We start from the raw sequence: 53901 nt of genomic DNA, 5'->3' as shown, positions 1-53901 counted from the left end.
AGCGGTCCTGACCCACGAGCCAGTCCTCGCACAGCCGCTCGGCCTCTTCCCGGCTGCGGCTGACGCAGTGGAACAGCCGCCCCTTCAGCGAGCAGTAAGAATAGCGGATCTTCGACACTCCATTTGCATCCCGGAACGACTCCCATCGTTCCTGTCCCGGCATCAAACAGCTTTGCTCCATGATTTTTCGCTCTTCCTTTCCGGCCGCTCTGGGCAGCACAACGTGTTCATTTTATCACGTTTTGGCCGGGGAGGCTATTCGCTCTTTCCACAAAAAGCGCCTTGCTTTTTAAGGGAGAATGTGTATTGACAGCGGGGGATTCAACAGCGTTTCTTTTTCTTCCAGACAAAATACCCCGTGTATACCACAAACACCGCCAGCCCGGCCAGCGAGACCTTGCCGGCCAGCGAGAAGCCGTCGGCCTGATAGACAAAGTCGATGGTGTTCTCCCCCGCCGGGGCCAGAACCGCCATCAGCCCCTCATCCACCCGGAGGATGTCGGTCTCCTGACCGTTGACGTAGGCTGTGAAGCCGTCGTCGTAGGGGACGGAGAAGAAGACGAGGTCCTCCTTTCCGAGGTCGATCTCGGCATGGAAGCCGGAGTTGGTCATCTGGAACACGCTGCACGCAGAGGCCCGGCGGTCGGCACAGTCGGAGACATAGGTGTCATACCACAGGTCGTTCCGCTTCTCCTCGGGCAGCTTTTTGAGATACTGGCCATAGACTGCGGCATCCTCCTCGCTGAGCACCAGCGCACGCATCAGAAGGTTCGAGCGGGTGTTCTTCACCGTAGCTTCGTACTCCTCTTCGGTGATGTAGTAGTCGTAGGTGAAGCCCATGGGAACGTAGTTTTTGTTCTCGTAGAGCATGAAGCCGTCCCGGGTGTCGTAGTAGTCCCACCCCTCGTCGGCAGCGGCGAGAAAATCTTCCTGCTTTTCGGGAGTGGTGATGAGGTATTTCACGCTCAGCAGGCCCCGCAGGGCATAGTTCGAGATCTCCGGCTCACTGCGGACATCCCGCTTGACGCCCAGCGCCGGGTAGAAACTGAGTATGCTGGGCGCGGCCGTACTGCCGAAGTATTGCAGGCAGCTCTTGTCGAGCCAGAGGCCGAGGTTGTCGTGGGTCTCATAAGTGTCCACACGCCAGTCGCCCTCCGGCAGGTCATCTTTCAGCTGGAGGGCCGAGGTGTACTGCTCCACAAGGTCGCTGTCCGTGTGCCACTGGCCGAACTTGCCGATACCGATGTGCACCATGCTGAACAGGCAGGCAAAGGCCAGCACTGCTGCCGTCATCCGGCGGGCAAAGGCCCGGCTGCCCCGCCAGCGGCGGCAGATGAAGTGATAGAGCACCAGTCCCCCCAGACCAAAGCCCAGAACGACGAAATACTGGCCGGGATTCTGCAGAACGCCCAGCGACCACTCTTTGGTACTGCTGTCCTGCACCGGCACCACAGCAAACGCCAGCGTCGCCAGCATCAGCCAGCCGATGCCCCGCGCCGGAGCGTCCAGCTCGTCGGCGGTGATGTCGGGGCTTTCCAGCCCGCAGGCCGTCATGGCGCAGAGGATAAGCACCGGCATATAGTACCAGCGGGCGTAGTAGCTGGAATTGAGGGCATAGAAGGCGCTGTTGAGCACCGGCACCAGCGCAAAGACGGCACAGACAGCGACGATGCGCTTTTTGCTGTCACCCTGCCGTGCCCGCCAGTAGGCCATCGCGCCTGCCAGACTGCACAGGGGCAGGTAGGCGGACATACTCGTCCATTTGATGATGCCCTCCGACCAGATGGAGGTGATATAGGGCGAGTCGGGCGGCAGGATCCAGCTCAGCAGAATGGCCAGATACTGCTGCACCTTCGAGTAGGTCAGGAAGCCCCATCCCGACGAGAGATCGATGGTGCGCGGGTTCTGCAGCAGACTCAGCACGGCAGGCCAGAGCAGGACGAAGCCCAGCGCCGCGCCCAGCAGGCTCTCGAACGCCAGCCGGGCAAAGAGCCGGAGATTCATCGGGAAATCTCCGGCGGTCAGCTTACAGATAAAGTAGATGACAAGGAAGATGACCTGCCCGATGAAGAAGAAATAGTTGTTGAGCAGGTTGACCCCCACCCAGAACGCGAAAAGCCCATAGTGCTTTTCCTGCTCGTAGAGCGTCTCATCCAGCGCCCAGAGCATCCACGGGAAGAGGGCCACCACATCCACAAAGTGGTTGAAAAAGACATTGTAGACGCTGAAGCCCGAGAATGCATACAGGCAGGCGCCCAGCATCGCATAGTCGGTGCGGCGGACGTAGCGGCAGAGGTAGCGGTATGCGCCGCCGCCCGCCACCGCGAACTTGAGGATGAGCAGGGGCACCATGAGGTAGGGCAGCCAGTTCTGGGGGAAGATGAGCGACAGCCAGAAGAAGGGCGAGCCGTACAGATAGAAGGAGTAGGCGTTCATCGCACCGCTGCCGAGGTCGGTGGCCCACGAGAAGGTGTTCCGGGCCGCACCGGCCATGCCGTCGGGGTAGCCGCCCCCCTTGATGAAGCCGTTCATGTAACGGTAAAAGCTGATCTGCTGGCTGTTGAAATCGCCGGCGTAGTGGAAAAAGCCGCCATCTATGAGATAGAACGGCAGGAAGAACACTGCCGCCGTCAGCGCGCAGAGCAGCATCGTGCGGAGCATCTGATCCCGCCGCCCCGGCATATTGAGAAGCCGGGCACTCCCGGCCTGATGATTCAGATCGTCCATCGTATCCTCTTTCCCCGCCCGGAGGGGCGGCACAGGCCCGGAGCCTGCATCGTTTTCGCGTTCAGTATAGCACGCGGCTGTGTGGAAAAAAAGAATTTTCACATTTTGCTTGACATTCGCCCGCCGGGCAGGTATAACCCTCTCAAAGACACTTCAAGGAGGCCGCCATGAAGCTATATCCCTTCAGCGCCCTTTTGGCGCGGATGAAATACATCACCCGGTGGAGTCTGATGCACTCCACCCGCCCGGAATCCCTCAGCGAGCACACCTGTGACACCGCCCTGATGGCACACATCCTCTGCCTCATCGCGCGGCGGTACACCGGCACCCCCTGCCGCCCCAAGACGGTGGCGGTGGCGGCGCTCTACCACGACGCACCTGAGATCATCACCGGCGATATGCCCACGCCGGTGAAGTACAGCAGCCCCGGCCTGCGGGACGCCTACAAAGCGCTGGAAGCCGAGAGCGTGGCTTCCATGACCCGCCTGCTGCCGCCGGAGCTGGCCGAGGAGGTCAGCCCCTTCATCTCCGGCAGCCTGCTGACCGCCGAGGAAAAGCGTCTGCTGAAAGCCGCCGACCGGCTCTCGGCCCTCGTCAAGTGCATGGAGGAACAGCGCAGCGGCAACCATGAGTTCGACGCCGCGCTCCGTCAGCAGCAGGAGGCGCTGGAAGGGATGCATTGCCCCGAGGCCGACTGGTTCATGGCCCACTGTCTGCCCTGCTTCACCCAGAACCTCGACGAGCTGACCCGCAGCGAATAGGCGTTACGGAAAGGGGACTTCCCGCACATCGTCCGGGTCCTGCCCGGCTTTGCGCTGCTCTTCGAATACTGCCGCGATCAGCTCGTCCAGATCTTCCAGACGGGACAGGGTGCAGCAGCAGCGGCGGAGGGCGGCAGCGCCCTTGAGGCCCTTCATATAGTGCATGGTCTGGGCGCGGGCCTGCGGCATGGCCGTATACTCGCCCTTCTGCTCCACCATCTCCTCCACCTGACGGCGGAGAGCGTTCATCCGGGCCTGCAGATTCGGCTCCTTGGGGGCGGGCAGGCCCTCGATGGCGGCATTCACCCGCTCAAAGAGCCACGGGTCGCCCAGCGCTCCCCGGGCGATCATGACGCCGTCGCAGCCGGTGCGGGACATCATCTCCACGGCATCCTCTGCCGTGTGGATGTCGCCGTTGCCCAGCACGGGCACCTTCACTGCCGCCTTGACCTTGGCGATGATGTCCGGGTCGATGCCCGGAGCGTACATCTGCTCCCGGGTGCGGGCATGGACTGCGATGAGCTGTGCTCCCGCCTGTTCGCAGGCTTTCGCGCACTCCACTGCCGTGATATGGTCGGCGTCCCAGCCTTTCCGCATCTTGACCGTCACCGGACGGGAGGTGTGGGCCTTGACCTGCTCGACGATGCGGCCGCAGAGGTCAGGATCCAGCATCAGCTTGCTGCCCGCGCCGCCCGAGACGATCTTGGGGGCCGGACAGCCCATATTGATGTCCAGAAAGTCGAAGGGGTATGCTTCGATGGCCGCTGCGGCCTCGCCCATGATCTCCGGCACCTCGCCAAAGATCTGCACACCATAGGGTGCACCGTTGGGTTCGGCTTTGAGCAGGCTGACCGTCTTGTGGTCATGGTAGACCAGCGCCCGGCTGGACACCATCTCGCTGACCGTAAAGCCTGCGCCGTGCTGGGCCATCAGCCGACGGCAGGGCGCGTCCGTGAAGCCCGCCATCGGGCCGAATACTGCCCGGTGGGGCAGGGTGATATTTCCGATCTTCAAAGGTTCCATCTTATCCCTCGTTTTGCTTGACAAGCGCTTGCAAAAGCTCTATACTGTAAATAAGAAAGGCACTGTCTGCGAATGGTCAGCGTCCTTCCAGCATTAAGTCAAAAGAAATGACCGCTGGCTGTGGGAGCTTGGGCGGTCATTTCTTTTTGCCGTTAAAAATAGTCCAGCTGATTTGAAACGTGATGTAGATCGCCCCGCCAAGAAGCGAGAGCAATAATACGACCTGTTCAAATGTCATGGAGCATCCCCCCTTTCGCCTATGCGTCAGGGGACAGCAGAAAGCTCACCTCCCCGGCGCAGGGCCGGAGGGACGTGACCACCTACATTGCAGACAGTACCAGTGCTGCCTATGCAGCATCTATAGAATATCATATTTTCTGCCCGAATACAACACCCCGTCCGCTCACAGGCCGGGGTGTTCGTCTTGTCTATCCCGCCTTCTCCTGCTATACTGAGAACCAAAGGAGCGGCGGGCAGGCCCCGCCGGACAAAGGCTTATGGAGTATCGGAACTGGAACCAAAAAGACGGCACCGGACGAAGCATCTCCACCTCCCTGCTGGGATATGGATGTATGCGCTTTCCCACCCTGCCGGACGGCAGCATCGACGAGGTGCGGGCCGAAAAACTGCTGAACACAGCCCGGGAGGCGGGCGTCAACTATTTTGACACCGCCTTCCCCTACCACGGCGGCGCAAGTGAGCCTTTCGTGGGCCGCGTCATCGCAAAATGGCCCCGGGAGAGCTTCTACCTCGCCACCAAGCTGCCTGTCTGGAACTGTAAGACCCTCGACGAGGCCAAGGCCATCTTCGAGCAGCAATTCCAGCGGCTGGGCGTGGACTACATCGACTTCTACCTGCTGCATTCCCTGCACAAGGCCCGCTATGACGCGGCCAAGGAGATGGGCATCGTGGATTGGCTCTGGGAGCAGAAAGCCGCCGGGCGCATCCGCAGCTTCGGCTTCTCCTGCCACGACAACGCAGCAGGCTTCGAGCACATCCTGCGGGACCAGCCGTGGGACTTCTGCCAGCTGCAATATAACTATCTTGACACCGACGACCGGGCTGAAGAGATCGCAGGCGACCGGGGCTACGCCCTCACCGAAGAGCGGAATGTCCCCCTCATCATCATGGAACCCATCAAGGGCGGCACGCTGGCCCAGCTCCCGCCGGATGCCGCTGCGCCGCTGCGCGCACTGGACCCCGCCGCCAGCGCCGCCTCGTGGGCGCTGCGCTGGGTGGCCAGCCATAAAAATGTGAAGGTCGTCCTCTCCGGCATGAGTGCAGAGGACCAGCTGGGCGACAACCTCTCCACCTTCGGACAGTTCCGGCCCGTGACCGACGCCGAGAATGCAGCCATCCACCAGACTGCCGACATCCTGCGCAGCCACATCAGGGTCGGCTGCACCGGCTGCCGCTACTGTATGCCCTGCCCGATGGGGGTGGACATCCCGGACAATTTCAGCATCTGGAACAAACTGGGGATGTTCGGCCAGAAGGACGCCATCCGTCAGCAGTGGACGGCCCACTTCCCCGACGCCGAAAAGGCTAGTCACTGTGTCCGCTGCGGCAAATGCGAGGCCGTCTGTCCCCAGCACCTGCCCATCCGGGACTCCCTCGCAAAGCTTCAGACCGAGCTGGACAGCTTATAACAAAAGAAAGGCGCTCTGCCTGTCCCGAGAGACGGCAGAACGCCTTTCTTTTTAGCCCACGTTGATGTGGCCCACCGGAAGCACCTTCCGCTTGTTGTCGTCGGGCTTGGCCGTCAGGCTGATGGCCAGCGACGCCGGGCCGACACGGCCCATGAACATACAAGCCATATACAGCAGCTTTGCGCCGGTGTTCAGCTGCCCTGTGACGCCCACCGACAGGCCCACCGTACCGAACGCCGAGCAGGACTCGAAGATACAGTCGATGACCGACACCGTCTCAGCCGTGTTATAGTAGACCACGACAGCCGAGCCGAACGCCGCCACTGCGCCGAGGACGATGATAGTCAGTGCGCGGTAGACCGTTTTGGACTCGATGTGGTGTCCGCCGATGACGCAGTCGTCGCGGCCCTGTGCCACACTGCGGATGGTCAGGATGAGCACCGCAAAGGTCGTCACCTTGACGCCGCCGCCCGTCGAGCCGGGGGCCGCACCGATGAACTGCAGCACACTCATCAGAAGCTTGCTGATGGGGCTGCACGCTGCGAGGTCGATGGTATTCATACCGGCGGTACGGGTGGACACCGACTGGAACAGAGCCGCCATCAGCTTGCTCGGGACGGACAGGCCGCCCATCGTCTTGGGATTCGACCACTCCAACAGGGCCAGCAGCACCGCACCGCCCACCCAGAAGATGGCCGAGAACTGCAGCACGACCTTCGCGTGGAGGGAGAGATGTCGCTTTTTGCGGTACTCCGCCAGCTCCACCCAGACCATGAATCCCAAGCCGCCGGCCATGATCATAAACATGACGACCGCCTGCACATAGTAGTTGTTGACGTAGGGCACCAGCGATGAATAGGCCCCAAACCGCCCAAAGAGGTCAAAACCTGCATTGCAGAAGGCCGAAATGGCCGTGAACACGCTGACCCACACGCCCTCTGCGCCGAACTGGGGCACGAAGGCGAAGAGCAGCAGCACGATGCCCACGGCCTCAAAGGCTGCTGCCAGCTTGATGACGATCTTCAGCACCTCGGTAGCCTTGGACAGGCCATCTGCCGAGACGCTCTCGCCCAGCAGCCGCAGGTCGCGGAAGCCCATCCGCCGCCGGGCTGCCAGCGCAAAAAAGCTGGTCAGGGTGACGAGGCCAAGGCCGCCCACCTGAATGAGCATCAGGATGACTACCTGCCCAAACAGCGAAAACTGGCTCCATGTATCCCGCACGATCAGACCTGTCACACAGGTGGCACTGGTGGCGGTGAACATCGCGTCGATGACCCCCAGCCGCCCCGTCCTGCTGGAAATGGGCAGGGTCAGCAGCAGCGTCCCCACCGCGATGACCAGCAGGAAGCTGATGCAGATGGTCTGCGTTGCGCTGCTGCCCGCCAGCCAGCCCTTGTTGGGGCGGCGGAGCGTCCATTCTTTCTTTTTGGTTTTTCCCATTGCAACCTCCCGGGCCGCCTCCGGCCATCTGCCGGAGGGGCGAGTCGTTCTGCGCCTCCGCGCAAAGTTCCCCAGCGCAGAAGCCTCTTCTTATAGGATACACCTTTTTTCTCTCCGGTTCAACTTGATTTTATGCTCCATTTGCGGTATTATATTTGTGGTGTGTCTCAGTAGCTCAGTTGGATAGAGCGTCCCCCTCCTAAGGTTATGCTCTACCGGCCGCCTTACGATGAAAAGTGATCGTTACCAATTTTAATTGAATAGATGTCTCTGTAGCTCAGCAGGATAGAGCGTTCGCCTCCTAAGCGAAAGGCCGTGGGTTCGAATCCCGCCAGGGACGCCAGCAAACACGCCGAAAACCTTTGATTTATCAGGGTTTTCGGCTTTTCTTATTTCTGCGGCTTTTGTGGCTTTTTTGCAAAAAACCTTGGTTTGCTAACATTTGCTAACGAGATTTGGCCTTTTGCTAAGAAAGGCGGTAAGTCAGAGGTTCGATTTTTACCAAAGGAACTTGCAAACATTTGTTAGCAGAAATTAGAGGAAGTTGCAAACAAAATCGCGAATTTGCTAACATCGCTCAAAAATGCTTTCAGAACCTTGCTAACAAAAAAAGTGTTTGGTCACTGTGCAAAGTGGTTCAAACGAAGAAAACCTCTCACAAAGTGAGAGGCGTTCTTCTGAGGGAGGGACTTTATAAAGCTTTTGCCAGCTGCTTGAGCAGTGCGGCAGTTTCGGGATTTTTAAGCAGTTCCAGTATCTTCGCTGCATCACTTTCATCACTTTCAGTGACGGCAGTATCCGCAGTTTTAGGCTCTGTATCTTCAACAGGATCAGGAGTCTTGGATGAGTAAAATGCTTCCTCCAATCGCTGAGCGTTTATGCAGCGATCCTCGTCGATGATGTGAGAGTAGACATCTGCAACCATTTTTACCTGAGCATGACCAGAGTCGCCCTGGACGGATTTCATATCGCCACCATTGAGTTTCAGCTTGTAGGTGATACTGGAGTGACGGAGAGAATGGAATACAACATGAGGCAGTCCGTTTTCTTTGATAAGTTTATTGAAAGCACGGTTAATCACCTGGCTTTCCATCGGACGGCCATTGCTGGAGCAAAAGACCAGGTTATTGTCGATGTATTCATCTCCAAACAGATCCATCAGCTCATCAATTTCTTTTTTTCTCTCTACCAGCATATAGGCAACTGTTTTCGGCAGGTACACGCGGCGAATACTGGTTTTGGTTTTAGGCTCTTTCAGGACCAGAGCAGTATGGGTACTGGCTATGCAAGGTGGAAACTTCTTAATAACACCTTTGTCGCTCAAATCGTCCAATGCACCTCGTGTAACCCGTTGCAGCTCTTTGTTGACGAATATATAAGCTGAACCATTTTCTATGCTCTGTGGTGCAATATCAATGCAGTCCCAGGTAAGGCCCAGCATTTCACCAATGCGTAAAGAGCAGGAGAACGCCAGATTTAAGGCAAGGGAGAGGATAGGATCATCACAGACTTCCATCGCCTTGCTCAGCGTTTCGGCAGTCCATATATCCCGTTCTTTATGTTCTTCTTTGGGAAGTGTCGCATTCAGAACAGGGTTACGGCTGATTAGTTCCCAACGCACCGCCTGATTAAAGGCACTGCGAAGTAGCTTGTGAATTTCTCTTACTGTATGCGGGGTCAGATATTCGCTTGTGGGTTTGCGGTTGTTGACGCTTACCGTTTTCACAGAGAGCAGATCGCGGTAATACTTATCCATCATCCTTGGAGTGATGTCGGATAGTAACATATCTCCGATAATAGGAGTTATGTAGTTTCTCGCCAGACCACGGCGGCTTTCATATGTTGACATTGCCCATGTATTTACACCATAGATGGACATATATTCATCGAGCAGATCGTTCAGGGTCTTTGCCGTAGGAATAAAGAAGGTTCCAGAGTCCTGCTCATACTCAATTTGCTTTTTTCGTTTTTTTGCTTCTGCATTTGTGCTGAAGGTTTCCCAACGCTGTCTGCGTTTTCCGTTTTCATCTGTGTAATCATACACCACAGAATATTTGCTTTTACGCTTCACGATAGATGCCATTTTCATTGCTCCTTTCTGAGATTTTCACATAATGAGTTTGCTTTTGATACCAGGCTTCAAAACTGCTGGTAATGATACGAATTCTTCGATCAATCAAGGTCGTCTCAAAATAGCCCCTTTTAACAAGGTCATAAGCTGTGCCAGATTTCAGCCCCAAAAGATCCGCCATTTCCGGTACTGACATCGTAGTATGCCTCCATTTCTCTCCGGGCGGTGTACCATCCACTTTTTTATAGTGGAACTGGCCGGCATACCAATCTTCAAAGCTATCCAGCATAACTCTCATTCGTCCGGCCACTTGAATTGTTTTGAAATAGTTCTTTTTAACCAACCAGTAGGATTCTACTTTACCAAGCCCAAGCATTTTGCCCATCTCTGGTACAGACATACTGGTCTTTACTCTTTGTTTTTGCATGGCTTTTGCCTCCTCTATAAAGTTTTTCTTGCTATGGCCTCATTGTAAGAGAAAGCAGAAAAAAAGTTAAGGATGTCGATTTGGAGATCGGCATCCTTGACAAATCATTCATCTGCGTGATCCAGCCAGTCATCAAAGCTCTTTTTGGAAATGCGGATATGACCGCCGACTCTGACGCTGTGGAATACACCTTGTTTTACCAGGTTATATGCTGTGGGACGACTGATACCCAGAATGTCCTGAATCTCATCGACCGTATAGGTTCTTTTGTCATAGCTGACAGGATTTTGTTCATTAAAGCGGTTCAATTCCGCAATTCTTGCTTCAAACATAAAAACGCCTCCTTTATCCGGTAAGTGGCCTTACGGAGCCTCCATTTCCTCCGGAATATGAATATCTAAACTAACTTGCAGAGCATCATCAATCGCTCTCATTTCTTCGCGAGATACGCGCCCAATGTACGATAAAACACGCCTTTTATCAATCGTTTTAATTTGCTCCAGCAAAACAACAGATTTCAGTCCAAGCTCTGGAACGCTCTCCAGTGCATAGTGTGTGGGCAGCTCCTTTTTCTTAATCCATTTACTGGTGAGCGGAGCCACGATCAAAGTAGGGCAGAAAAAATTCCCCACATTGTTTTGAAGAACCAGGACAGGACGGGTGCCGCCTTGCTCTGATCCAAAATAAGGGTTCAAATTGGCATAATATAAATCCCCACGCTTATAAATCCAATCTTCTTTCATGTTCATCCTCCTATGTTTTTAGATTTGATTATGTAAGAAGGAGGCTCTGCAAATTACAGAGTCTCCTTCGATTTAGCGCCTGTTTTATCCCTTACTTGTCCACGACACCCCAGGGATTTGGGTAATCATTAAGCCGCAGGTGGCTGGCCTGCTTCTCAGGAATTTCACCTCCACTTCGTTTGGTCTTACCCATGGCCTGCGACGGTTGTTATCACGCTCGGACTATGGCTGTAAGAGAGCTTTCCTCCTTGTTATGCCATGACCGGATGCCATCCGATGTATTCCAGCCTGATATATTTCTGATAAACCGCAAACTCATCTATACAGCAAAAATGGGTTGGCCTGTTATGTGAGTGGCAGCTCTCAGAAAATATACCGCTGATGTAGCGGCTATTACGCCCAAAGAGGATCAAACTTAATGATTCGTATATGAGGTTGTCAAGGTGCAAGTGAAAGGATTTCCCTCTCACTTGCTACTGCCACTTTTTTTAGAAATCTATAACCAACTTTTTTATTTTTTCTTCAATTTTTTTCAGACGCTTATGAGCTGCGGGCTGACTAATGCCATATCTTTTGGCTAATTGCAGTGTACTTGGCTTTTCCATGCCGTAATAATCCAAGATAAAAGAGCGTTCTTTCTGACTCAGCTGCTGCAAAGCACGGTGCAGATCGGCCATAAGAAGATTACAAATTGCTTGTTCCGCAGTATCAACAGATTCATCCACAAACAAATCTGTATCCTGATAACCTTCCTCTGTGCCGTCACGATCTCCCACATGAGAAGCCGGGAATATAGAGCGACTTTTCTCATGTTCCTGGAGATAGCGGCTGTGGCGGTCCTCCTGTTGGTATTTTTCAAAATCTTTGCGAGAACATTCCATGATAATGCGGTCATCTTCATCACGGAACATTTTGACTGTTTCAACAAAAAAGCGCCCAGTAAAGCAACCATTGCGGCGTGCCTTACTGAACGCTGAAAAACTGATTTCCTCCCATTCCTGTGGGCTGTTATTTTTCCAAATGAATACTCTCGTCATATCCTTTCCTCCGTTCAAATTCTTGGTAGTCAGCGAATTTGAACGGTGTCATGGATATTTTGCTATGTACGCCTCCCAGCGCATACCGGCCTCCTAATACCGGGCAAAGAAAAAGGCCGGAAGTGTTTTCACCTCCAGCCATGTTCCTGCCGCCATATTGCAGCAGGAATGAAAAAAGCCCGGTTAATGCCGGGCCTTATGTAGAAAAGTATTCAATTTAGTGCATTCCTGCCACTATAACAAGTATAGCAGGTCGGAAGTCGGAAGGGAGTAGGGATTAGGTCGGGGATTTGTCGGGATTTAGTCGGGATTTAGTCGGGGCAGTTCCTCCAGGACTTCTGGAATAGAATATCCAAACAAGCAAACAGAAAATAAATAGATGGCTTCTCGTTTTCGGTCATAAAAGACACTGCGCTCTATATTTAGTTCTTCCAGCAATTCTTTCTCTGTGCTGTTGAACCGATAGATGAATTGCTTAGTCAAAATTTCATAGTAAAGTTCTCCTCGATCCGGATACCGTTTCAGACGAAGGAGTGCACGGTCAATAATATTGACCAGCATTTGATTTTGAACAAGGCAGCAAACTTTTTCTTCAAAGGCTTGCAGTTCAATATCTGGTGCAAAATTTTCAAGATAGCAGAGGCCAGACTCTATATCTTGTTCTCCCATAATCCAAGCAGTTTCTTGTAATTCTTCTGCCCGTTCACTCAGAACCCAGACTACATCACGGTAAATCTTTAGAATCAGCTTACTTCTATGAAACGCAGCATCGCTGTTAAGCCCCAAAGCTGTTAGCCTGCTGTTACATTTTTGGATTGTTGTACTTTCTTTTCTCATAGAATATCCCTCCTTGTTCACAATATTGCGAACATATTAGGTACAAAATAGCATAGCAGAGGAGAGTGAGAGAGGGCAGTGCCTCCCTCTATTCCCCCCTTTGGTTATATCAGGTTCCTGGATTTTAGACGAATCTGCATTGCTTGCTTGGAAACCTCAAAAATATTTGCCATTTCAGCAATGAGCTGTTCATCTGTCCGGCCTATTTTAAGCCGGTAAAAACATTTTTTAATCTGTGGTAAAGGCATCAGCAGAGCAGAGGCCAAAGTATCCGCCTGACGCTCAATTATGCCATGACTTTCGTCGGAAGAAACATTTCCGTTATAAGCAGCAACATCTCCAGTACCAGAGTACAACTTCTTATGTAGTACCCAATGAGCCAGCTCATGGGCACAGGTAAAACGGAGCCGCCCTAATTTTGACGGATCACAAAGCCGTTCATCAATTAAGATTGTACCGGCTCTTACTGCAATCATTCGATACTGTCTCTGTAGCTGGTCATATAAAACAACGGCACCGTCATCGAAAATTGTTTCCCCTAATATCTTGGGGTTTTTTCTTAGTGTATGAAACTCCAGGATTAGATCAAACTTTGTCTCGATAATGGTTTCGATTGGCACAGGACATGGTTGCCCGGATAGCAGAGAGGGATCATATTCCATCAGGATTTTTCGCCCTACCGCCTCGATTGCTTCTGTACGGATTTGTGGAATTGACAAAGCTCTCCCCCCTATCGTTTACGCTCCTTTAGCATTTTCATAAATGTCTGCCATTCTTCATCGGTAGCGTCTACTTCTTTTGCCACACGCAAGGCTGCCCGAACAATATCTTTTTCCATGATATAGTCTGGCAAATCAGCAGATACTGTATTGCGTGATTTTGCAGCCAGATCCAAAAGCAACTCATGTTCTGATTTATCCAAATTCAGAAAGGCAGAGATGCGTTCCACAAAATCTCCAGTGGGAGCAGGACGGCGGCTTTGTTCAATGTCACACAGATAGCCATAAGCAATATTCAAATGCTTGGCTGTATCGCGTAAATTGAATTTATGTGCCTTGCGTTTATCAGCTATAAATGATCCAAAAGTTATATTGCCCACAGCATTCACCTCTCATTTGTTCGACGAACTGCGAACATCTTGCTTATATTGTATATCGAACATCCGTTCACTTCAAGGACAAAAATTCCATTTGAAAAGAGGTGTTAAAAATCAATAACACCTCTTTTGCACTATATAAATTCCTGAGCGATTTGCTGCATTTCCGTAATGCACTCTTTGGGAGAGAGAATTTTTATTTTCCCTTTGAATTTGAATATCCAGCCATAAAAAGTTCCACTGGGGTTCACTTCAATTTTGGCTGTGAAGTGTGTATCATCATACCTATCAACAGCAGCATCTTCTCCATAATGATCTATAATTACTCTCATCAATTCGTTTTCACATAGAAGGGTTACTTCCTTCGATGACTCCGATGTAAACATATCAACCATTTTATTTGTATAGGAGGCTACATCAAATCCCTCTATCGGCATAAAGTAAGTTTCCAGATTTTCTACACTTGTTAGCCGATCTACACGGAAGTGAGCAATCTTCTGATGCTTCAGAGAAAATCCAATCAAATAGTAATGGTCATTTTTCCATTCAAGCGCATAGGGATTTACGACATAATAATATCCATCGTGCTTTAAGATTTTCTTTTTTTCCTGAGTATATTCATAGTATTGGAACCGAATTTGCTGATGGTTTCCAATCGCTGTTTGGATATTATCAATGATATAGTAAACCTTTTCATTATGCGGTTTGACACGGCTGGATAAAGCAGCAAATTTTTGAAGCTGTTCTGCCTGATGTGTGCTGGTCAGACAGCATAATTTCTGTACCAGTTCCTCGGATTTCTTGGCAGAAATGATCTTCGAGGATGCTACTGCGTCTGTCAGCATTTTCAGTTCTGGATACTCAAACAGGCGGCTTCCCATAAAATATTGGTTTTGGGTACTCTTGGCCACCACAATATCAATCCCTGCATCAATCAGCGCATTGGTATCCGCGTAAACAGTCTGCCGCACTGCCTGAATTCCTTTTACATTCAGATGGGCAATGATGTCAGATACTGTGGCGGGATGATTTTCGTCGGTCCGCGCATAGAGAAACCGGAGTAATTCCAGTATCCTCATATTTGTTGAATTCTGCATACTTCACCTCCTCGATTCTTAAAATGGCCTATTTTGTATGGTGTCCAGCCCCAAAGACCAGAAGCAGGGCGACAGCACAGAGAAGTAGGCCAATCCAATTTCGATCCATAATCAGCTTGATTACCGCCACAAGCAGCAGTCCGCCCACCAGGAGCACAACGCCGTTCATTCAGCGTCCTCCCGAGGCATAGTTCCCCATGTGGATGTCCAGCACCCCTCTGGGCGGCTGGATCAGAGCGTCCTCATACTGACACTTCCACTGAATCTCTCGGCACATCTGGCCATCCGCCACGCCGTCTATGGTTTCCCCATCCTGAATGGGGTTATCATGCTCCAATATGTACGATGCCACATTGTAGGCGTGGTTTACCACCCAGTTGGGGTCCATGTCGTGGAAGTGGTACTGGAGGTCGGGCAGGAACAGGGTGCTCATGCCCACCGTGTCGATGAGCATATCTTCGGTACCCTCAATGTTAAAGAAGCGGACATTGACGCCAAAGCGGATGAAGCGGTCCGAGCCTTCGATCTGATGGGAACGCACATCCTCCGCCAGAAACAGCTTGCCGCAGTTCTGGAAATAGAATGCTTCGCATGAGGGGTACAGCTCCGCCAGAGCCTCCAAGAAGTCGATGTCCAGATTGGCACGCTCCAGTGCCGGAAGCGCCGCCGTCAGCATATCGGTAGCTACCACCTGATATTTGCACTCCCGGAAGATCCGCTCCCGGTCCTCCTGGCAGTCCCACATCTGGCTCATCAAAAAGGCATCGAAGCCTTTGCCCTTGAACTTGTCGCATTTCATCACCATCAGCTGCACCGGGCATTTTCCGTCCTTGAACTCTGCAATATGCTCCTGTGCGGCAAAGCCGGCCATTTTCTTATCATAACAGAAGCACTCTGTTGATCCGATGTGCTTCTCCATTATGGCAGTCATTTTTTCTTTATCCGGCATTTCTACCGGTTCTTTGAACAGCATCTGAATGAGATAGGGGCCTCCGGGCTGGGGGCCTTTTTTGTCATCCAGGTTTTGCTGGAACACTTTATTGCTCATACTTATTCCTCACTTTTCCTGATGGCATCTTCGATCTGTCTGCTGACGGTGTCCATATAAAGATACACCCCATCCCTATCACAGTGGTACAGGTTTGAGTAGCTTGTACTCTCATTAGGGCGGATAGGGTTAGGCTCCACCACCTCGGTAGCTTCCAGCAGACCGACACTCAGTTCAGCCGCGGCAGTGAGGGCCTTTTTCAGCACAGCAAGCTGTCCGTTGCTCCAAATCCTCTCCAGATCTTCACACACTTTGGGGTCCTGCTCCAGATTACGGAGAAGTTGCACAACCTGCTTCGGAGACAGGTAGACACCGGCGCAGTAGTTTTCAATGATCTGATTTTCTGCCGGATTTGGAAAAGCTGTTGGCACCACCTGTTCCCATGAGGTAAAGTAGCGCGCATATTCTGGCTTCTCCTCTATCAAAAAGGAAAAACCGCTCCCTCTAGTGTAATAGTAATCTCGGAAAAAGCCCTGGATCACCGCAATATAAAAGCCGTGGCTCTTGTCAAACAATTCATCCGGCTCTGTCCCCGCACCGACCCGCAAGGTATCCAGATATTTTTCCGCATAGAAATCCTCTATCCCATTCTGTGCGGCAAGAGCCAGCACCTTTTCTTCCTGCCCCTGCTGGACCCAGGAAAGCGGGGTAAAATACCATTCCTGCATTTCTTCTGGGGAAATCGGGTGAAAACTCACATCGTATCCCATAAAATCCTCCTTTCACTCACACTCAGGCGATTCCTCTAATGAACCGATTATTTCCTGTAGTTCAAAAAGCGCATCTTCTGCCTGGCGGCCTGTTTCCTCGCCCCAAAACCGATTTCCCCCAGCTAACTGATCAATTAGATTAAATATGGCAACTGCGTCAGGGATAGGGATAGCTCCCGCTACCTTCCACTCTGTCTCTTTTTTGTGAAGGTAGGTTTTTATCTCTCCAAACAACTGCTCATGAAAGATATTATTACAACGCAGTTCCACAAGAAATCCATTTTCGCCATAAACTATATCTGAAAAATTTATGTTCAAATATTCCTTCATAGACACATCCTCCTTCTTAATCCCACCAGAAGTACCAAACAGTGGACTGCCGCAGCACATCGGCCAGAGCGCCCACGGTGGCGTCCTCTGGGCCTTGGTCAATTACATCGGGACAGAAGCCATACAGTTCCACTGCTGCATCCATAGCCTTCTCCTTGGGAACGGGAGCCGGGAGCAGGAACTCCAACTCGTCGTGGCTCATGGCAGCAGGCACCGCCCCATGCTGTTCAAACCAGTATTTCGCAACTGCCATTAACTCCGGCGTGTCAGGACACTCATTCCAGCCACCAAAGGGCAGGTAGGCGAATATCTCCCAAGGATTCTTCACGGGGATTTTAGCCAGAATGAGAGGATGCCCTCTATATGTCCAGCCTGGGCAACCGGCCCGACCTGTTCCCGGAGTCCGGGTATGTGGACAAATACACGAAACCGCCCGCCGACTACGATGTGCCGGAGGAATATCTGGACGATGAAACCTTTGCGGCTATCTTGGGCGAGGCGGAAAAGTACCTGGGTTATCCCTATGTGTGGGGCGGCAGCTCCCCCGCCACTTCCTTTGACTGCTCTGGCTTCGTATCCTGGGTGATCAATCACTCCGGCTGGGATGTGGGCCGCCTGGGGGCCCAGGGGCTCTACAACATCTGCACCCCCACCAGCGTGCCCCGCCCCGGCGATCTGGTCTTTTTTGAGGGTACCTATGATACAAGCGGCGTTTCCCACTGTGGTATCTATGTGGGGGACGGGATGATGATCCATGCGGGCGATCCCATCAGCTACGCGAATTTGAATACAAGCTACTGGCAGTCCCATTTCTACGCCTACGGGCGTTTACCATGATTGGAGGTACTCTATGGCGGCAAGCAAAAGCCAAAAAATCCAGGCCGAGATCGAAAAGGTCAAGGCCAAAATCAACGAGCAGCAGGCCCGGCTCAAGGAGCTGGAGAAAAACAAGCTGGAGGCGGAAAACAGCGAGATCGTGGACATCGTGCGGGGTCTGAGCATTTCCCTGGAGGAGCTGCCCCTGGTGCTTCAGCAGCTCCGGGAGGGTACTTCTGGACAAAGTGTCCAGAAGTCGGGGCCTATGGAAAAGGAGGAAAATTGAATATGAAACGATGGAAGTCTTTGACGGCGGCGCTTTGCGCCGCTGTTCTTTTATGCGGATTCAGCACCACCGCCTATGCTGGGGGCGGCGAGTATGAGGACTACGGCGATCCCACAATGGAAACCCTGGCCCCGGAGCCGGAGCCTACCATAGAGCCCGGCCAGGGCTTTTCGGAGGAGGGCGGTTTTGTGACCCGCGACCTGCTCTATGACGAAAACACCAACAAGCAGTTTATCACCGTCCAGACCAGCGGCGGGGCTACATTTTATTTCGTCATTGACTACGACAAGCCCGTGGACGAGGAGGGCGAACAGTACGAAACCTATTTTCTGAATGTGGTGGACGAAGCCGACCTGCTGGCCGCAGCCGAGGCCGCTGGCGTGGAACAGGCGGTGTGCTCCTGCTCTGAAAAATGCGAGGTGGGGGCTGTCAATACAGAGTGCGCCGTCTGCTCTGTCAATATGGGAAAATGCGTGGGCGTCGCCCCGGAGCCTGCGGAAACTGAGGAGCCTGCGGAGGAGCCGGAAACAGGCGGCAGCATGGGGAGGCTCCTTCTCATCCTGGCAGTGGCTGGGATCGGCGGCGGGGCCGCGTTCTATTTCAAGGTGATCCGGCCCAAACAGCAGCAGGCCGCCGAGCCGGAGGAGGACTACGGCGAGGAGGACTATGAGGACGACGGCCCGCCCTGGGACGAGGACGAAAACAGCGAGGAGGATGAGGAATGAACTTTACCAATAACCCCTATGAAAAAATGATGAAACAGAAGCCCCGGCCTCTGGCCCCCTCCATCCCCAAAGCGCCCAAAGGCTCCCGTTGCTCCGGGTGCCCCTACTGGCGGGGGATCAGCTGCGTGTCCTGCTACCGGGAGCTTTTGAAAACCCCTGCCGGGAGGTGATGGGGTGGCCCGTGAACTGACCCGCGAGGAAAAAAGGAAAATCCGCGCCCTGGTGGTGAAGTGGTGCGCCAACTATAACAAGGAATATGGATGCCTGCCCCTGGAGTGCGAATGTTATATGTTCGGCAAATGCTGGACGGGGGCCTATTGCCGTTATTTCCGGGAGGCTGTCCTGCCCCTTGATCCGGCGCTGGAGGCGGCGCTCTTGACCGAGGGCCCGCCCCCGGTTTTCAAACCCTGCCCCATCTGCGGCGGGGCTGTCCCCGTGGATGGGCGCATGGCCTACTGCTCCGAGGTTTGCGCCCGGATCGCCCTGCGGCGGCAAAAGCGGGAGTATATGCGGAAAAAGCGGAGGTGATGTGTGGAAAATTAGGCCCCGGAAAACCCGCTGATCACAAGGCTTTCCGGGGCCGGTTTTGGGGTGGGCCGTATGTTTCTTTGGCCTACCCCCGTTTTAGCCAAATGCTTTCCACATCCCCACGCTGTCACTTCTGGACACTTTGTCCAGAGGTGGCGGCCTATTTGATTATGACAAGGAGGCGGTATTCTGGAAGAAAATCAAGGCTATGTGATACGCCACACGATCCTGTTTGACAACAAATGTGGCTTTGTGCTGGGGGAAAACCCCAAGGCTCCAAACCCCTATGTAACATGGCAATTCAACGAGCAGGACGGGCACCGGGACTTCTTTTGGGGCCACTATCACAACGAGCCGGATATGGCAGAACGGGATTTTCACAATCGGGCTGAGGACTATCAGCGGCGCTATCATGTGTTTGAGGTAGAGCAGGCCCCGGACAAGGAAACCTACAAATACTACTCCACCCAGCGGCCCATCGACATCGGCACCTACCCGAACAGCTACTTTAACCGTCCTGTCCACATGGATTTATATTTCACCCGCCTGGAAGTGACGGGTGAGGCGTTCCAGGCGTGTGGTGCCATCACCTATGCCCAGCCGCTGACTGAGCGGGAAATGCAGGATTATGAACTGCGGCCCTCCCGTGAAAATCTGGACATCCGGCGGCAGATGGATGCCCAGGCCCAGGTGGTAGGCAAATGGGAGGACGCCCACCATGTCCCGGAACAAAGGCGGCTGACCTGGTTTTATCCCGACTTTGGCAGCTATGTGGCGAAAGAGTATGTCACCCCGGAGCAGCTTACCGCCCGCGCCCGTGGGGTGGAGCGTCAAGTAGCAGCTAAGGCCCACAAACAGGCGAAAGAAAAACAGCCGATTGCCGAACAAATCAAGGCCGCCCAGCGGGAGGCCCTGGAGCACCGGGAGCCGGAGGCTCCAAAAAAGAAAGCCCCCGATAGGGGCGAGCGTTAGGAGGTATGTGTATGGAAAAACAGAGGGAACAGGATCGGGCCGACCTGGAAATGAAAAGGCTGTGCGGCGTGTTTGGCTCCCCCCAGCCCCCGGAGGAGGAAAAGCCGCTGGACAAGGTAAAGGAGCCGCCCCGCCCCTATCGGAGCCGGGAGCGCGAGGAACGGTGAGCCAGAAAAAGCGCCGCCGCCCTGTCCATCTTCATGTGATGGTGTCCGAGGAGGAGCTGGCGCTGATCCGGGAGCGCATGGCCGAGGCGGGTGTCCGTAACCTGGGGGCCTATGTGCGGAAAATGGCGCTCAACGGCTATGTGCTCCATGTTGACCTTTCGCCCGTCCGGGAGTTGGTATCACTCCAGCGGCGGTGCTCCAACAATCTAAACCAGGTGGCGATCCAGGCGAACACCTACGGCGGCATTTACCCGGAGGAGATCAAGGCCCTCCAGCGGGACTATGAAACCCTGTGGGAGCCGCTGTCCGACCTGCTCAAAAAGCTGTCGGCGGTGGTGGAGCTTTAACCCTTGCCGGGGAGCGCAACGCTCCCCGGCTGCCCCGGCTTCTGGACACTTTGCCCAGAGGTGGGGGCAGCCGGAGTCATCCTTGTTGGCCCCCTCTTACTGAGTTATAATATACATATAGAGGCAAATAGCAAACTTTTGTAGGAGGTATGAACCATGCGTATCATTTTGAAAATCATCGCGGCCCCCTTTGTTCTGGCGCTGATCCTCGCTGTGGCGGTGCTCTCGTTCCTCTCCTGCATCGCAGGGGCGCTCTGCTGGCTGGCGTGTACGGTTTTCGTTCTGCTGGCGGCCTGCGGTTTTTTCGCAGGGCTGCATACCGGGTGTATTGCCATGCTGGTGCTGGCGTTTTTGGTTTCCCCCTTTGGGCTCCCGGCCATCGGGGAGTGGCTGCTGGAGCGCCTGTATGGGGTGAAATACGCTTTGCAGGATTTTATGTTTAGCTGATGACCTCTGGACACTTTGTCCAGAAGTGCCGGGCGGCGGGGATTTTCCCGTCGCCCGCTTTTCGTCTATCTGGAGGAGGTGAGCCTACGGCCACAACACGCTTGATCACCCACCATATCAGCAAGGGGGAAACTGTTGCCCAATCGCTGAAAGACCGTTTCGACTACGGCCAAAACCCGGAGAAAACCCAAGGCGGGGAGCTCATTTCCGCCTATGAGTGCGACCACCGCACAGCCGATGCCGAGTTTCTGCTGGCAAAGGCAAAGTACAAAGCCGTCACGGGCCGGGAGCAGCGGCGGGATGCGGATGTGCTGTGCTATCAGATCCGGCAGTCCTTCCGTCCTGGAGAGATCACCCCGGAGGAGGCAAACCGGGTGGGCTATGAAACGGCTATGCGCTGGACAAAGGGGAAGCACGCCTTTTTCGTTGCCACATGATAGGCAATCACATCATCCGCACCGCGCACTCGTCCGGTAGCGGCAATGTACTGCCGCTTTGCCAGAAGAAACTCTGCATCCGCAGTCCGGCTGTCACACGCATAGCCGGTAATGAGTCTGCCGTTATCTGTTTTCTTTGGATTGGCCACATAGTCGATGATGTCACTGATCGCCCGACTTTCTGTGCGACCCTTGCCGACATGAAGCGGCATGATTCTTGTGGTTGCCATAGGTCAGACCTCCTTCCCGAAAAGAAAACGGCCTGCCGTAGCAGACCGCTTTCACTATTCTATAAAACTTTCTTCATCGAAAAAATTGAACTCATCATCTTCTAAGTGTCTTGGTGGAAATCTCATTTCATATTGCTCTTGCGCCAATGCACGGACATTAGGCCGCCTATCCTTTAGTCGATTTTTCAGCCAGGACAACTGCTCTTTCGATAGCCTCCATGGAAGATTCAAAAGACGATTCAGTGTCATCAGTTCAGCCTGCTTTTCTGCTGGTAGCAAAGCACAGGATTTACAAATGTGGGCTGCATGACCTTTGCCTGAAAATTTTTCGTTGGCTTTGTATTCGCCACAAATTTTACAATAATGTCCATGCTTTTTCATAAGCTGATACCTTTCTCGCAAAGTGCATATAACCTGCGAATTGCTTTCATAATCACATCCCATTCCAAATCAGAAGCATAAGAAAACTTTTTACGGTATGCCTCCCAAAGTTTTTGCATAACCGAATCATTTTCTACTTCGTTAAAAACTTCTTCAGCCTGGTTAAGATACTTCTCAGATCCCCGTTTATGAGCAGTTGCCAGAAGCGCATCATGTAAAATTTTCGGGTTCAGCGTGGTTCCATGCAGCTGTTCTAAAATGTAAATATCGTAGAAATCTCTCATGCGGGTATTGGTTGTGGTTCTGGTAATAATGGTTTCCAGTTTTTCTGCCAGCACAGTTTCTAAATTATAAGCCCAAATATCAATGGAGCGATCTTCCAGCATAAGTTTGAATGAATACCGAACCTCTCTTGGAGTGATTGCATCTCCCGTAGAAATATCAATTTTCAAAGGGGTCACTACACCATCGAATGTTGTACTCATGCTGACACGAATCCCCGGATACTCTGCTTCATCCATAATCTCCGAAATACTTTTCAGCTGAAATTTAACACCATCATCAATCGGAACAGTTACGATTGATGAAATTAGATTCTCAATATCCTCCACATTAACATTAGCTCCTTTTATGGTTGCATCCAAATCCATCGTAGAGCGGGCATCCAATCCAACCATAGCCGCTACCAACATACCACCCTTTAAGATAAACTTATCACGATACTCAGAAAGAGAAATACGCTCCAAAAAACGCTCCATCATGTAGTTCCTCATTAAAATCTGAGCATCTGCGGATTTTTCTCTGGAAAGGTTTCGTATTAAATCTTTAAGCTGCCTTGCTGTTTTTATCATAAAAGTACCTCCAAATACTGTCGTAAAATTTTTTCCACCTTGAACATCCCGGCATATTGCATTAAAGCTCGCAGGTTCTTATCTTTTCTACGGGCATACGCTTTCAGTGCTCCCTGAAAGGTCTGAATTTCAATTCTGCTACGGCTTCTGAGCAAATCACAGATCGTTCGCTCCATATCATAAACCGGCACAGTATGCCCGAACGGAGTTTTCGCTGTTGTAAGTCCTACATCATGTAAGTCTGCTTTAATCGTAAAAACTTGAATGCCTTCTGCTTTCATTTTGCTTGGATTGCATCCAGTTTTGACCGTAACTGTATATTCTATTGGTTCACGGTCTGTCAGATCGTGAAAAAATAAAGCTGTTTCATGTGAAAATACTGCTTGTTCAAATCGCAAATGAAGCAGATACATGGCATCCACCCAGGAATCTTTGGACAGATAAATCCCATGTGCAACTCTATCCAAATCTCGTGAACGCACATAATCATAAAATACCGGCTTTGAAATTCCAGAGGATACGACCTGTGATGTTCGCAGCATTCCTTCTTGTGCTGTTAGCATCTGATCCAGCTGTTCAAATTGTCCCATCATGTCACTTCCTTTCGTACTAATATTATATTCAATATTAGTTCAAAAGTAAAGTCGTGGATATATAGTTTCTCTTTCCAAATTTAACAGACGGTGTTTGGCATTTTGTGGCTTTGCGTATTTTTTATCCATAAACCCAATCCTGAATGGCAAATTTCAAACTCTGCACCTTACCCATCAGCCAGATTGCAGCCAACGGCAGCCCCATAGGGCTAATCAAAAATGCCATAACCAGCAAAATCACACCATTTTGCGGGGAATAGGTAATAAGCACAGCCACGCCAAGCAGAGCAATTACAGTGCTGAGCAGACCAAGCACCAGACCGGATATGTAGATCAGCCCCGTGCAGAGCCAGACAAAAAGCGTCAGCACCAAAATGACCGGTGCAGTTATAATCATCAAAAGCCCTTTCAAAATCTTCATGTCATTTCCTCCTTGCAGCGTTCTTGGTATCTTTTCTAATCATATTATCCGGCATGGGCAGGCAAAAGACAAGGATACCGATAAAAAGAAAAAGCGGAGAGAGGAGCAGCGAAGTAATGCCGTTCCTCCCTCCGCAAATGGAGTATCTATCCCTGTTATAAAAGTTCGGAAAGCTGGGTAAGGATTTCCTCTACGCCCTCCCATAACTGTTCCTGCCGCTGGGATATATCCTCCAAGTCAGCATCATAAACCCGCCCAGTCTCATGCACTTTACGGGTCAGCTGGTTTAAGTTGTTGCTGTTTCGGCGCATCAGGGAAACAAGCTCCTTCAGCTCCGGCAGCTCCAGCTTGACTACATACCCATCCAGCGCCATTTTTCTTAGATAGGCTTCACGGTTGGAGGTTCCAAACTGAGACATTTTTTGCTCAATCACAGCAAGCTCCTCCGCTGAAACTCTAAAGTTTAATTGCATATCCCGCTTACGCTTTGCCATGGTTATCTCTCCGGTCCCTGTTTCTTCGGGGCGGCAGGCTTATGGGCAGGCAGTTCCTGCTTGAGCTTATCCCGTACAGAGGGGCGGGACGGTTGTATCTTTTCTCCCTGAGTACGGCTGCGCTGCTGTTCTTCTCGCACCAGATCAATAAAGCCATCCAGCACAGCAGGGTGGCTGTTTAAGGCATAACCACAACGGACGGTTTCGGTATTATCGTTAGGAATGGTCTTGGCCCATTCTTTGTTGCGTCGGGAGTAACGCCCATCCCAGTCCTGAAGCTGGACCGTGTTAGACAGAACCATGGACACACGCTCCATGCCATAGGTCACGATCACACCCTTTGCCGCATCGTGGCTGAGATACATTCCGTCGAAGTGCTCCCGCACCGCCGCTTCAATAGATTCCTTGCATTGGCGATTTACATTGTTGGAAGCTCGGTACTGCTCCAGCTCCCCATGTTCTCTCGCATAGGCAGCTGAATGGGGATAGATCGGTGTTGTTCGCAGTTCCTCTTTAGCTCTGCACACATCGTCGGCACGGTTCTCAATGCTGTCCCGGATCACATCCATGTGACCGGTCTCCAGCTTTTCAAAGTAGCGGTACACATCCGCCAGCGGCGAAGAAGATTCCAAAAGTGCCTTGGCCTGGGCGTCGGTCAGCTCCAGCTCCTCCATTGCCATCACAATATCCTCACGGACAGTATATTCATAGGTGTGGTGCAGGATTTCTTCCGGGGGGCGGCTTTTCAGCCAGTCCCTGTATTTTTCCTGCTCAGCAGCCATCTTTTCATAAAGAGCCGTATTCAGATCGTTGGTATTCATGTTATCGCACCTCCTCATGCTGTTTTGGTTTCTTGTCTGTACTGCGGGGCGGCACCGGGCGTTTCAGATGATCCAGCACCGAAGGCCGTGTGCTTTTGGCAACAACAGCCTCGGCGTGTGCCTGTCCCTTTCCGTCGATGTTGAGCAAAGTATCCAGCTCCACCAGACGGGCGTTTTTGCTTCTCAGTTCTTCTTCATAAAGGAATGGCTTTCCGACTTCCTCCTTTGCCGCAGCCTGCTGCTGATAGAGGTTATCCAGCTGGGCCTTTGCCGCCTCTAGACGCTGAGGCATCTGGGCGAGGGCATTGTCGATACGGGTAAGATTTCCGCGAGGGTCTGTACCAAGGGTTGCCCGGTGGGTCATCTGTCCTTTTAGCAGGAGCGTATATTCCTGTTTCCAAGCGGAAAATTCCACAGACATGGCATAGCCCCGGTAGCTGCCGATCTGCACCGGATCGGAGGTTTTGACCTCCTTGCAGGCATCCAAAAGGGCAGCACCGGCGTTCTCCTTATCGGTCAGCAGATCTCCACGAATCTCCATACCGGCAAAGCCGTCCTCCGGGTGCGGGTGAGCTGCCAAAACCTCCAGGTCAGATTCAAAGCCTTTGATAAAGCCCTTGTGCTTTTCAATCTCCTCCGGGAAATATTTGAGCAACTGATCCTCCAAGCGGTACTGCTTACTCTGGTGGTCGGCTTTCATCAGCTTCAGGCGGGATACCTCCACATCCAGATCCATACGCTCTTTGATACGGGGGTCTCCGGCGCACAGAGCCTTGATCTCGGCAAAGGAAAGCGCCGTTTCATCCACATCATCGCAGGAGCGCACCGGCGATTTAGAAGTCATGATCTGGCTGATGAATTTCTGCTTATTCTCCACGGTCTGCCAGAGGTATGCGTCGAAAGTTCCCTCGGTCACATAGCGATACACATGGACAAGGGGATTCTGGTTGCCCTGGCGCTCGATACGGCCCTTGCGCTGGGCAAGGTCTCCCGGTCTCCACGGACAGTCCAGGTCATGAAGTGCCACCAGACGGTCCTGCACATTGGTGCCTGCGCCCATCTTGGCGGTGCTGCCCATAAGCACACGCACCTGACCGGTACGGACTTTGGAGAACAGCTCCTTTTTCCGCACCTCGGTATTGGCCTCATGGATAAAAGCGATCTGGTCGGCAGGCATTCCCTGAGCAATGAGTTTCTGACGAATATCGTCATACACCGTAAAGGCCGGTTCCTGCTCCGGCAGAGGTACAGCGCCTTCCAGTGCGTGAAGCAGTGGATTATCCAGCGTTTTCGCCGCCTTGCTTGCAGGAGCTTTTGCCTGCGGGGTAGAAATATCACAGAACACCAGCTGGGTTAATTTATCAGCCTCGCCATCCCGCCAGATCTGCATGATGTTCTCTACGCATTGATTGACCTTTGTTCCGGGTTCGTCCGGCAGCATCTGGTTGACGATCCTCTGGTCCAGCCCCAGTTTACGGCCATCCGAGGTAATCTTGAGCATATTGTCCTGGGACGGGTCAACGGTTCCGCTGTGTACCAGCGATGCGCGCTCCGAAAGGGCCTTGACCATTTCCTGCTGATGTTCGGTAGGCTGCGCCACGATGTTGTGGTATTCCACTTCCGGGGTAGGCAGATTCAGCTGGTCGGCAGTCTTAATGTCAGCCACTTCTTTGAACAGGTTCATCAGCTCCGGCAGGTTAAAGAACTTGCTGAATCTCGTTCTTGCCCGGTAGCCGGTTCCCTCCGGTGCCAGCTCCAATGCTGTGACGGTCTCCCCAAATCGGGAAGCCCAGCAGTCGAAGTGGGTCATGTTCAGCTCTTGCAGGCGTTCATATTGAAGATAACGCTGCATGGTGTAAAGCTCGGTCATGGAGTTGCTGACCGGGGTGCCGGTGGCAAAGATCACACCACGATTTCCGGTGATCTCGTCCATATAGCGGCACTTGGCAAACATATCGGAGGATTTCTGCGCGTCCGATGTGGAAAGACCAGCCACATTCCGCATTTTTGTGTATAGAAACAGGTTCTTGTAGTTGTGGGCCTCGTCCACAAACAAACGGTCCACCCTTTTTTTCCTCTGACATGATGGCAAGCATCACATCTTCTGACAACTTCCCTTCCTGGCTGAACTTTTTCATTCGCTGAGCCTGAGAGAGAGAAGGGGTAGCCTGCTCATAGTCCATTGTTTCCACCAGCATTTGCTGTTCGTCCGGTTTCAAAAAAGAGAGTTCATAGGCTGGGTTAAATGCGATTTTCTTTTCATCCACCATATCCAAAAGCTCTGGAATCAGTTCAGTCAAACGAACATATCGCATTACCTGGATACCGCTTCGTTCACCGGCTTCTTTTGCCACCTGGTCTCTGGCGCTCAACTTCTGTTCAACTTGAACAGAAGTCAGGTCTGTTCTTGCTCCTTGATGTTTAATGGCTTCCAGCTTCATTTTGTAGGCAAAAGCCCTTTCACTGGGGAGCAGATTTTCTCGCTGCAAATTGCTGTCAACCATAATAATTGTGGCAGCATCGTCATCCAAGTCGCGCACAATGACAGGCATGGTTTCTTTTCCGGCCAATTCGCTGGCTCTGCGGCGTCTGTGACCGGCTACCAGCTCATAACCGCCATCAGGCAGTGGTCTGGCAATCGCAGGAACCAACACACCATACTTTTTGATGCTGTCTGCGGTTTCTATCATTGCATCATCATCCTTGACCTTGAAGGGGTGATCCTTGAACGGATGCAGTTCAGATAGGGGAATTTCCTGAATTTTTTCCAGTTGCTCGTCTTGCCGACTTTCTTCTGTAGAAAACAGGTCATCTACTGAGGCCAGCTCTATTTTTTTCGCGCTGCTTTTCAAGTTTCAATACCTCCTTCGTCAGATTTTTGTAGCCCTCAGCCACTTTGCCATTAGGATCATGGGCATAAATGCTTTTTCCTTCAGCACTGATTTCTTTAGCCCTGACAGAATGAGGAATTTCTGATGTAAAAACCTTGATCTTACTGCCATAGGTTTCGCGCAGAAGAGCGGAGATTTCTTTGGCAAAATTGGTTCGGCTGTCTACCATCGTCAGCAGAATCCCATCAATTTGCAGCTTGGGATTGATTTGTCTGCGAACCTTATTGATAGTTTGCAAGAGCTGCTCCAAACCTTTAGCTGGAAGATACTCTGCCTGGACGGGGATTATAACCCTATTAGCGGCAGCCAGTGCATTGACCGTAAGCATACCCAGGGAGGGCTGGCAATCAATAAGGATATGGGAGTATTGCCCCTTCAGCGTGTCCAGATATTGTCGCAGAATGGTTTCTCGGCTCATAGCGTTTACCAGAGATACCTCCATACCAGATAGCTGGATGTCCGCAGGCATCAGGTCTACGCCCTCAGGGTGGTGCAGGATACCCTCGCCGGGACGAATTGGTTCATCCATCAAAATACGGCCCATAGCGTCTGACAGTGTAAAGGGCAGCTTATCAGGCTGAGGATTGCCCAAGCTGATGGTCAGGCTTCCCTGTGGGTCTCCGTCAATCAGAAGGACTTTCTTCCCGGACTGCGCCAGACCAATTCCAAGATTGGCACAAGTGGTTGTTTTGCCGACACCACCTTTTTGGTTGGCTATGGCAATAATCTGTGTATTCATGATTTCACCTCATTTCTTTCTAAGTTTAGATATGAAAAAAAGTGCCTGCTTTACCTTTCCTGAGAAAGATAAAACAGGCACTTTCACTGGCTCAATACCTCTTGTAATGAACCTCTATGTATGGTAAACTATGTCCACGATACCATGAATATAATTAAGTCTCGACGGGAATTGAACTTTTGGCTAACGCCAAATTTCGCGCCTTTGCAAACAGAGTGCAAACAATAGGGGGCTAAAATCCTTTGTTTTTGCTTGATTTTGCTTGTACAAGGTTTATAGAGAACATGGAGAAAAGCCTTGATATAACTGCATTTTCTTTATCCCTGTTGATAGGGAATATATGCACTGGGTCCATCTCCTAAGGGGAAGGCCGCAGGTTCGACTCCTGTCTGGGACATATTGCGAAGATGCGAAGGATGTTTCCGCAAAGGAACTGTCCTTCGCATTTTATTTTACCCCACTGTGCAGTTTTCCACTTTTGGGGCCTGCGCCGTGCAAAGCGTCCTGTCTCCCGGACACAACAAAAGCGGCTTCGATCGCTCGAAGCCGCTTTATAACTGTGGAAGTGGAAACTCATTGGGTGAACTCAGTTTTCCAGCCAACCGTAATCAAATTCTGTAAAGTCGTGGATGTAGTGGTCTGCCCCCAGTGCCAGCAGCTCAGACCCGTCTGCCGTCTCTCCGATGCCCACGAGCCGGCCTGCGCCGTTTCGTTTTGCCAGAGCGATGGCGGTGACGCTGTCCTCGATGACCAAGCACTCAGAGAACGGAACACCCAGCCTCCGCGCCGCTTCCAGATGCATCTCGCCCTTGTCGGCATAGCTTCCGTCGTCGTATACGACATCCTGTTGTTTCAGCCAGTGACCGATTGGAAACGCGTCAAAGTAGAAATCAACATTCGCTTTTATGGAAGCACTCGCCAGCGCGAACGGGATGCCGCGCTTCTGTAAGCCTTGCAGCAGCTCTTCAGCACCTGCTACGAGGTGTAAACTGGCAGGATCGCTCCTGCACGCCTCCCGGTACAGAGCCTCTTTCTTTTCTGAATACTGCTGGCGCTCCGCAGGGGTGAGCCACGGGGCCATGTTCTTCAGGATGACGTCATTGCAGGGGCCGCATATCTTCGTCGAAGCAAGAGGGCTTTTGTCCTCGGGGTGCAGTTCATGATAAATCTTTGACCATGCTTCCATGTGGAAGTGGGTATCAAAGAACATCGTCCCATTAAAATCAAGAAGTACAGCGTGCATTGTAGCTCCAGCTTTGAATTAAGCGAAGATACCAAAGAATGCGCCAACCAGACCGATCACCAGCAGCAGAGCGATGCAGGTAACGGGCTTCCAGTTCTTCTTCTTCATCAGGAAGAACAGGCCGAGGGTCAGAGCCAGAGGGATCAGCTTGGGCAGGACGCCATCCAGAATGCTCTGGATAACGATGGGGCTGTCGCCGTTCTCGATGACGGTAGCAACGGTGGTGCCGCCGTAGTTGGAAGTCAGAGCACCGACGATGAAGACGCCCAGCATGGAAGCTGCACGGGTGAACTCCTTTGCGTTGGCAGTCAGGATGTCGATTGCCTTGGTGCCCAGATTATAAGACCAGTACATCAGGAAGAAGCGGCATGCGAACTGCACGATGTTAAAGATCAGCAGGAACATGATAGGACCAGCAAGCGAACCGTTGATGGCCATGTTCGATGTGATACCTGCGGTGATAGGAACCAGAGTGAACCAGAAGATTGCGTCGCCGATACCGCCCAGAGGACCCATAGCGGCAACACGCACGGCACGAATGGTTTCGATGTCAGCCTTCTGCTGTTCCAGAGAGAGGATGATGCCCATAACGAAGGTAACGAGGAAGGGGTGAGTATTGAAGAACTCAAGGTTATGCTCCATGGAGAGCTTCAGGTCTTCCTTGTTATCGCTGTGGATCTTTTCCAGACCGGGCAGGATGCAGTACAGCCAGCCGGCAGCCTGCATACGCTCGTAGTTGAAAGATGCCTGCAGGTTCAGGGAACGGAACACCATCTTATTCAGCGTAGCCTTATCCAAAGGCTGCGCGGGAGTCAGATTGTTGTAATGAGTTGCATTAGATGCCATCTTCGTCGTCGCCTCCATTCGCAGCAAAACCAGAACCAGCAGCCTGCTTGATAGCAACGCGAGTCTGGTAGTCGTACAGAGCAATTGCAATGCCCACAAATGCGATCAGCAACAGAGCAGAGCCGGACAGTTCGGGGATGTAGCCGATGATGGTTGCCAGAGCAAAACCAGCAAAGTAGATGCCCCAGAACTCGTTGGACAGCATGATACGCAGCAGGGTTGCGAAACCGACGAAACGCATCATACCACCGGCAGCGCCCAGACCAGCCATGACCCATGCGTACTTCGCAGCGAGGTTGCTCAGGGTAGTGCCCATTGCAGAGCCGCCCAGCATACCGAGGGTGCAGACAACTGCAAACAGCAGGCCCAGCAGAGCCATTGCCATATAGTTCAGACGGACAATGCCCTTAGTGTCGCCCTTTGCTGCCAGCTGGTCAGCCTTGGACATCATGGGGGACATGAGGGTGAACAGGAACGTGACCATGTACTGGCCGATCAGAGCGAAGGGAACTGCCAGACCGACAGCAGCGGTGGTATCCAGATGAGAAGAGATCGCAAACACAGCAGCCATGACGCCGCCGATGACTGCGTTTGGCGGCTGAGCGCCGCCGACCGGCATGTTGCCGATGGTCATCAGCTGGTAAGTACCGCCAACGATCAGACCGGTGGGAAGATCGCCCAAGATCGCACCGATGACAGCACCGGAAACGATAGGCTGGTACAGGGATTCCAAGAAATCAAACTGGTCGATGGCCACGATAAAGACCCACACAAAGACCAGAATGATCTGAAGTGCACTAAAGCCCATAATAAGTACTCCTTTTCAAGTATTTAGGAGAGCAGCCGTCTGTTTACTTGAACAGCTTGTCGGTGCTTTCCGCGTGTTCGGTAGGAACGCGGCGGATCTCCAGCTCCACACCAAGCTCCTGCAGCCGCTTGAAAGCAGCCACATCGGCGTCGTCAACGGCGACGGAACCTGCAACCTGACGCTTACCTTCTGCCATGTGCATGTTTCCGATGTTGACTTTCTTGATGGGGACGCCACCCTCCACCAGCTTGACGACATCCTGCGGGTTCTCGCAGACGATGAAGATCAGCTGCTTGGCGCTGGCCTTGTGGATGGTATCGATCGTCTTCTGGATGGTCCAGTAGCGCATTGCAGCGTAGGCGGGAGCAGCCATATTCATCAGGCCCTGACGCAGGCTGTTGCCAGCCACCTCGTCGTTGGCCACCAGAATAAGGTTTGCACCAATGGCGCCACACCACTGCGTTGCGACCTGACCGTGCACAAGACGGTTGTCGATCCGCGTAAGAACAATGTTCGGCATTCTCAAATTCCTCCTTGAGTTTTTTGTCTGAGTTTCCAATTCAGAGTAACTACATTATAGGCTATATTTGAACAAATGTCTTTATATTTTTTAACAAACTGTTTCGAAAAAACGGTTAAATTCAGCGAGTCTCATTACAATCTACCAAAAAAGTGCAAATAAGACTATTCAAATTGCCAAAAAAATGATATACTTTTTCAGTAAGGAGGGATTTGAATGCAACGCGAAACTTCCAACGACAGTTTTCTGGATTATGGCTCGGTCTATCATCAGCCCATCGACCGCGAACACCCGGAGCTGATTCATCAGACGATGGTCGCCATCACCCGCCGCTATGTCTCCCAGTTCTACTGCTTCAACTGCGATACCTATTTACAGGTAAAGGAGGGCATCGGCGTGCTGCTGGTCTCCCACACGGCGGACGCCGCCGCCGTGGAGGAGTTTGCCATGAACCGGCTCATCCACATCAAGCCGAACGTCTACTTCGCCGTCGTTTCCACGACCCAGAAGCTGGAATACGACCTCTACGCCGAGAGCAGTTATTCGCTTCACATCACGGACTTTCCTTCCCAGTACGAATTTCTGGCCGTCCTGCCCCGCATCGAGATCCAGAAGATCCTGGGCTACTACTACCGCATCCGCACCGAGAATTATTGCTTCAAGGGGGAGCAGCACGATTTTTTCGAGCTGACTTATGTGGACACCGGTGAGCTGGAAACGGAAGTGGACGGCACGCTCTACTACTTAAAGGAAAAAGACCTGATGATCTACGGCCCGGGCCAGTTCCACACCCAGTACACCGACGAAGAGCACAGGGCCTCCTATATGACCATCCTCTTCGATATGCGCAACCTGACGCCTGTGGAGCGGGAGGTCTGGTACGACGCCCTCATCAACCGGGTGTTCCACTACGACCAGAAGATCAACACCTTATTAAAAACCTTCGTCCGGGAGAGCACCACCGGCATCCCCTATATGAACAGCCTGATGCTCTGCCTGCTGACCGAGACCATCATCCGTCTGCTCCAAGGCACCTACGCCTCCCCCATGACGTCCGCCAGCAGCACAGCCCACCAGAGCGCGATGGACGAACTTTTCGACCGCATCATCGCCTACATCCACGACAACATCTACGACCCGCTGACCATCCCGGAGATCTGCGAGCACTTTTCGCTGTCCCGGTCGGCCCTGCAGCTGCTGTTCAAGAACTCGGTGGACCAGTCCCCCAAAAAGTATATCAACGACAAAAAGCTGGAGCGCAGCTGTCAGATGCTGCTCGAGAACCGCTACACCATCAGCGAGATCTCGCTGCGGCTGGGCTACAGCTCCATCCACTATTTCTCCAAATCCTTCAACATGAAGTACCATATGTCCCCCAGTGAGTTCGTCAAGCAGAACTGTCAGGCCAGTCTCTGATACTCATTATATATAGCAGTTTGCGTTTTTAATGCACAGACAACATCCGCAAATTGCATATCGCAAATATGCTATTCTGATCGGCGCTATTTTTGAAAATTGCGATAGAAGGAGGAGCACCCATATGAACCTCGGCATCCTCGGCACAGGCTCCATCGCCCGCACGATGGCGGCAGAGTTTGCGAAAGTCCCCGCATTCCACTGCGCGGCGGTCTGCTCCCGGCAGAAGGCCACCGGCGAGGCGCTGGCCCAGTCGTTCGGCATCCCGAAGGTCTACACCGACCTCGACGCCATGCTGGCCGATCCTGACATCGACCTCATTTACATCGCCACCCCCAACAGCCTCCATTACAGGCAGGCCAAGGCGGCGCTTCTGGCCGGGAAGAATGTCCTCTGCGAAAAGCCCTTCGTGCCCACTGTGGCCGAGGCCGACGAGCTGATCGGGCTGGCCAAAGAGCGGCATCTGTTCCTCTTCGAGGCCATCACCACGGCCCATCACCCCAACTATGCCCTCGTGAAGGAGCACCTGCCCGACATCGGCCCCCTCCGCATCGTCTCCTGCACCTTCTGCCAGTATTCCAGCCGGTACGATGCCCTGCTCTCCGGGCAGGTGCCGCCGGTGTTCGACCCGGCCTGCTGCGGCGGTGCGCTGATGGACCTCAACCTTTACAACGTCCACTTCGTGGTGGGCCTGTTCGGCGAGCCGATGTCGGTCAGCTACCACCCCAATCTTTACCGGAACGGCATCGACACCAGCGGCATCCTCCTGCTGGAATACCCGGACTTCCTCTGCCAGTGCACCGGCGCGAAGGACTGCGCCGCGCCGGGCAGCGTCCAGCTGGTGGGCGAAAAGGGCCGCATCCTCATCGAGCCGGGCAGCAGCAACTGCAAGAAGCTTCTCCTCGACCGCCCCGGACAGGAGACGTTCTCCCGCGAATGCGACGAGTCGCCATGGTATTATGAAGTATCGGACATCGCCGCCCTCCTCGCCGCCAAGGACTACGACGCCTGCTATCAGGCGCTGGAAAAGACCCGGCAGGTGGTGTCGGTCCTCGAGGCCGCCCGGCAGGACGCACAGCTGGACTTTTGAAAAATCAACCGCAAATGACAAACTCTTTAGCGTTTTTGCTCTTGCCAAATTAGCCGAGACTATCTATAATAAGGATGAATCGTTAAACTCTTAACGCTTTTGAAGAAGGTAAGCTATCAGGAGGTTTTACTATGTCTTTAGTTACGACCAAAGAGCTGATGCTCGACGCACAGAAGAACCATTACGCCATCGGCGCGTTCAATGCCGAGAACATGGAGATGGTGCAGGCCATCATCGCCGCTGCCGAGGAGCTGCGCGCTCCCGTCATCGTCCAGACCACCCCGGGCACCCTGAAGTATGCTTCTCCGGCCATGTTCCACGCCATGGTGGCCGCCGCTGCTTCTGAGGCCAGCGTCCCCGTCGTGATGCACCTCGACCACGGCAGCAGCTACGAGCTGGCCATGCAGGCATTCCGTGCCGGCTACACCTCCGTTATGATCGACGGCTCTCACCATGTGTTTGAGGAGAACATCGAGATCACCAAGTCCGTGGTCCGCGCCTGCCACGCCGCCGGTATCCCGGTGGAGGCTGAGCTGGGCAAGGTCGGCGGCAAGGAAGACGACCTTGACGGTGGCAATGGCAACGGCTACACCGTCCCTTCCGAGGCTGCTGAGTTTGCAGAGCGCACCGGCGTCGATTCTCTGGCTGTCGCCATCGGCACTGCCCACGGCGTCTACAAGGGAACGCCCAAGCTGGATATTGAGCGCCTGAGCGAGATCCGCAAGGTCGTGTCTGTGCCTCTGGTGCTCCACGGCACCTCCGGCGTGCCCGACGACGCCGTCCGTGAGTGCGTTGCACGCGGTATGTGCAAGGTCAACTACGCCACCGACCTGCGCATCGCCTTCAGCAAGGGCCTGAAGGAATACCTCGCCAAGGACCCTGAGGTCTTCGACCCGAAGAAGTACAGCGCCGTCGGCCGCGAGTACGTCAAGGAGTATGTCAAGAGCAAGATCCTTGTCTGCGGCAGCAACGGCAAGGCTTAATCACATAAAATCGCAGCGGGAGCGGACGCCCTTCGGGACGTCTGCTCCCGCTTTTTTGCTGTGTGAATACGGCAAGACCCCCGCAGAATGCTGTGAAGCCTCTGCGGGGGTCCTGTCGTTATGAAAGAAAGGTAAAGTATATAGCAGAATACAGGGGGACGCTGCTGCTTACTTCAGCAAACTCTGGACCGCATAGCGGGAGATGGTGATGATGACCTTGGGGGCCACCTCCACCCGGAGGGTATCTTCGTTGTCGATGCTGACTACCTTGCCGTAGACGCCGCCTGCGAACATGATGTGGGAGCCGACCTTCAGCCCCGTGTGCACCTCGCCCAGCTCCTTGCGCTTACTGCGCACGTTCTTGGCCGAGATGGCGTAGAGAATGAGGCCGATGACTCCCATGAGCACAGCCAGCGTGATGCAGGTCCAGAGGATCACTTCCCAGTTGATGGCCATAGATCAGATCCCGTCGCTTTCTTCAGATTCAGTCTCAGCAGTGGCAGCCTCCAGCTCAAACAGAGCGATGCAGTCCCTGCCGGTCTCGATCAGTTCATCAGCCAGCGAGCGGGGGTCATCCTCCATGTCCAGCATGGTCACGGCGGTAACGATCATGGGCAGGTTGGTGCCTGCGATGACTTCGATTTTCTGCTCCGGGCGTGCATACTTGCACTCCACAGCAGTCTTGAAGGGAGAACCGCCGGGCAGATCGGACAGCACCACGACGCCGTCGCAGCTCTTGAACTCGTCAAAAGCGGCGTTGAACTTCTCGGCCAGCTGCTCGGGAGTCATCCCCTCTTCAAAGTTGATGTAGCGGACATAATCATTTTCGCCCGCGATCATCTGCGCAGAGGTGTGGATGCCGTCTGCAAAATGGCCGTGGCCGGTAACTACCAAACCGATCATACTCGTTGCCCTCCTGAATTTATGACGTTGTTTTGATTATTTCAGCGTGTAGGGGTACAGGGTGACGCCCTTGACGACGCGGTTCACCTCGCCGGTGGGGCAGGGGTTGTCCGGGGTGATGCCCAGAGACAGGGACTTCATCAGAGCGATGGTCTGTGCGAAGAGGATGAAGTCCAGACCCAGCAGGACGTTCTCCATGTCAGCGCCGACTTTGATCTGGATGGGATAATCGGCCAGCTCTTCGATGCCCTCGCAGTCGTGGTTGTAGACGACGGCGATCTTGTTGCCCTTGCGCTGATGGGCCATCTCCTTGACCAGATCCAGCTCGTAGCGGCGGCGGTACTCGTCATCGCTCAGGTAAGCGACGGTCAGGGTGTTGTCGTCGATGATGGACTTGGGGCCGTGGCGGAAGCCCAGCTCGGAGTCGTACATGGTGGCGACCTTGCCGGCGGTCAGCTCGAGGGTCTTCAGAGCGGACTCCTGAGCGACGCCCTTCAGGCCGATGTTGCCCAGATAGACGATGCGGTTGTAATCGAACTCGTCCACGATCTTCTGTGCCAGACCGAACTGGTCATCGAGGAAGTGCTGACCGGCGACGGCCAGCTTCTCCACCTCAGCGGTGATCTCGTCCAGCTTGTCGAGGTTGAAAGCCAGATAGGTGGCCAGATACATATTGCTGTAGCTGGAAGTCATGGCGAAGGACTGGTCATGGGTCTCGGGGGTCAGGTTGATGGCGAAGCAGTTGTGACGGGTGTTTGCCAGCTTGGACAGGGTGCCCTCGTGGTTGCAGGTCACGAACAGGTGATACAGGTTCTGGCAGACGACCTCAGCGGCCTCCACGTTGCCCAGAGACTCGGGAGAGTTGCCCGAGCGGCCAAAGTTCACCAGCAGGGTGGGCTTGGTGCGGGAGAGGAAATTCTCGGGAGAGGGCACAAGGTCGGTAGAAGCGTAGGACTTGACCTTATAGTTATACTTGGGGTTCAGGGCCTGAAAGAGGGAGTTGCCGACGAACTCGCTGGTGCCGGCACCGGTGAGGACGATGTCGAAATCATCCTGCTTGACGACCTGATCGATAAAAGCCTGAAGCTCATCCTTGCAGGCGGCCAGCTGGGCGCAGGTCTTGCGCCATGTTGCAGGCTGCTGATAGATCTCGTGGGCCGTAAAGGTGGAAGACGTCTCCTTCATCTTCTCATCGGTCAGATTAAAAATGCTCATCCTAAATCTACCTCCTAATGGACACGGTAAAACTTTTTCTGATAATTCCATAGCAGAGCTGTTCCGCTCTCTTTTGTTTGTTATATCACATTCAAACCGCAGAAAACAAGGGGGTAACTGAAAGCCATAACTTTTTGATTGAAAAAGACAAACTGCCGCCCCGGCATCGGCCTCCCAAGCCGTTTTTTCGCTCATTTTTATAGCTTTTTGCCGAAAGGAATAACAACTCGATTGAAAATTATAAATATTTTTCCAAAGCCTTGCGGTATAATGAAATCAAGCGATCTACCCCAGAAGGAGGGCATTCAAAATGGTAATACAAAGCAAAAAGGTCTGGCTGGCAGACCAGTTCGTCCCTGCTGCCATTGAGGTGAATGACGGCAGGATCACCGCCATCCTGCCCTACGGCACCAAGGATGTGGACGACGATTACGGCGACAAGCGCATCGTCCCCGGCTTCATGGACATCCACTGCCATGGTGCCTACGAGTTCGACACCAACGATGCAAACGAGGACGGCCTGCGCTACTGGGCCGAGCACATCGTCTCGGAGGGCGTCACCAGCTTCCTCGCCACCACCATCACCCAGAGCGTCGAGGTGCTGACCAACGCCGTCACCAATGTGGCGAACGTCATGGAGAGCGGCTACGACGGCGCAGAGATTTTGGGCATCCACTTCGAGGGTCCCTACCTCGACATGAAGTACAAGGGCGCACAGCCCGACCAGTACATCGTGAAACCCACCATCGAGCAGTTCGAGCACTACCAGAAGGCGGCCCGGGGCCACATCCGCTATGTCACGCTGGCCACCGAGCACGATGAGGACTTTGCCCTCACCCGCTATCTGACCGCCCACGGCGTGGTGGTCAGCATCGGCCACAGCGGTGCCACCTACGAGCAGGCCGTCATGGCCTATGCCAACGGCGCACGCTCCATGACCCACGTCTATAACGGTATGTCGCCCTTCAACCACCGCGCCAACGGTCTGGTGGGTGCGGCCTACCGCATCCGCACCATGTACGGCGAGATCATCTGCGACGGTTGCCACTCCACCCCCGCTGCCCTGAACAACTACTTCATGAGCAAGGGGCCGGACTACGCCATCATGATCTCCGACGCCCTGATGGCCAAGGGCACTCCCGTGGGCAGCAAGTACCTCTTCGGCGGCAATGAGATCATCATCTACCCCGACGGCAGCGCCCATCTGACGGCCACCGGCGGTCTGGCAGGCTCTACCCTGAACATCAACAAGGGCCTGCGCATCCTTGTGGAGGAGGCTCTCGTCCCCTTCAACTACGCGCTGAACTCCTGCACCATCAACCCGGCCAAGTGCCTGCATCTGGACGACCGCAAGGGCTCCATCCGGGTGGGCAAGGACGCCGACCTTGTGGTGCTGGAAGACAACTACGACGTCCTGCAGACCTACTGCATGGGTCAGCCCAAGCTCTGAGAAGGAAACACGAAGGAGAAAATCGATCATGAAACATCCGCTTCAGGAAATGATGGACAAGCGCCGTCAGGGCATTCGCTGCGGCATCCCCTCTTATTGCAGCGCCAATGAGCTGGTCATCGAGATCGCTCTGCGCCGCGCCAAGGAGCGCAGCATCCCCGTCCTGATCGAGGCCACCGCCAATCAGGTCAACCAGTTCGGCGGCTACACCGGCATGAAGCCCGCCGACTTCTATCAGATGGTCCTGAAAATGGCCAAGGACATCGACCTGCCCGAGAACATGATGATCCTGGCAGGCGACCACCTCGGCCCCCTGACCTGGCAGAAGCTGCCCGAGGCTGAGGCCATGAAGAACTCGGTGGAGCTGGTCTACCAGTATGCCCGCGCCGGCTTTACCAAGATCCACCTCGACACCAGCATGAAGGTGGCTGACGACGCTCCCGGCCTGCTCAAGACCGAGGTCATCGCACGCCGCGGCGCAGCCCTCTACAAAGCCGCCATGAAGGGCTACGAGGAGCTGAAGGCCGAGAAGCCCGACGCCATGCGCCCCGTCTTTGTCATCGGCAGCGAGGTGCCCATCCCCGGCGGTGCTACCGAGGCTGAGGACACGCTGGCTGTCACCAGCCCCGATGCTTTCCGCGACACGGTCTCTACCTACCAGCGCGTCTGGACCGAAGAGGGCGTGGGCGACGGCATGAAGGACGTCATCGCCGTGGTCGTCCAGCCCGGCGTCGAGTTCGGCGACGAGCAGGTGTTCGACTATGACCCCGCCGCTGCTGTAGACCTGTGCGCCGCGCTGAAGGAGTTCCCCGACATCTGCTTCGAGGGCCACTCTACCGACTACCAGACCGCCGCCGACCTGTACAACATGGTCACCGACGGCATCGCCATCCTGAAGGTCGGCCCGGCCCTGACCTACGGCCTCCGCGAGGCCCTGTTCTCCCTCAGCATGATGGAGAAAGAGCTTGTCCCCGAGGATCAGCGCGCCAACTTCATCGAGACGCTGGACGCCGTCATGCTGGCCTCCCCCGCCAACTGGGAGAAGCACTACCACGGCGACGAGAAGCATCTGGCACAGTGCCGCAAGTACAGCTACTCCGACCGTGCCCGCTACTACATCGGCCAGCCCGAGGTGGTCGCCGCCATGAACAAGCTGTTCGACAACCTCCGCGCCTACCCCATCCCCATGAATATGCTCCACCAGTATATGCCCATCAGCTACGCCAAGATCCGCGAGGGCAAGCTGAAGCTCGACCCCCGTGAGCTGGCAATGGACGGCATCGTGCAGTTCATGCTGGACTACGAGAGCGCAGTCTGAGCCTTGATCGCCCCATCCCTCTTTCATTGATAAGGAGACTACGACCCATGAAACAGTTCCAGTATACCATCAAAGATGAACTTGGCGTCCACGCACGCCCTGCCGGCCTGCTGGTCAAGCTGGCCAAGCAGTATACCAGCACCATCACCCTCGAGAAGAACGGCAAGACCTGCGATATGCGCAAGCTGATGGCCGTGATGGGCATGGGCATCCGTCAGGGCGAGACCATCACCGTCACCGCCGAGGGCGGGGATGAGGCCGCCGCCATCGAGGCTGTGGAGAAGTTCCTGACCGAGAACGTCTGAGCATTACATTGAAAAAATGCCGCCGTGCAGTTCAGCGCTGCACAGCGGCATTTTTGTTGTTCTCAGAGAAGCTTGATGAAGTACAGGATGGCGAGAAGCAGGATGGCACCGCCCGCCACGACGAGGAAGCTGCGGTCTTTTTTGCCCGGCTCCGGCGCAGGGGCGGCGGACTGCTGGCCCTTTTTCAGCGAGCCGATGCCGTCGCCCAGCCTCTTGCGCTTGGGGTCGTCGTTCCGGCGGTAGATGCGGTTCAACGTACCCATGTAGCGGCTGTAGTCCTCCGGCTTGGGCTGTTCCTGCGGGGCTTCTGCCGTTTTCTTTTCGTTTTCGTCCATACGCTCCTCCGGGGCTTACAGCAGGCTCAGAGCCTCTTCGTCCGCCACGAGGGTGCAGTCGGGATGCAGCTGCAAAATCGAACCCGGGCACTCGGGGGTAACGGGGCCGGAGACGACCGCCTTGACCGCCTTGGCCTTGGCCAGACCGTTGGCCACCACCAGCACCTTGCGGGCCTGCATGATGGTCTTGATGCCCATGGTATAGGCCTGCTTGGGGACGAGGTCCTCGTTGCCGTCAAAGAAGCGCTTGTTGGCCTCGATGGTGGCCTCGGTCAGGTCAACACAGTGGGTCTCCAGCTCGAAGGCCTCGCCCGGCTCGTTGAAGCCGATGTGGCCGTTGGGGCCGAGGCCCAGCAGCTGCAGATCGATGCCGCCCACGCTGTGGATGATGTCGTTGTACTTGGCGCAGGCGTCGGCCGCGTCGGGGTTGGTGCCGTCGGGCAGATGGACGGCCTCGGGGCGGATGTTCACATGGTCGAACAGGTTCTTGTGCATGAAGCTCCAGTAGCTCTCGGGGTGCTCTTTGGGCAGGCCGCGGTACTCGTCGAGGTTGACGGTGGTGACTTCGGAGAAGTCGAGGTCGCCCTTGTTGTACCACTCCACCAGCTGTGCGTATGCGCCCACAGGGGTGCCGCCGGTCGCCAGACCCAGCACACAGTTCGGCTTCATGATGACCTGCGCGGAGATGATATTGGCTGCCTTGCGGGACATATCCTTGTAATCTTTTGCACGAATGATCTTCATTGGTAGAACCTCCTGATGCATTTTTGCTATCCTACCGCCTATTATACCATATTTTTCAGAAAGGAGTGCCAGTTTTTTGCATTTTCTGTTGTAATTTTGTGTCAACTTTTTATAATTTTCGGTCAGCAACCGCTTCCGTGAGCGGAGTGCAATGCCTGTGAAAACAGCTCCTTACTTTTGGAAAAGCAGGAGGTTCGTGAGGACAGCAAGGAGGAAAAGATGGACGGGGTAGAACCAGTAGAACGCCCACTGTTCGGCCCTTGAGCAGCTGCCCCGCTCGCCGCTATAAAACCACACCAGCCCGAAGGCCAGCGGGGCCACCGGCTCAAAGAGGGTGAAGACTGCGCCCGCGATGCACTGGGCCGCCCGGTCTTTCCGCGTCAGATAGAGGGCGAGGATGAGGGCCATCCCCATCACGTCGTAGTCGCAGCGGAGCAGCGCCGCCGCCCCGGTGCAGGCTGCCGCGCAGAGGATGCCCCGGGCGTCCGGCGTCCCCTCCCCGGTCCGGAAGGTGTCCAGCGCCTTCATGGCCAGCAGGCCCAGCAGCAGGGTAAAATAGACGTTCTGATGCCCCCACCAGACCCCGGAGAAGAAGGCCCAGTCGAAGGGGAACTCACTGAGGAGGGCAAAGCCCAGCATCCGCAGGGCGTATTTTCGGAAATCGTGGGTGTGCACGAACCCCTCCACCAGCAGGAAGCAGTAGATGGGAAAGGCCAGCCGCCCCGCCATCCGCATCACAAAATCCAGCCGGACGCCGCCCTGCCAGACGGCATTCTGCCGGAACAGGCCGTTTTCCAGCAGAGCCGCGCCGATGTGGTCGATGAGCATGGACAGGCAGGCGATGCGCTTCAGCGCCGTGCCGCTGAGGGAAAAGCCCGGGCGGGAAAGTGTGTTGTTTTGCATTTTGTCAGACCTCACATTTGAACTGTCCCCATTATATCGGTTCCGGGGGATCGTTTTCAACCATTTTCCCTTCCTGCGTGAAAAAAGACCTCCCCGCACCATTCGATACAGAGAGGTCTTTTGTTGTTATCTTCTTACCACAGCCGGATGACCTTGATGACGCCCTCGGCCTTGTCGCGGGCGATCTCCAGATGCTTCTGGAGGGCGTCGGCGGCGGTGTTCCAGTCGCCCTTCAGGGCAGGCTCGAGGATCTCCAGATGCTCCTCGCAGGTCTGCTCCCGGTTGATCATGCTCACCTTGCCGGTCATGATGCGGAACCGGGTGTTGAGGCCGGTGATCCGGTCGTAGGCCGAGCGCATATACTTGTTGGGCAGGGTGCTCATGAGCAGCTCGTGGAAGTCATCGTCCGCCTTGCAGAAGTCGTCGATGGTATCCGGGTCGTGCATCATCTGGACAAAGTGCTCCAGCTCCCCGTGGGGGATGTCTGCGCCATAGGTGCGCAGAGCATAAGGCTCCACCAGCAGACGCATCTCGAACATACTGTGCACATCGTCCTCGGTGATGCCGGAGACCATCAGCCCCTTCTTGGGCAGAATGGTGATCAGGCCCTCCTGTTCCAGACGCCCCAGCGCGTCCCGCATGGGGGTGCGGCTGATATTGCCCATCTCCGCGCAGAGCTTCTGCTCGTTCAGGAACTCGTTCGGGCGGTACTCACAGTTGAGGATCTTGGTCTTCAGGTACTGATATGCCTGCAGCTTCAGGCTCAGCTTTGCCTGTGTTTCCGTCTCTTTCATCTTCCTCTTCTCCAATCATTTCCTGCTGGACGTTCCACACGCGGTCTTCCGGTGCTGCTTGTATCCCTGAAACAATCCAACTATTCTCTCGATTTTATTATCACACAATAGGACATTTTTTACAAGAGTTTCTGCCTAAGTTTGGCTTGATTTCTGTTTTGCCCAAATATCATTCCTCATTTTTGCACATATTTCACAACCGTTTTTGTGCTTGTTGTCCGAATCCCCCTGTTGTTTTGCATCGAAGGATAAAATGTGATACACTACAAAGAGAAAGAAGGGATCTGCATCATGGCACGAAGCGACGGCTACAACACCAAGACCCGCCAGCTCATCTTAGATTATCTCATCCGCAACCGCCAGCACGCGGTCAGCGCCTCCAACATCCTCGAGCATCTGGAGGCCGAAGGGGCCAGCCCCAACCCCACCACCGTCTACCGCTATCTGGACAAGCTGGCCGGAGAGCAGCGGGTGATGAAATATGTGGCCGACAAGGGCGAAAAGGCCGTGTTCCAGTATGTGGACGAGGGCCGCCACTGCCGGGAGCACCTGCACCTCAAATGCGTGCGGTGCGGGCGCATCTATCATCTGGACTGCCACTTCATGGACGAGGTGCGCGCCCACCTGATGGCCGAGCACGGCTTCACCCTGCAATGCGAGGGCAGCGTTTTGTATGGTATGTGCCGCAGCTGCGCCGCAAACGAGGCTCAGGACGGGCAGGCTGCACAAACCTGTAAAAATTGCTGCGCAGAGGTTGACACGGAGAAAAAGCAGTGATACAATTCTCGCAAGAAAAGCGTTGAACGGGAAAAGTAAGGCCCTGAGCGCCCTCTTCCAGAGAGTGCGGGCAGGTGTGAGCCGCGCAGATGGCCGGGCCTGAACGAACCCCCGTGAGCTTCCCCCTGAACCCCCGGGTGCTGTGGCGCTGCGGGCAGTAGGGGCAGACGTGCGCCGCTCGTTATCGCGGCAGTGCTTTCAACGGGGAGAGCGCACAAAGTGACTGGCAGGCTCTGCCGGTAATTTAGGTGGCACCACGGATACGGCAGCATTCGTCCTAGCAACAGGACGTTTGCTGCCGTATTTTTTATTTTATCCGCCTCCCCGCCGGGACGAAGAAGGGAAAGCTTCGCAGGCGTGACGGAGAAGTCAAAAACCAACATAAGAGGGGTAAGAAATATGTGCTGTGTGATCGGCTATACCGGGCACGATATCAGTGCCGACAAATTCAAAGAATACCTGATGCGCACCGTCTCCCGCGGGCCGGACGACCAGCGGGTCGTGGAGGGGCCTTTCGGCCTGATGGGCTTTGGCCGTCTGGCCATCATGGGCCTGACCCCGGAGGGGATGCAGCCCTTCTACCGCGGGGCCGACTGCATGGTCTGCAACGGCGAGCTGTACGGCTTCCGCTTTGAGAAGGAGATCCTGAAGCGCCGGGGCTATCAGTTCCACTCCGACTGCGACTGCGAGATCCTGCTGCCGCTCTACTATGAGTACGGTCTGGATATGTTCCGCCACATGGACTCCGAGTTTGCCCTTATCATGTACGACTCCCGCAAGGACCGCCTCATCGCGGCCCGCGACCCCATCGGCATCCGCCCGCTGTTCTACGGCTACTCCAAGTCCAGCCACAAGATCGCCTTTGCCTCCGAGATGCAGAACCTCATCGGCTGGTGCGACGACATCCGCCCCTTCCCCATCGGCAGCTACTACTGCGACGGCCGCTTCGTCCGCTACGAGGACATCGCTGACGTGCCCGCCCCCATGCAGGACGACATGGACACCATCCTGACCAACATCCGCGAAAAGCTCATCGCCGGTGTGGAAAAGCGTCTGGACGCCGATGCCCCCGTCGGCTTCCTGCTTTCGGGCGGCCTCGACTCCTCGCTGGTCTGCTCCATTGCCGCCAAAAAGCTGGGCAAGCCCATCCGCACCTTCGCCATCGGCATGGACACCGACGCCATCGACCTGAAATATGCCCGCCAGACCGCCGAGTATCTGGGCAGCGAGCACCACGAGATTATCATCAACCGGGACATCGTCATCCAGAACCTTGAGGAGGTCATCCGGCTGCTGGGCACATGGGACATCACCACCATCCGCGCCAGCATGGGAATGTATCTGCTCTGCAAGGCCATCCACGAGCAGACCGACGTCCGGGTGCTGCTGACCGGCGAGATCTCCGACGAGCTGTTCGGCTACAAGTACACCGACTACGCCCCCACCGCCGACGCCTTCCAGCAGGAGAGCCAGAAGCGCATCCGTGAGCTGTATATGTACGACGTCCTCCGCGCCGACCGCTGCATCTCCGCCAACAGCATCGAGGCCCGCGTGCCCTTCGGCGACCTCGACTTCGTCCGGTACGTCATGGCCATCGACCCCGAAAAGAAGCTGAACAGCTACGGCAAGGGCAAGTACCTGCTGCGCAAGGCGTTCGAGGGCGACTGGCTGCCGCCGGAGATCCTCTGGCGCGAGAAGGCCGCCTTCTCCGACGCCGTGGGCCACAGCATGGTGGACGACATCAAGGAGTACGCCGAGAGCCTCTATACCGACGAGGAGTTCCAGCTCCGCCGGGCAAACTACTCCGCCCACTGTATGCCCTTCACCAAGGAGAGCCTGTTCTACCGCGAGATCTTCGAGAAATACTACCACGACCAGAGCCGCACCATCGTGGGCTTCTGGATGCCCAACAAGGCATGGCCGGGCTGCAACGTCAACGACCCCTCCGCCCGCGTGCTGGCAAACTATGGCGCTTCGGGCGTGTAAGAAGCCTCCGAGCCACGCGGGTTATCTGGCCAAGTTCCAAAATATCAGCGTACCAACGCCATAAAGCAAACTTTGCCAAGGTGGCAAACTTGTGCCCTGCTGGCAAACTTCGAACTTTGCCAATCTCAGGGAACTTTGCCAAGCTGGCAAAGTTCGATTCTGAACGTATCTATGTTATTATATTGGAACTTTGCCACTTAATTTTCCTCAGTAGAGCAATGGTAAAAGCAAAGCAGGCACGCCGCTCCGGCTTTCCCGGGTGTGTGCCTGCTTTTGTTTTTGTTCCTGTTCCGGCTCAGCCGCCGGAGGTCGCCAGCGCCAGCACACCGGCCAGAACGGCGAAACCGCCAAGGACGCCGAGGGCGATCTTTACCTCATCGGCCTCGATCTGTTCCTGAATCGCCACCTGCGTGCCGCAGTAGACATTACAGCAGGCGCTGTGGCCGTCCGGGGTGGTGGCGGTGATCAGGGCCTCCCCGTCCCCCACCGCCGTTACCAGACCAAAGGGGTCTACGGTGGCGGCGGCAGGGTTGCTGGTAGTCCAGGTGATGGGTACTGCGTCACCGTTCTCCACGGCTACGGAAGCTCTCAGGGCCGCCGTGCCGCCGATGTTTTCCAGATACAGCCGCTCCTGGTTCAGGGTCACCCGGCCCACGTTGGACACCACCGTTACGTCACACCGCAGGGTGGTGGTGTAGGTGTTGGCCACGATGGTGGTCTTGCCGGGCTTCTGGGCCGTTACGAGGCCGTTGCGGTCCACGGTCGCTACGGCGGGGTTGGTGCTGTACCACTGGTAGACCATATCTCCGTCTGCCACACTGGAAAGATAGAGCTGACGGACGGGGTGCGGGTCGTTGTATTCGATGGTCATATCCAGATAGCTCTGGCTCAGGCGGCTCTCTGCCGCAGCCTCGGTTGTGTTCTCCGCGTCCAGCTCAGCCACAACCGCAGGCAGCTCAGGCGTAGCGGCAGCAGCGCGCAGGGGGCTGGCCGCAGCGCCGAGCAGAAGCGTCACGGCCAGAGCGGCCGCAAGGTGGGTCAGGTGCTTTCTCATCTAAATTTCCTCATATTCTGGCGGGTGCCGGTCGGCGCGGCCCGCAGTTGTCCGCTTGTCCTGCCGGGTGCAGACGCCGCTCTGCCCCGGCTCGCTTTCCCTTCTATTATATCATCCCGTCCTTTCCCGGGCAAACAAAAGCTCTTGCACAGTTTTTGTGCAGATGTTACAATAAGGGCGTCAAAGCATCCCAGCCAACAACAGGAGGATTTTTATTATGGTCAAGCATATCATTCTCTGGCAGCTCAAGGACGAATATTCCGACGCCGAAAAGGCCGACATCAAGGCGGGCATCAAGGCAGGCCTTGAGGGTCTGGCCGGTCAGATCCCGGGCCTCGTGGAGGTGCACGTCAACATCAACGGCCTGCCCTCTTCCAACGCCGACCTGATGCTGGACACCACCTTCGAGTCCGCCGAGGCGCTCAAGGGCTACTCCAAGCATCCGGCCCATGTGGCCGTGGCCGACAGCAAGGTGCGGCCCTATTATAAGAACCGGGTCTGTCTGGATTACGAGGTCTGACACATTATCATTGACAAACCCGCCGATTTTGCGTATATTAAATATAATAATGTAAACTGGCTGTGAAGAGAAGAGTACGCCTCGTCTGCGCCTGACAGAAAGCCCGAAGGATGGAACCGGGCAGGCCGCGCGATGCCGAAGATGGTCTCCGAGCTGCGCGGGCGAATCGTTAGCCCGCGACGGGTGCGCCCGTTACCGCGCTCGCCGGAGTTCCGGCGCAAGGCCGCGTCTGCAAGGGCACGGCGAAACAAGGTGGTACCACGGAAGTTATACGCTCTCGTCCTTGTCCGACACAGTCGGCAGGGCGGGAGCGTTTTTCGTTCTGAGCGCCAAAAGAAAGGAAGAATCGTTTTCATGAGCGAGCACAAGACATTCTACATCACCACACCGATCTATTACCCCAGCGACAAGCTGCACATCGGCCACAGCTACACCACCGTAGCCTGCGACGCGCTGGCACGCTTCAAGCGGATGCAGGGCTGCGACGTCATGTTCCTGACCGGCACCGACGAGCACGGCCAGAAGATTCAGGACAAGGCCGCCGACGCCGGCGTGACTCCGAAGGAGTACGTCGATAAGATCGTCGCCACCGTCAAGGACCTGTGGAAGCTGATGGACATCAGCTACGACCGCTTCATCCGCACCACCGACGACTACCACATGGAGTCCTGCCAGAAGATCTTCACCAAGCTCTACGAGCAGGGCGACATCTACAAGGGCGAGTACACCGGCCACTACTGCAAGCCCTGCGAGAGCTTCTGGACCGACAGCCAGCTGGTGGACGGCAAGTGCCCCGAGTGCGGCCGCGAGGTCTACGAGGCCCACGAGGAGGCCTACTTCTTCAAGACCAGCAAGTACGCCGACCGTCTGCTCAAGCTCTACGAGGAGAACCCCCAGTTCATCCAGCCCGAGAGCCGGAAGAACGAGATGATCGCCTTCATCAAGCAGGGCCTGCAGGACACCTGCGTCTCCCGCACCTCCGTCAAGTGGGGCATCCCCGTCCCCTTCGACCCCAAGCACACCATGTACGTCTGGGTCGATGCGCTGAGCAACTATATCACCGCGCTGGGCTACGGCAACGAGAAGTACAGCGACTACGACAAGTTCTGGCCTGCCGACCTGCACATGGTGGGCAAGGAGATCCTCCGCTTCCACACCATCCTCTGGCCCGCCATGCTGATGGCCCTCGATCTGCCGCTGCCCAAGCGCGTCTTTGGCCACGGCTGGCTGCTGATGAACGGCGGCAAGATGTCCAAGTCCGTCGGCAACGTCGTTGACCCCGTCATCCTCTGCGACCGCTACGGCGTGGACGCCATCCGCTACTTCCTGCTCCGCGAGATCCCCTTCGGCAACGACGGTATGTTCACCAACGAAGCCCTCATCAACCGCATCAACAGCGACCTCGCCAACGACCTCGGCAACCTGCTGAGCCGTACCGTCGCCATGTGCGAGAAGTACTTCGGCGGCACCGTCCACAAGACCGCCGGCGCTGAGGCCATCGACGCCGAGCTGGAGACCATGACCAGCGAGCTGCTGGGCAAGGTCACGGCTGATATGGACAGCCTGACCATCCCGCAGGCCCTGATGGAGATCTTCGCCGTCATCCAGCGCGCCAACAAGTACATCGACGAGACCGCGCCCTGGGCACTGGCCAAGGACGAGGCCAACAAGGAGCGCCTCGAGAGCGTGCTGTACCACCTGTGCGAGGCCCTGCGTGTCTGCGGCATCCTGCTGAACGCCTATCTGCCCTCCACCGCCCCCAAGATGATGGAGCAGCTGGGTCTGACTGCGGCCGACATCGACCTGACCAAGGCCGTCTACGGCGCACAGGAGAGCTACACCGTCCACAAGGGCGAGGCCCTGTTCCCCCGCATCGACGTGGCAAAGGAGATCGCCCACCTGAAGGAAGAGGACGAGAAGCGGAAAGCCGCTGCCGAGGCCGCTAAAAAGGCCAAGGAGGAGGCCGAGAAGAAGGCCGCTGCCCCCGCAGAGGAGAGCAGCGTGGACTTCACCCACGAGGCCGAGATCTCCTACGACGACTTCTGCAAGGTGGAGCTGCGCGTGGCCGAGGTCCGCGCCTGCGAGAACCTGAAGGAGAGCAAGAAGCTGCTCCACCTGACCGTCTTTGATGGCGAGCGGGAGCGCTGCATCCTGTCCGGCATCGCCAAGTGGTTCAAGCCGGAGGATCTCATCGGCAAGAAGCTCGGCATCGTCTGCAACCTCGCCCCCCGCCCGATGATGAAGGGCAAGTACGTCAGCGAGGGCATGATCTTTGCCGCCGACACCGCCGACGGCGGCTGCTCCATCCCCTTCTACAGCGACGACACCCCCGTGGGTGCCCGCATCCACTGAGCCATGGAAAACACATCCCTGACCCGCGCCCAGCGGCTCGATCAGATCTTCGGCACGCCGGTGTTCGCGGTGCTGCTGGCCATCTTCTGCAACGTGCTGTGGGGCTGCGCGTTCCCCTTCATCAAGATGGGCTACCGCCTCTTTGCCATCGACCCCGGCAACACAGCCTCCATCTTCTGCTTCGCCGGTGTGCGCTTCATGCTGGGCAGCCTTCTCGTTCTGCTGGGCAGCACCCTGCTCCAGAGCCGGGCACCCACCCTCCCGAGGGGCCGGGTCTTTGCCGAGTGCTGTGCGCTGGGCCTGTGGCAGACCACCCTCCAGTACGCCTTCTACTACATCGCCGTAGCGATGCTCACCGGCGCTTTCGGCGGCATCCTGAACAGCACCCAGAGCTTTCTGGGCGTCATCTTCGCCCACTTCCTCTACGGCAATGCCGACCGGATGACCCCCGCAAAGACACTGGGCTGCGCCGTCGGCTTTGCAGGCGTCCTCATCGGCACGCTGGGCAACCACGGCGGCGGCAGCGGCTGGGGCGTCTTCTGTATGCTGCTGGCCACCGTCGTCTTCACCCTGTCCGGCCCGTGGAACAAGTCCGTCACCAAAAAGGCGGACAGCTTCGCGGTCTGCTTCCTGAACCTCTTCGTGGGCGGCGCAGCGCTCTTTGTGCTGGGCACGGCCCTCGGCGGGCGTCTGGGCAGCGTGACCCCGCTGGGCGTGCTGGTGCTGCTGTATCTGGCCTTCATCTGCGGCGCAGGCTATCTGCTCTGGGCCTTGCTGATGAAGAACAACCCCGTCAGCCGCATCGCCATCTTCGGCTTCGTGAACCCGGTGGTCAACGTCCTGCTGAGCGCCGTGCTCAACGGCGAGCCGCTGTTCCGCTGGCAGTATCTGGCCGCGCTGGTCTTCGTCTGCGTCGGTATCTGGCTGGTGAACAAGGCCCCCACCAAGAAGGAGGCTCCATGACCGGCCCCATCTTCGACACCCACGCCCACTACAGCGCCCGCGCTTTCGACGCCGACCGCTTCGCCCTGCTGGACAGCCTGCCCGAAAAGGGCGTCGTGGGCGTCTGCGAGCAGGCCACCCACTCCGGGGACGCCCCCCGGGTGATGGAGCTGGCCCACCGCTATCCGTGGGTGTACGCCGCCATCGGCATCCACCCCGAGAGCCTGCTGGCCCCCGAGGACTGCGGCGCGGAGGGGCCTGCCCCGACGGTCTCCGTCTTTGGCGGCGACTGGGCCGCTGAGATGAAGGCCCTTGCGCCCTATTACGACGACCCGAAGGTGGTGGCCGTAGGCGAGTGCGGACTGGATTATCACTGGCCCGTCCCGAAGGACGCCCAGCTGGCCCTCTTCGAGGCCGAGCTGCGGCTGGCCCTCGAGCTGGACAAGCCCATCATCGTCCACGACCGCAGTGCCCACGCCGACGTCTACGCCCTGCTGAAGAAATACCGGCCCAAGGGCATCGTCCACTGCTATTCCGGCTCTGCGGAGGACGCCGAATGGCTGGCTGCGCAGGGCCTGTACTTCGGCTTCGGCGGTGCCTGCACCTTTAAGGGGGCGAAGCGGGCCGCGAAAGCCATCTCCGCCCTGCCGCTGGAGCGCATCGTCCTCGAAACGGACTGTCCCTACATGGCCCCCGAGCCGGTGCGGGGCACCCGCTGTGACAGCTCCCTCATCCGCTACGTCGGCGAGTACATTGCCAGCGTCAAGGGCCTCTCCCCGGAAGAGGTCTTCCGTCAGACCGCCCAGAACGCCCGGGCAGTCTACCAACTGTAAGATTCAGGGCATTTTCCTGTTTCTGTATAAATTTGAATCCATATTTTTCATAAGGAGAAACCTACTATGAAAGCTCGTATCCCTTCTCACCGCGAATTTATCATCAACTTCCCCGACAGCGTCGATAATGCCAAGGCCAACGAGGGCTGGGCAAAGCTGCAGCAGATCGTCGAGGACTACAAGAAGACCCACAACGGCGCTTCCGTCTACGCCCCCACCTTCATCGAGGACTGCGAGCCTGCCGTCAAGAAGCTGCAGGAAGAGTACGGCTTCGAGTACACTGTCGAGTACGTCAAGTAATTTTTTCAAGAGCTTCTACTCTGTGAAAACAGCCGCTGCGCGGCTGGGATGAAGCCCCTGAAATCCGTTTCAGGTGTCTTGTCTACGAAGAGATAGGACAGTAACAACCAAATCCCTCAAGCGTCTTTGCCCATCCGGGCAGGGACGCTTTTTTCGTGCCATATTCGCCCAGCTGGCAGAGCTGTCTCCCGACCCGGTTGTCGCAGGGCAAAACAAAAAGCAGCCCCGGGGTGGGGCTGCCTTGAAACGACTAATCAAACAAATCGGTATGCGTACCGGTACGGAACAGGAAAAGCTCGAGAGCGTCACCATCCACGCGATAAACAAGCAGCCAGTCGGGCCGGATGTGGCATTCTCGGAAGCCGATGTAGTCACCGGTTAGGGCGTGGTCACGGTTCCGCTCCGGCAGGGTCTGCCCAGCGGCGAGCTGCTCCACGATGGCATTCAGCTCATCCAGTCGCAGGCCCCGCTTGGCTGCAAGCTTGAGGTCTTTTCTAAACCGGTTGGAGAGGACAACCTCAAACATCCGCCAGCACCTCGTCCATAGCGTCCTTGAAGGAAGCATAGCGCTTATATTTTTCCGGATGAGCCTTCATCTCGGCGTATTCATTCAGGGCCGCCGCCGTCTCTGCGTTTGGATTTTCTCGGGTAACGGCAAAGGGCAGGCCCTGAACCCGAAGAGACTGCTTCAGAAAGAGGGTGATCGCCGTGGACAGGTCGATGCCGAGGTCTGCAAAAAGCTCCTGACTCGAGCGCTTCAGCTCCGGGTCGAGACTGATGTTGGTGCTGGTTTTCGCCATAATAGAACGCCTCCCTGTTGGTTTTCTGTTATCACTATAGCACCATCCAGCCAAAATGTCAACATAGGCTGCGCACATTATGCGCACAAAAAGAAAGATGCTTTTCTTTCGCAGCTCCGAGAAGATTTTTTGGTGGGCGCGGGTGGATTACGCAAGCCGCGCTGCTAAAAACAGCCCACTGGGCTGTTTTTGCGCTGTCTTCTGCGACAGCGCCGCAGCTGTTCGAATCCACCCGCCCAGCCCTGAGAAGATTTCTGCAAAACAGAAAATCCAGTACCCGGTTCGGATACTGGATTTCTTGGTGGGCGCGGGTGGATTCGAA

The 53901-nt window shown here is 55.2% G+C and carries 60 protein-coding genes, 2 tRNA genes, 6 pseudogenes and 1 other annotated feature (2 of these 69 only partly in view); of the genes and pseudogenes, 26 read left to right on the top strand and 42 right to left on the bottom strand.

Annotation, left to right across the window (positions count from 1 at the left end; genetic code table 11):
* Together LKD23_RS03640 and LKD23_RS03635 are read right to left on the bottom strand one after the other, a co-directional pair.
* On the bottom strand, positions 1-181 hold the 5' portion of the coding sequence (locus tag LKD23_RS03640) for a DUF3873 family protein (RefSeq protein WP_227620395.1). Its footprint begins 14 nt before the window's first position; the window shows 181 of its 195 coding nt (coding positions 1-181); it begins with the start codon at positions 179-181; the stop codon falls past the left edge of the window.
* A gap of 140 nt (positions 182-321) precedes the next feature.
* Complete coding sequence (locus LKD23_RS03635) at positions 322-2727, bottom strand: YfhO family protein (RefSeq protein WP_227620394.1); 2406 nt, start codon at positions 2725-2727, stop codon at positions 322-324.
* A 167-nt stretch (positions 2728-2894) separates the two neighbouring features.
* Here LKD23_RS03635 and yfbR point away from each other — a divergent pair, with 167 nt between their 5' ends.
* Complete coding sequence (gene yfbR / locus LKD23_RS03630) at positions 2895-3488, top strand: 5'-deoxynucleotidase (RefSeq protein WP_227620393.1); 594 nt, start codon at positions 2895-2897, stop codon at positions 3486-3488.
* A 3-nt stretch (positions 3489-3491) separates the two neighbouring features.
* Here yfbR and dusB read toward each other — a convergent pair whose 3' ends face one another.
* Entirely contained in the window at positions 3492-4511 is a 1020-nt protein-coding gene (gene dusB, locus LKD23_RS03625) for a tRNA dihydrouridine synthase DusB (protein WP_227620392.1), read from the bottom strand.
* A gap of 497 nt (positions 4512-5008) precedes the next feature.
* Here dusB and LKD23_RS03620 point away from each other — a divergent pair, with 497 nt between their 5' ends.
* Positions 5009-6160 (top strand): aldo/keto reductase, encoded by a 1152-nt coding sequence (locus tag LKD23_RS03620; RefSeq protein WP_227620391.1) that lies wholly within the window; start codon positions 5009-5011, stop codon positions 6158-6160.
* 51 nt (positions 6161-6211) lie between these two features.
* On the opposite strand, the gene LKD23_RS03615 is transcribed toward LKD23_RS03620, so the two are convergent.
* Positions 6212-7600, bottom strand: coding sequence for a TrkH family potassium uptake protein (locus LKD23_RS03615; RefSeq protein WP_227620390.1), 1389 nt, complete (start codon positions 7598-7600; stop codon positions 6212-6214).
* Between the two features lie 266 nt (positions 7601-7866).
* On the opposite strand from LKD23_RS03615, the gene LKD23_RS03610 reads away from it, so the two are divergent.
* A tRNA-Arg gene (locus LKD23_RS03610) sits at positions 7867-7943 on the top strand.
* Positions 7944-8291: 348 nt separating this feature from the next.
* Here the strand turns inward: LKD23_RS03610 and LKD23_RS03605 are convergent.
* The 13 genes and pseudogenes from LKD23_RS03605 to LKD23_RS03545 form a co-directional block, all read right to left on the bottom strand.
* Positions 8292-9683 carry a tyrosine-type recombinase/integrase gene (locus LKD23_RS03605; RefSeq protein ID WP_007862346.1) on the bottom strand — a complete coding sequence of 464 codons (1392 nt, stop codon included), beginning with the start codon at positions 9681-9683 and terminating at the stop codon, positions 8292-8294.
* Positions 9661-10098 (bottom strand): helix-turn-helix domain-containing protein, encoded by a 438-nt coding sequence (locus LKD23_RS03600; RefSeq protein ID WP_002569113.1) that lies wholly within the window; start codon positions 10096-10098, stop codon positions 9661-9663. The genes LKD23_RS03605 and LKD23_RS03600 overlap by 23 nt, the downstream gene beginning before the upstream one ends.
* 104 nt (positions 10099-10202) lie before the next feature.
* Complete coding sequence (locus LKD23_RS03595; RefSeq protein ID WP_002569114.1) at positions 10203-10430, bottom strand: helix-turn-helix domain-containing protein; 228 nt, start codon at positions 10428-10430, stop codon at positions 10203-10205.
* Between the two features lie 30 nt (positions 10431-10460).
* Entirely contained in the window at positions 10461-10841 is a 381-nt protein-coding gene (locus LKD23_RS03590) for a type II toxin-antitoxin system PemK/MazF family toxin (RefSeq protein ID WP_002569115.1), read from the bottom strand.
* A gap of 488 nt (positions 10842-11329) precedes the next feature.
* Complete coding sequence (locus tag LKD23_RS03585) at positions 11330-11878, bottom strand: sigma-70 family RNA polymerase sigma factor (protein ID WP_003524839.1); 549 nt, start codon at positions 11876-11878, stop codon at positions 11330-11332.
* 300 nt (positions 11879-12178) lie between these two features.
* Positions 12179-12715, bottom strand: a complete 537-nt coding sequence (locus LKD23_RS03580; protein ID WP_002592913.1) for a hypothetical protein — start codon at positions 12713-12715, stop codon at positions 12179-12181.
* A gap of 104 nt (positions 12716-12819) precedes the next feature.
* Entirely contained in the window at positions 12820-13377 is a 558-nt protein-coding gene (locus LKD23_RS03575) for an ImmA/IrrE family metallo-endopeptidase (protein ID WP_431834215.1), read from the bottom strand.
* A 68-nt stretch (positions 13378-13445) separates the two neighbouring features.
* Positions 13446-13814 carry a helix-turn-helix domain-containing protein gene (locus LKD23_RS03570; protein ID WP_227620388.1) on the bottom strand — a complete coding sequence of 123 codons (369 nt, stop codon included), beginning with the start codon at positions 13812-13814 and terminating at the stop codon, positions 13446-13448.
* A gap of 131 nt (positions 13815-13945) precedes the next feature.
* Positions 13946-14908 carry a helix-turn-helix transcriptional regulator gene (locus tag LKD23_RS03565; RefSeq protein ID WP_227620387.1) on the bottom strand — a complete coding sequence of 321 codons (963 nt, stop codon included), beginning with the start codon at positions 14906-14908 and terminating at the stop codon, positions 13946-13948.
* Between the two features lie 169 nt (positions 14909-15077).
* Complete coding sequence (locus LKD23_RS03560) at positions 15078-15956, bottom strand: DUF4261 domain-containing protein (RefSeq protein WP_118562866.1); 879 nt, start codon at positions 15954-15956, stop codon at positions 15078-15080.
* A 2-nt stretch (positions 15957-15958) separates the two neighbouring features.
* Complete coding sequence (locus LKD23_RS03555; RefSeq protein WP_118562865.1) at positions 15959-16666, bottom strand: hypothetical protein; 708 nt, start codon at positions 16664-16666, stop codon at positions 15959-15961.
* A 12-nt stretch (positions 16667-16678) separates the two neighbouring features.
* Entirely contained in the window at positions 16679-16996 is a 318-nt protein-coding gene (locus LKD23_RS03550; RefSeq protein WP_227620386.1) for a hypothetical protein, read from the bottom strand.
* 16 nt (positions 16997-17012) lie between these two features.
* Positions 17013-17351, bottom strand: a pseudogene (locus tag LKD23_RS03545) (DUF4253 domain-containing protein); the annotation flags it as partial.
* On the opposite strand from LKD23_RS03545, the pseudogene LKD23_RS03540 reads away from it, so the two are divergent.
* From LKD23_RS03540 to LKD23_RS03495, 10 genes and pseudogenes are all read left to right on the top strand, one after another.
* Positions 17351-17833 (top strand): annotated as a pseudogene (locus tag LKD23_RS03540) (C40 family peptidase); the annotation flags it as partial. The pseudogenes LKD23_RS03545 and LKD23_RS03540 sit on opposite strands and share 1 nt — an antisense overlap.
* A gap of 13 nt (positions 17834-17846) precedes the next feature.
* The gene (locus tag LKD23_RS03535; protein ID WP_025483358.1) at positions 17847-18098 is read left to right on the top strand and encodes a DUF4315 family protein; all 252 of its coding nucleotides are present in this window, start codon (positions 17847-17849) and stop codon (positions 18096-18098) included.
* Between the two features lie 2 nt (positions 18099-18100).
* Positions 18101-18823, top strand: coding sequence for a DUF4366 domain-containing protein (locus LKD23_RS03530; protein WP_025483356.1), 723 nt, complete (start codon positions 18101-18103; stop codon positions 18821-18823).
* Positions 18820-18993, top strand: a complete 174-nt coding sequence (locus LKD23_RS03525; protein ID WP_166460027.1) for a hypothetical protein — start codon at positions 18820-18822, stop codon at positions 18991-18993. The genes LKD23_RS03530 and LKD23_RS03525 overlap by 4 nt, the downstream gene beginning before the upstream one ends.
* Before the next feature lie 4 nt (positions 18994-18997).
* Positions 18998-19351, top strand: a complete 354-nt coding sequence (locus LKD23_RS03520; protein ID WP_025483355.1) for a cysteine-rich VLP domain-containing protein — start codon at positions 18998-19000, stop codon at positions 19349-19351.
* Between the two features lie 210 nt (positions 19352-19561).
* Positions 19562-20323, top strand: coding sequence for a defense against restriction DarA-related protein (locus LKD23_RS03515; protein ID WP_051400576.1), 762 nt, complete (start codon positions 19562-19564; stop codon positions 20321-20323).
* Positions 20324-20334: 11 nt separating this feature from the next.
* The gene (locus tag LKD23_RS03510) at positions 20335-20490 is read left to right on the top strand and encodes a hypothetical protein (RefSeq protein WP_015563773.1); all 156 of its coding nucleotides are present in this window, start codon (positions 20335-20337) and stop codon (positions 20488-20490) included.
* A complete protein-coding gene (locus LKD23_RS03505; protein WP_002578766.1) occupies positions 20487-20837 on the top strand; it encodes a plasmid mobilization protein in 351 nt (116 codons plus the stop codon). The genes LKD23_RS03510 and LKD23_RS03505 overlap by 4 nt, the downstream gene beginning before the upstream one ends.
* Before the next feature lie 156 nt (positions 20838-20993).
* Complete coding sequence (locus tag LKD23_RS03500; RefSeq protein ID WP_015563774.1) at positions 20994-21284, top strand: CD1845 family protein; 291 nt, start codon at positions 20994-20996, stop codon at positions 21282-21284.
* 101 nt (positions 21285-21385) lie between these two features.
* Positions 21386-21718: pseudogene (locus tag LKD23_RS03495) on the top strand (relaxase/mobilization nuclease domain-containing protein); the annotation flags it as partial.
* Here LKD23_RS03495 and LKD23_RS03490 read toward each other — a convergent pair.
* The 14 genes and pseudogenes from LKD23_RS03490 to agaV form a co-directional block, all read right to left on the bottom strand.
* Positions 21715-21951, bottom strand: a pseudogene (locus LKD23_RS03490) (relaxase/mobilization nuclease domain-containing protein); the annotation flags it as partial. The pseudogenes LKD23_RS03495 and LKD23_RS03490 overlap by 4 nt on opposite strands.
* A gap of 54 nt (positions 21952-22005) precedes the next feature.
* The gene (locus LKD23_RS03485; RefSeq protein ID WP_227620384.1) at positions 22006-22332 is read right to left on the bottom strand and encodes a hypothetical protein; all 327 of its coding nucleotides are present in this window, start codon (positions 22330-22332) and stop codon (positions 22006-22008) included.
* Positions 22329-23183, bottom strand: a complete 855-nt coding sequence (locus LKD23_RS03480) for a nucleotidyl transferase AbiEii/AbiGii toxin family protein (protein WP_227620383.1) — start codon at positions 23181-23183, stop codon at positions 22329-22331. Before LKD23_RS03480 ends, LKD23_RS03485 begins: the two co-directional genes overlap by 4 nt.
* On the bottom strand, positions 23180-23773 hold the full coding sequence (locus tag LKD23_RS03475) for a type IV toxin-antitoxin system AbiEi family antitoxin domain-containing protein (protein WP_425516120.1): 594 nt from the start codon (positions 23771-23773) through the stop codon (positions 23180-23182). Before LKD23_RS03475 ends, LKD23_RS03480 begins: the two co-directional genes overlap by 4 nt.
* 124 nt (positions 23774-23897) lie before the next feature.
* On the bottom strand, positions 23898-24197 hold the full coding sequence (locus LKD23_RS03470) for a CD1845 family protein (RefSeq protein ID WP_008816745.1): 300 nt from the start codon (positions 24195-24197) through the stop codon (positions 23898-23900).
* 155 nt (positions 24198-24352) lie between these two features.
* Positions 24353-24697: a plasmid mobilization protein gene (locus LKD23_RS03465; RefSeq protein ID WP_024739418.1), complete on the bottom strand. Its 345-nt coding sequence runs from the start codon at positions 24695-24697 to the stop codon at positions 24353-24355.
* The gene (locus LKD23_RS03460; RefSeq protein ID WP_227620382.1) at positions 24694-25512 is read right to left on the bottom strand and encodes a DUF3848 domain-containing protein; all 819 of its coding nucleotides are present in this window, start codon (positions 25510-25512) and stop codon (positions 24694-24696) included. The genes LKD23_RS03465 and LKD23_RS03460 overlap by 4 nt, the downstream gene beginning before the upstream one ends.
* 1 nt (position 25513) lies before the next feature.
* A pseudogene (locus LKD23_RS03455) lies at positions 25514-27577 on the bottom strand (helicase-like domain-containing protein); the annotation flags it as partial.
* Position 27578: 1 nt separating this feature from the next.
* Positions 27579-28364 (bottom strand): annotated as a pseudogene (locus LKD23_RS03450) (ParB/RepB/Spo0J family partition protein); the annotation flags it as partial.
* The gene (locus tag LKD23_RS03445; protein WP_002569249.1) at positions 28321-29142 is read right to left on the bottom strand and encodes a ParA family protein; all 822 of its coding nucleotides are present in this window, start codon (positions 29140-29142) and stop codon (positions 28321-28323) included. The pseudogene LKD23_RS03450 and the gene LKD23_RS03445, both read right to left, overlap by 44 nt.
* Positions 29143-29728: 586 nt before the next feature.
* Positions 29729-30385, bottom strand: coding sequence for an HAD family hydrolase (locus LKD23_RS03440; protein WP_227620380.1), 657 nt, complete (start codon positions 30383-30385; stop codon positions 29729-29731).
* Positions 30386-30403: 18 nt separating this feature from the next.
* Complete coding sequence (locus tag LKD23_RS03435) at positions 30404-31231, bottom strand: PTS system mannose/fructose/sorbose family transporter subunit IID (RefSeq protein WP_227620379.1); 828 nt, start codon at positions 31229-31231, stop codon at positions 30404-30406.
* Positions 31221-32039 carry a PTS mannose/fructose/sorbose/N-acetylgalactosamine transporter subunit IIC gene (locus LKD23_RS03430; RefSeq protein WP_227620378.1) on the bottom strand — a complete coding sequence of 273 codons (819 nt, stop codon included), beginning with the start codon at positions 32037-32039 and terminating at the stop codon, positions 31221-31223. Before LKD23_RS03430 ends, LKD23_RS03435 begins: the two co-directional genes overlap by 11 nt.
* 43 nt (positions 32040-32082) lie before the next feature.
* Complete coding sequence (gene agaV, locus LKD23_RS03425; RefSeq protein WP_227620377.1) at positions 32083-32559, bottom strand: PTS N-acetylgalactosamine transporter subunit IIB; 477 nt, start codon at positions 32557-32559, stop codon at positions 32083-32085.
* Positions 32560-32775: 216 nt separating this feature from the next.
* On the opposite strand from agaV, the gene LKD23_RS03420 reads away from it, so the two are divergent.
* From LKD23_RS03420 to fba, 3 genes are all read left to right on the top strand, one after another.
* The gene (locus LKD23_RS03420) at positions 32776-33975 is read left to right on the top strand and encodes an AraC family transcriptional regulator (protein WP_227620376.1); all 1200 of its coding nucleotides are present in this window, start codon (positions 32776-32778) and stop codon (positions 33973-33975) included.
* A 124-nt stretch (positions 33976-34099) separates the two neighbouring features.
* Positions 34100-35065 carry a Gfo/Idh/MocA family protein gene (locus tag LKD23_RS03415; protein ID WP_227620375.1) on the top strand — a complete coding sequence of 322 codons (966 nt, stop codon included), beginning with the start codon at positions 34100-34102 and terminating at the stop codon, positions 35063-35065.
* Between the two features lie 131 nt (positions 35066-35196).
* Entirely contained in the window at positions 35197-36048 is an 852-nt protein-coding gene (gene fba, locus LKD23_RS03410) for a class II fructose-1,6-bisphosphate aldolase (protein WP_227620374.1), read from the top strand.
* A gap of 168 nt (positions 36049-36216) precedes the next feature.
* Here fba and yajC read toward each other — a convergent pair whose 3' ends face one another.
* The 3 genes from yajC to LKD23_RS03395 are packed head-to-tail and all read right to left on the bottom strand — an operon-like array spanning position 36217 to position 38166.
* Positions 36217-36504, bottom strand: a complete 288-nt coding sequence (yajC, locus tag LKD23_RS03405) for a preprotein translocase subunit YajC (protein WP_227620373.1) — start codon at positions 36502-36504, stop codon at positions 36217-36219.
* Between the two features lie 3 nt (positions 36505-36507).
* The gene (agaF, locus tag LKD23_RS03400) at positions 36508-36951 is read right to left on the bottom strand and encodes a PTS galactosamine/N-acetylgalactosamine transporter subunit IIA (RefSeq protein ID WP_149794804.1); all 444 of its coding nucleotides are present in this window, start codon (positions 36949-36951) and stop codon (positions 36508-36510) included.
* A 36-nt stretch (positions 36952-36987) separates the two neighbouring features.
* Positions 36988-38166, bottom strand: coding sequence for an AgaS family sugar isomerase (locus tag LKD23_RS03395; protein ID WP_227620372.1), 1179 nt, complete (start codon positions 38164-38166; stop codon positions 36988-36990).
* Positions 38167-38476: 310 nt separating this feature from the next.
* On the opposite strand from LKD23_RS03395, the gene nagA reads away from it, so the two are divergent.
* The 3 genes from nagA to LKD23_RS03380 are packed head-to-tail and all read left to right on the top strand — an operon-like array spanning position 38477 to position 41239.
* Complete coding sequence (gene nagA, locus LKD23_RS03390) at positions 38477-39616, top strand: N-acetylglucosamine-6-phosphate deacetylase (protein WP_227620371.1); 1140 nt, start codon at positions 38477-38479, stop codon at positions 39614-39616.
* A gap of 28 nt (positions 39617-39644) precedes the next feature.
* Positions 39645-40934, top strand: coding sequence for a class II D-tagatose-bisphosphate aldolase, non-catalytic subunit (locus tag LKD23_RS03385; protein WP_227620370.1), 1290 nt, complete (start codon positions 39645-39647; stop codon positions 40932-40934).
* A gap of 47 nt (positions 40935-40981) precedes the next feature.
* Positions 40982-41239: an HPr family phosphocarrier protein gene (locus LKD23_RS03380; RefSeq protein ID WP_227620369.1), complete on the top strand. Its 258-nt coding sequence runs from the start codon at positions 40982-40984 to the stop codon at positions 41237-41239.
* Between the two features lie 62 nt (positions 41240-41301).
* Here the strand turns inward: LKD23_RS03380 and LKD23_RS03375 are convergent, their stop codons facing one another.
* The 4 genes from LKD23_RS03375 to LKD23_RS03360 form a co-directional block, all read right to left on the bottom strand.
* Positions 41302-41574 carry a hypothetical protein gene (locus LKD23_RS03375; protein ID WP_227620368.1) on the bottom strand — a complete coding sequence of 91 codons (273 nt, stop codon included), beginning with the start codon at positions 41572-41574 and terminating at the stop codon, positions 41302-41304.
* A gap of 15 nt (positions 41575-41589) precedes the next feature.
* Positions 41590-42318 carry a glucosamine-6-phosphate deaminase gene (nagB, locus tag LKD23_RS03370; RefSeq protein WP_227620367.1) on the bottom strand — a complete coding sequence of 243 codons (729 nt, stop codon included), beginning with the start codon at positions 42316-42318 and terminating at the stop codon, positions 41590-41592.
* Between the two features lie 171 nt (positions 42319-42489).
* Positions 42490-43221 carry a TraX family protein gene (locus tag LKD23_RS03365; RefSeq protein WP_227620366.1) on the bottom strand — a complete coding sequence of 244 codons (732 nt, stop codon included), beginning with the start codon at positions 43219-43221 and terminating at the stop codon, positions 42490-42492.
* 134 nt (positions 43222-43355) lie between these two features.
* Complete coding sequence (locus tag LKD23_RS03360) at positions 43356-44015, bottom strand: GntR family transcriptional regulator (protein ID WP_227620365.1); 660 nt, start codon at positions 44013-44015, stop codon at positions 43356-43358.
* A 291-nt stretch (positions 44016-44306) separates the two neighbouring features.
* On the opposite strand from LKD23_RS03360, the gene LKD23_RS03355 reads away from it, so the two are divergent.
* The gene (locus LKD23_RS03355) at positions 44307-44792 is read left to right on the top strand and encodes a Fur family transcriptional regulator (protein WP_227620364.1); all 486 of its coding nucleotides are present in this window, start codon (positions 44307-44309) and stop codon (positions 44790-44792) included.
* A 13-nt stretch (positions 44793-44805) separates the two neighbouring features.
* Positions 44806-45075, top strand: a binding site (T-box leader).
* A gap of 116 nt (positions 45076-45191) precedes the next feature.
* Positions 45192-46778, top strand: a complete 1587-nt coding sequence (gene asnB / locus LKD23_RS03350) for an asparagine synthase B (RefSeq protein ID WP_227620363.1) — start codon at positions 45192-45194, stop codon at positions 46776-46778.
* 295 nt (positions 46779-47073) lie between these two features.
* Here the strand turns inward: asnB and LKD23_RS03345 are convergent, their stop codons facing one another.
* Positions 47074-47832, bottom strand: a complete 759-nt coding sequence (locus tag LKD23_RS03345) for an Ig-like domain-containing protein (protein WP_227620362.1) — start codon at positions 47830-47832, stop codon at positions 47074-47076.
* Positions 47833-48049: 217 nt separating this feature from the next.
* Between LKD23_RS03345 and LKD23_RS03340 the strand changes: the two genes are divergently transcribed.
* The 5 genes from LKD23_RS03340 (at position 48050) to LKD23_RS03320 (ending at position 52779) form a co-directional block, all read left to right on the top strand.
* Positions 48050-48352 carry a Dabb family protein gene (locus LKD23_RS03340; protein ID WP_158400089.1) on the top strand — a complete coding sequence of 101 codons (303 nt, stop codon included), beginning with the start codon at positions 48050-48052 and terminating at the stop codon, positions 48350-48352.
* A 354-nt stretch (positions 48353-48706) separates the two neighbouring features.
* Entirely contained in the window at positions 48707-50704 is a 1998-nt protein-coding gene (gene metG, locus LKD23_RS03335; RefSeq protein ID WP_227620361.1) for a methionine--tRNA ligase, read from the top strand.
* A gap of 3 nt (positions 50705-50707) precedes the next feature.
* A complete protein-coding gene (locus LKD23_RS03330) occupies positions 50708-51667 on the top strand; it encodes a DMT family transporter (protein WP_227620360.1) in 960 nt (319 codons plus the stop codon).
* The gene (locus LKD23_RS03325; RefSeq protein WP_227620359.1) at positions 51664-52479 is read left to right on the top strand and encodes a TatD family hydrolase; all 816 of its coding nucleotides are present in this window, start codon (positions 51664-51666) and stop codon (positions 52477-52479) included. Before LKD23_RS03330 ends, LKD23_RS03325 begins: the two co-directional genes overlap by 4 nt.
* A 66-nt stretch (positions 52480-52545) precedes the next feature.
* Positions 52546-52779 carry a methylenetetrahydrofolate dehydrogenase gene (locus LKD23_RS03320; RefSeq protein WP_227620358.1) on the top strand — a complete coding sequence of 78 codons (234 nt, stop codon included), beginning with the start codon at positions 52546-52548 and terminating at the stop codon, positions 52777-52779.
* Positions 52780-53029: 250 nt separating this feature from the next.
* Here LKD23_RS03320 and LKD23_RS03315 read toward each other — a convergent pair whose 3' ends face one another.
* From LKD23_RS03315 to LKD23_RS03305, 3 genes are all read right to left on the bottom strand, one after another.
* A complete protein-coding gene (locus LKD23_RS03315; RefSeq protein ID WP_227620357.1) occupies positions 53030-53305 on the bottom strand; it encodes a type II toxin-antitoxin system YafQ family toxin in 276 nt (91 codons plus the stop codon).
* Positions 53298-53579, bottom strand: coding sequence for a type II toxin-antitoxin system RelB/DinJ family antitoxin (locus LKD23_RS03310; protein ID WP_227620356.1), 282 nt, complete (start codon positions 53577-53579; stop codon positions 53298-53300). Before LKD23_RS03310 ends, LKD23_RS03315 begins: the two co-directional genes overlap by 8 nt.
* Positions 53580-53878: 299 nt before the next feature.
* Positions 53879-53901 (bottom strand) — tRNA-Tyr (locus tag LKD23_RS03305) (it continues 62 nt past the right edge of the window).

Source organism: Faecalibacterium butyricigenerans (assembly GCF_020687345.1).
GTDB classification, from domain to species: Bacteria; Bacillota; Clostridia; order Oscillospirales; family Ruminococcaceae; genus Faecalibacterium; species Faecalibacterium butyricigenerans.
Note: the sequence above shows the minus strand (reverse complement) of the source record. Positions and strands in the feature narration are given on the sequence as shown.

Excerpts from the sequence above, each read along its gene's own strand:
- LKD23_RS03635 (WP_227620394.1), bottom strand. The coding sequence starts at position 2,727 with ATGGACGATCTGAATCATCAGGCCGGGAGTGCCCGGCTTCTCAATATG.
- yfbR (WP_227620393.1), top strand. The coding sequence starts at position 2,895 with ATGAAGCTATATCCCTTCAGCGCCCTTTTGGCGCGGATGAAATACATC.
- dusB (WP_227620392.1), bottom strand. The coding sequence starts at position 4,511 with ATGGAACCTTTGAAGATCGGAAATATCACCCTGCCCCACCGGGCAGTA.
- LKD23_RS03620 (WP_227620391.1), top strand. The coding sequence starts at position 5,009 with ATGGAGTATCGGAACTGGAACCAAAAAGACGGCACCGGACGAAGCATC.
- LKD23_RS03615 (WP_227620390.1), bottom strand. The coding sequence starts at position 7,600 with ATGGGAAAAACCAAAAAGAAAGAATGGACGCTCCGCCGCCCCAACAAG.
- LKD23_RS03605 (WP_007862346.1), bottom strand. The coding sequence starts at position 9,683 with ATGGCATCTATCGTGAAGCGTAAAAGCAAATATTCTGTGGTGTATGAT.
- LKD23_RS03600 (WP_002569113.1), bottom strand. The coding sequence starts at position 10,098 with ATGCAAAAACAAAGAGTAAAGACCAGTATGTCTGTACCAGAGATGGGC.
- LKD23_RS03595 (WP_002569114.1), bottom strand. The coding sequence starts at position 10,430 with ATGTTTGAAGCAAGAATTGCGGAATTGAACCGCTTTAATGAACAAAAT.
- LKD23_RS03590 (WP_002569115.1), bottom strand. The coding sequence starts at position 10,841 with ATGAAAGAAGATTGGATTTATAAGCGTGGGGATTTATATTATGCCAAT.
- LKD23_RS03585 (WP_003524839.1), bottom strand. The coding sequence starts at position 11,878 with ATGACGAGAGTATTCATTTGGAAAAATAACAGCCCACAGGAATGGGAG.
- LKD23_RS03580 (WP_002592913.1), bottom strand. The coding sequence starts at position 12,715 with ATGAGAAAAGAAAGTACAACAATCCAAAAATGTAACAGCAGGCTAACA.
- LKD23_RS03575 (WP_431834215.1), bottom strand. The coding sequence starts at position 13,377 with ATGGAATATGATCCCTCTCTGCTATCCGGGCAACCATGTCCTGTGCCA.
- LKD23_RS03565 (WP_227620387.1), bottom strand. The coding sequence starts at position 14,908 with ATGCAGAATTCAACAAATATGAGGATACTGGAATTACTCCGGTTTCTC.
- LKD23_RS03560 (WP_118562866.1), bottom strand. The coding sequence starts at position 15,956 with ATGAGCAATAAAGTGTTCCAGCAAAACCTGGATGACAAAAAAGGCCCC.
- LKD23_RS03555 (WP_118562865.1), bottom strand. The coding sequence starts at position 16,666 with ATGGGATACGATGTGAGTTTTCACCCGATTTCCCCAGAAGAAATGCAG.
- LKD23_RS03550 (WP_227620386.1), bottom strand. The coding sequence starts at position 16,996 with ATGAAGGAATATTTGAACATAAATTTTTCAGATATAGTTTATGGCGAA.
- LKD23_RS03535 (WP_025483358.1), top strand. The coding sequence starts at position 17,847 with ATGGCGGCAAGCAAAAGCCAAAAAATCCAGGCCGAGATCGAAAAGGTC.
- LKD23_RS03530 (WP_025483356.1), top strand. The coding sequence starts at position 18,101 with ATGAAACGATGGAAGTCTTTGACGGCGGCGCTTTGCGCCGCTGTTCTT.
- LKD23_RS03525 (WP_166460027.1), top strand. The coding sequence starts at position 18,820 with ATGAACTTTACCAATAACCCCTATGAAAAAATGATGAAACAGAAGCCC.
- LKD23_RS03510 (WP_015563773.1), top strand. The coding sequence starts at position 20,335 with ATGGAAAAACAGAGGGAACAGGATCGGGCCGACCTGGAAATGAAAAGG.
- LKD23_RS03500 (WP_015563774.1), top strand. The coding sequence starts at position 20,994 with ATGCGTATCATTTTGAAAATCATCGCGGCCCCCTTTGTTCTGGCGCTG.
- LKD23_RS03485 (WP_227620384.1), bottom strand. The coding sequence starts at position 22,332 with ATGAAAAAGCATGGACATTATTGTAAAATTTGTGGCGAATACAAAGCC.
- LKD23_RS03480 (WP_227620383.1), bottom strand. The coding sequence starts at position 23,183 with ATGATAAAAACAGCAAGGCAGCTTAAAGATTTAATACGAAACCTTTCC.
- LKD23_RS03475 (WP_425516120.1), bottom strand. The coding sequence starts at position 23,773 with ATGGGACAATTTGAACAGCTGGATCAGATGCTAACAGCACAAGAAGGA.
- LKD23_RS03470 (WP_008816745.1), bottom strand. The coding sequence starts at position 24,197 with ATGAAGATTTTGAAAGGGCTTTTGATGATTATAACTGCACCGGTCATT.
- LKD23_RS03460 (WP_227620382.1), bottom strand. The coding sequence starts at position 25,512 with ATGAATACCAACGATCTGAATACGGCTCTTTATGAAAAGATGGCTGCT.
- LKD23_RS03445 (WP_002569249.1), bottom strand. The coding sequence starts at position 29,142 with ATGAATACACAGATTATTGCCATAGCCAACCAAAAAGGTGGTGTCGGC.
- LKD23_RS03440 (WP_227620380.1), bottom strand. The coding sequence starts at position 30,385 with ATGCACGCTGTACTTCTTGATTTTAATGGGACGATGTTCTTTGATACC.
- LKD23_RS03435 (WP_227620379.1), bottom strand. The coding sequence starts at position 31,231 with ATGGCATCTAATGCAACTCATTACAACAATCTGACTCCCGCGCAGCCT.
- LKD23_RS03430 (WP_227620378.1), bottom strand. The coding sequence starts at position 32,039 with ATGGGCTTTAGTGCACTTCAGATCATTCTGGTCTTTGTGTGGGTCTTT.
- agaV (WP_227620377.1), bottom strand. The coding sequence starts at position 32,559 with ATGCCGAACATTGTTCTTACGCGGATCGACAACCGTCTTGTGCACGGT.
- LKD23_RS03420 (WP_227620376.1), top strand. The coding sequence starts at position 32,776 with ATGCAACGCGAAACTTCCAACGACAGTTTTCTGGATTATGGCTCGGTC.
- LKD23_RS03415 (WP_227620375.1), top strand. The coding sequence starts at position 34,100 with ATGAACCTCGGCATCCTCGGCACAGGCTCCATCGCCCGCACGATGGCG.
- fba (WP_227620374.1), top strand. The coding sequence starts at position 35,197 with ATGTCTTTAGTTACGACCAAAGAGCTGATGCTCGACGCACAGAAGAAC.
- yajC (WP_227620373.1), bottom strand. The coding sequence starts at position 36,504 with ATGGCCATCAACTGGGAAGTGATCCTCTGGACCTGCATCACGCTGGCT.
- agaF (WP_149794804.1), bottom strand. The coding sequence starts at position 36,951 with ATGATCGGTTTGGTAGTTACCGGCCACGGCCATTTTGCAGACGGCATC.
- LKD23_RS03395 (WP_227620372.1), bottom strand. The coding sequence starts at position 38,166 with ATGAGCATTTTTAATCTGACCGATGAGAAGATGAAGGAGACGTCTTCC.
- nagA (WP_227620371.1), top strand. The coding sequence starts at position 38,477 with ATGGTAATACAAAGCAAAAAGGTCTGGCTGGCAGACCAGTTCGTCCCT.
- LKD23_RS03385 (WP_227620370.1), top strand. The coding sequence starts at position 39,645 with ATGAAACATCCGCTTCAGGAAATGATGGACAAGCGCCGTCAGGGCATT.
- LKD23_RS03380 (WP_227620369.1), top strand. The coding sequence starts at position 40,982 with ATGAAACAGTTCCAGTATACCATCAAAGATGAACTTGGCGTCCACGCA.
- LKD23_RS03375 (WP_227620368.1), bottom strand. The coding sequence starts at position 41,574 with ATGGACGAAAACGAAAAGAAAACGGCAGAAGCCCCGCAGGAACAGCCC.
- nagB (WP_227620367.1), bottom strand. The coding sequence starts at position 42,318 with ATGAAGATCATTCGTGCAAAAGATTACAAGGATATGTCCCGCAAGGCA.
- LKD23_RS03365 (WP_227620366.1), bottom strand. The coding sequence starts at position 43,221 with ATGCAAAACAACACACTTTCCCGCCCGGGCTTTTCCCTCAGCGGCACG.
- LKD23_RS03360 (WP_227620365.1), bottom strand. The coding sequence starts at position 44,015 with ATGAAAGAGACGGAAACACAGGCAAAGCTGAGCCTGAAGCTGCAGGCA.
- LKD23_RS03355 (WP_227620364.1), top strand. The coding sequence starts at position 44,307 with ATGGCACGAAGCGACGGCTACAACACCAAGACCCGCCAGCTCATCTTA.
- asnB (WP_227620363.1), top strand. The coding sequence starts at position 45,192 with ATGTGCTGTGTGATCGGCTATACCGGGCACGATATCAGTGCCGACAAA.
- LKD23_RS03345 (WP_227620362.1), bottom strand. The coding sequence starts at position 47,832 with ATGAGAAAGCACCTGACCCACCTTGCGGCCGCTCTGGCCGTGACGCTT.
- LKD23_RS03340 (WP_158400089.1), top strand. The coding sequence starts at position 48,050 with ATGGTCAAGCATATCATTCTCTGGCAGCTCAAGGACGAATATTCCGAC.
- metG (WP_227620361.1), top strand. The coding sequence starts at position 48,707 with ATGAGCGAGCACAAGACATTCTACATCACCACACCGATCTATTACCCC.
- LKD23_RS03330 (WP_227620360.1), top strand. The coding sequence starts at position 50,708 with ATGGAAAACACATCCCTGACCCGCGCCCAGCGGCTCGATCAGATCTTC.
- LKD23_RS03325 (WP_227620359.1), top strand. The coding sequence starts at position 51,664 with ATGACCGGCCCCATCTTCGACACCCACGCCCACTACAGCGCCCGCGCT.
- LKD23_RS03320 (WP_227620358.1), top strand. The coding sequence starts at position 52,546 with ATGAAAGCTCGTATCCCTTCTCACCGCGAATTTATCATCAACTTCCCC.
- LKD23_RS03315 (WP_227620357.1), bottom strand. The coding sequence starts at position 53,305 with ATGTTTGAGGTTGTCCTCTCCAACCGGTTTAGAAAAGACCTCAAGCTT.
- LKD23_RS03310 (WP_227620356.1), bottom strand. The coding sequence starts at position 53,579 with ATGGCGAAAACCAGCACCAACATCAGTCTCGACCCGGAGCTGAAGCGC.